The sequence below is a fragment of the Methanosarcina sp. genome (genome assembly GCF_049706645.1).
GTDB lineage: Archaea > Halobacteriota > Methanosarcinia > Methanosarcinales > Methanosarcinaceae > Methanosarcina.
Genome location: NZ_JBNAKP010000038.1, coordinates 57,672 through 104,089, shown reverse-complemented (window position 1 = coordinate 104,089; position 46,418 = coordinate 57,672). Strand labels below are relative to the sequence as shown.

At 38.6% G+C, this 46,418-nt stretch carries 41 protein-coding genes (1 of these 41 only partly in view); 14 read left to right on the top strand and 27 right to left on the bottom strand.

The genetic code is table 11. From position 1 onward, the window contains the following. A partial coding sequence (locus ACPK8D_RS13635; RefSeq protein ID WP_424718407.1) for a hypothetical protein occupies positions 1-257 on the bottom strand: 257 nt, incomplete at its 3' end. A 658-nt stretch (positions 258-915) separates the two neighbouring features. Beyond that, positions 916-1,353, bottom strand: coding sequence for a hypothetical protein (locus ACPK8D_RS13630; RefSeq protein WP_424718406.1), 438 nt, complete (start codon positions 1,351-1,353; stop codon positions 916-918). Between the two features lie 370 nt (positions 1,354-1,723). Here ACPK8D_RS13630 and ACPK8D_RS13625 point away from each other — a divergent pair, with 370 nt between their 5' ends. Then, a complete protein-coding gene (locus ACPK8D_RS13625) occupies positions 1,724-2,200 on the top strand; it encodes a DUF5788 family protein (RefSeq protein ID WP_424718405.1) in 477 nt (158 codons plus the stop codon). A gap of 776 nt (positions 2,201-2,976) precedes the next feature. Here the strand turns inward: ACPK8D_RS13625 and dapB are convergent. The 7 genes from dapB to ACPK8D_RS13590 all read right to left on the bottom strand — a co-directional run bounded on the left by dapB (position 2,977) and on the right by ACPK8D_RS13590 (position 9,183). Further along, the gene (gene dapB / locus ACPK8D_RS13620) at positions 2,977-3,768 is read right to left on the bottom strand and encodes a 4-hydroxy-tetrahydrodipicolinate reductase (protein WP_424718404.1); all 792 of its coding nucleotides are present in this window, start codon (positions 3,766-3,768) and stop codon (positions 2,977-2,979) included. Then, the gene (gene dapA / locus ACPK8D_RS13615) at positions 3,765-4,640 is read right to left on the bottom strand and encodes a 4-hydroxy-tetrahydrodipicolinate synthase (RefSeq protein WP_424718403.1); all 876 of its coding nucleotides are present in this window, start codon (positions 4,638-4,640) and stop codon (positions 3,765-3,767) included. Before dapA ends, dapB begins: the two co-directional genes overlap by 4 nt. Positions 4,641-4,681: 41 nt before the next feature. Continuing rightward, positions 4,682-4,876: a 30S ribosomal protein S17e gene (locus ACPK8D_RS13610; protein ID WP_424718402.1), complete on the bottom strand. Its 195-nt coding sequence runs from the start codon at positions 4,874-4,876 to the stop codon at positions 4,682-4,684. 440 nt (positions 4,877-5,316) lie between these two features. Then, positions 5,317-5,616, bottom strand: a complete 300-nt coding sequence (locus tag ACPK8D_RS13605) for a hypothetical protein (RefSeq protein WP_424718409.1) — start codon at positions 5,614-5,616, stop codon at positions 5,317-5,319. A gap of 403 nt (positions 5,617-6,019) precedes the next feature. Next, a complete protein-coding gene (locus ACPK8D_RS13600) occupies positions 6,020-6,784 on the bottom strand; it encodes a heparan-alpha-glucosaminide N-acetyltransferase (protein ID WP_424718401.1) in 765 nt (254 codons plus the stop codon). Between the two features lie 633 nt (positions 6,785-7,417). After that, positions 7,418-8,293 carry a lysostaphin resistance A-like protein gene (locus tag ACPK8D_RS13595; protein ID WP_424718400.1) on the bottom strand — a complete coding sequence of 292 codons (876 nt, stop codon included), beginning with the start codon at positions 8,291-8,293 and terminating at the stop codon, positions 7,418-7,420. 2 nt (positions 8,294-8,295) lie between these two features. Further along, positions 8,296-9,183 (bottom strand): DUF1616 domain-containing protein, encoded by an 888-nt coding sequence (locus ACPK8D_RS13590; RefSeq protein WP_424718399.1) that lies wholly within the window; start codon positions 9,181-9,183, stop codon positions 8,296-8,298. A gap of 443 nt (positions 9,184-9,626) precedes the next feature. Here ACPK8D_RS13590 and ACPK8D_RS13585 point away from each other — a divergent pair, with 443 nt between their 5' ends. Further along, complete coding sequence (locus ACPK8D_RS13585) at positions 9,627-10,523, top strand: SDR family NAD(P)-dependent oxidoreductase (protein ID WP_424718398.1); 897 nt, start codon at positions 9,627-9,629, stop codon at positions 10,521-10,523. Between the two features lie 138 nt (positions 10,524-10,661). Here the strand turns inward: ACPK8D_RS13585 and ACPK8D_RS13580 are convergent, their stop codons facing one another. Both ACPK8D_RS13580 and ACPK8D_RS13575 read right to left on the bottom strand, forming a co-directional pair. Beyond that, the gene (locus ACPK8D_RS13580; RefSeq protein ID WP_424718397.1) at positions 10,662-12,572 is read right to left on the bottom strand and encodes a TIGR04279 domain-containing protein; all 1,911 of its coding nucleotides are present in this window, start codon (positions 12,570-12,572) and stop codon (positions 10,662-10,664) included. A 100-nt stretch (positions 12,573-12,672) separates the two neighbouring features. Beyond that, on the bottom strand, positions 12,673-13,614 hold the full coding sequence (locus ACPK8D_RS13575; protein ID WP_424718396.1) for a hypothetical protein: 942 nt from the start codon (positions 13,612-13,614) through the stop codon (positions 12,673-12,675). 577 nt (positions 13,615-14,191) lie between these two features. Between ACPK8D_RS13575 and ACPK8D_RS13570 the strand changes: the two genes are divergently transcribed. Next, entirely contained in the window at positions 14,192-14,449 is a 258-nt protein-coding gene (locus tag ACPK8D_RS13570; protein WP_424718395.1) for a hypothetical protein, read from the top strand. Positions 14,450-14,809: 360 nt separating this feature from the next. On the opposite strand, the gene ACPK8D_RS13565 is transcribed toward ACPK8D_RS13570, so the two are convergent. The 4 genes from ACPK8D_RS13565 to ACPK8D_RS13550 all read right to left on the bottom strand — a co-directional run bounded on the left by ACPK8D_RS13565 (position 14,810) and on the right by ACPK8D_RS13550 (position 17,919). Further along, positions 14,810-16,009, bottom strand: coding sequence for a lysostaphin resistance A-like protein (locus ACPK8D_RS13565; RefSeq protein ID WP_424718394.1), 1,200 nt, complete (start codon positions 16,007-16,009; stop codon positions 14,810-14,812). A 461-nt stretch (positions 16,010-16,470) separates the two neighbouring features. Beyond that, the gene (locus ACPK8D_RS13560) at positions 16,471-17,394 is read right to left on the bottom strand and encodes a DUF1616 domain-containing protein (protein WP_424718393.1); all 924 of its coding nucleotides are present in this window, start codon (positions 17,392-17,394) and stop codon (positions 16,471-16,473) included. A gap of 175 nt (positions 17,395-17,569) precedes the next feature. Beyond that, positions 17,570-17,728, bottom strand: coding sequence for a hypothetical protein (locus tag ACPK8D_RS13555; protein WP_424718392.1), 159 nt, complete (start codon positions 17,726-17,728; stop codon positions 17,570-17,572). A 20-nt stretch (positions 17,729-17,748) separates the two neighbouring features. Further along, on the bottom strand, positions 17,749-17,919 hold the full coding sequence (locus ACPK8D_RS13550) for a hypothetical protein (RefSeq protein WP_424718391.1): 171 nt from the start codon (positions 17,917-17,919) through the stop codon (positions 17,749-17,751). 389 nt (positions 17,920-18,308) lie between these two features. Here ACPK8D_RS13550 and ACPK8D_RS13545 point away from each other — a divergent pair, with 389 nt between their 5' ends. The 8 genes from ACPK8D_RS13545 (at position 18,309) to ACPK8D_RS13510 (ending at position 28,563) form a co-directional block, all read left to right on the top strand. Beyond that, the gene (locus tag ACPK8D_RS13545) at positions 18,309-19,277 is read left to right on the top strand and encodes a glycosyltransferase family 2 protein (protein WP_424718390.1); all 969 of its coding nucleotides are present in this window, start codon (positions 18,309-18,311) and stop codon (positions 19,275-19,277) included. 142 nt (positions 19,278-19,419) lie between these two features. After that, entirely contained in the window at positions 19,420-20,391 is a 972-nt protein-coding gene (locus ACPK8D_RS13540; RefSeq protein WP_424718389.1) for a glycosyltransferase family 2 protein, read from the top strand. A gap of 25 nt (positions 20,392-20,416) precedes the next feature. Further along, positions 20,417-21,520, top strand: a complete 1,104-nt coding sequence (locus ACPK8D_RS13535) for a glycosyltransferase family 4 protein (protein ID WP_424718388.1) — start codon at positions 20,417-20,419, stop codon at positions 21,518-21,520. Between the two features lies 1 nt (position 21,521). Continuing rightward, entirely contained in the window at positions 21,522-22,526 is a 1,005-nt protein-coding gene (locus ACPK8D_RS13530; RefSeq protein ID WP_424718387.1) for an SDR family oxidoreductase, read from the top strand. 26 nt (positions 22,527-22,552) lie between these two features. Beyond that, entirely contained in the window at positions 22,553-23,650 is a 1,098-nt protein-coding gene (locus tag ACPK8D_RS13525) for a glycosyltransferase family 4 protein (protein ID WP_424718386.1), read from the top strand. A 418-nt stretch (positions 23,651-24,068) separates the two neighbouring features. After that, on the top strand, positions 24,069-25,208 hold the full coding sequence (locus tag ACPK8D_RS13520; RefSeq protein WP_424718385.1) for a glycosyltransferase: 1,140 nt from the start codon (positions 24,069-24,071) through the stop codon (positions 25,206-25,208). Between the two features lie 247 nt (positions 25,209-25,455). Further along, positions 25,456-26,523 carry a non-hydrolyzing UDP-N-acetylglucosamine 2-epimerase gene (gene wecB / locus ACPK8D_RS13515; protein WP_424718384.1) on the top strand — a complete coding sequence of 356 codons (1,068 nt, stop codon included), beginning with the start codon at positions 25,456-25,458 and terminating at the stop codon, positions 26,521-26,523. Positions 26,524-27,021: 498 nt separating this feature from the next. Next, positions 27,022-28,563: a hypothetical protein gene (locus ACPK8D_RS13510; RefSeq protein WP_424718383.1), complete on the top strand. Its 1,542-nt coding sequence runs from the start codon at positions 27,022-27,024 to the stop codon at positions 28,561-28,563. A gap of 182 nt (positions 28,564-28,745) precedes the next feature. Here ACPK8D_RS13510 and ACPK8D_RS13505 read toward each other — a convergent pair whose 3' ends face one another. The 4 genes from ACPK8D_RS13505 to ACPK8D_RS13490 are packed head-to-tail and all read right to left on the bottom strand — an operon-like array spanning position 28,746 to position 33,899. Next, positions 28,746-29,702, bottom strand: a complete 957-nt coding sequence (locus ACPK8D_RS13505) for a glycosyltransferase family 2 protein (protein WP_424718382.1) — start codon at positions 29,700-29,702, stop codon at positions 28,746-28,748. A 37-nt stretch (positions 29,703-29,739) separates the two neighbouring features. Further along, entirely contained in the window at positions 29,740-30,957 is a 1,218-nt protein-coding gene (locus tag ACPK8D_RS13500; RefSeq protein WP_424718381.1) for a polysaccharide pyruvyl transferase family protein, read from the bottom strand. Next, a complete protein-coding gene (locus ACPK8D_RS13495; protein WP_424718380.1) occupies positions 30,950-32,347 on the bottom strand; it encodes a Coenzyme F420 hydrogenase/dehydrogenase, beta subunit C-terminal domain in 1,398 nt (465 codons plus the stop codon). The genes ACPK8D_RS13500 and ACPK8D_RS13495 overlap by 8 nt, the downstream gene beginning before the upstream one ends. Continuing rightward, positions 32,325-33,899: a lipopolysaccharide biosynthesis protein gene (locus ACPK8D_RS13490; RefSeq protein WP_424718379.1), complete on the bottom strand. Its 1,575-nt coding sequence runs from the start codon at positions 33,897-33,899 to the stop codon at positions 32,325-32,327. The genes ACPK8D_RS13495 and ACPK8D_RS13490 overlap by 23 nt, the downstream gene beginning before the upstream one ends. A 426-nt stretch (positions 33,900-34,325) precedes the next feature. Here ACPK8D_RS13490 and ACPK8D_RS13485 point away from each other — a divergent pair, with 426 nt between their 5' ends. Next, positions 34,326-35,057 carry a glucose-6-phosphate isomerase family protein gene (locus ACPK8D_RS13485; RefSeq protein ID WP_424718378.1) on the top strand — a complete coding sequence of 244 codons (732 nt, stop codon included), beginning with the start codon at positions 34,326-34,328 and terminating at the stop codon, positions 35,055-35,057. 329 nt (positions 35,058-35,386) lie between these two features. On the opposite strand, the gene ACPK8D_RS13480 is transcribed toward ACPK8D_RS13485, so the two are convergent. The 6 genes from ACPK8D_RS13480 to ACPK8D_RS13455 form a co-directional block, all read right to left on the bottom strand. Further along, on the bottom strand, positions 35,387-36,880 hold the full coding sequence (locus ACPK8D_RS13480) for a lipopolysaccharide biosynthesis protein (RefSeq protein WP_424718377.1): 1,494 nt from the start codon (positions 36,878-36,880) through the stop codon (positions 35,387-35,389). 573 nt (positions 36,881-37,453) lie between these two features. Further along, positions 37,454-38,500 (bottom strand): polysaccharide deacetylase family protein, encoded by a 1,047-nt coding sequence (locus tag ACPK8D_RS13475; RefSeq protein ID WP_424718376.1) that lies wholly within the window; start codon positions 38,498-38,500, stop codon positions 37,454-37,456. A gap of 53 nt (positions 38,501-38,553) precedes the next feature. Further along, positions 38,554-39,984 carry a nucleotide sugar dehydrogenase gene (locus ACPK8D_RS13470; RefSeq protein WP_424718375.1) on the bottom strand — a complete coding sequence of 477 codons (1,431 nt, stop codon included), beginning with the start codon at positions 39,982-39,984 and terminating at the stop codon, positions 38,554-38,556. 96 nt (positions 39,985-40,080) lie between these two features. Then, positions 40,081-41,019 carry a UDP-N-acetylglucosamine 3-dehydrogenase gene (locus tag ACPK8D_RS13465; protein WP_424718374.1) on the bottom strand — a complete coding sequence of 313 codons (939 nt, stop codon included), beginning with the start codon at positions 41,017-41,019 and terminating at the stop codon, positions 40,081-40,083. Between the two features lie 45 nt (positions 41,020-41,064). Then, a complete protein-coding gene (locus ACPK8D_RS13460) occupies positions 41,065-42,147 on the bottom strand; it encodes a DegT/DnrJ/EryC1/StrS family aminotransferase (protein ID WP_424718373.1) in 1,083 nt (360 codons plus the stop codon). 64 nt (positions 42,148-42,211) lie between these two features. Then, a complete protein-coding gene (locus tag ACPK8D_RS13455; RefSeq protein WP_424718372.1) occupies positions 42,212-42,880 on the bottom strand; it encodes a DapH/DapD/GlmU-related protein in 669 nt (222 codons plus the stop codon). Between the two features lie 805 nt (positions 42,881-43,685). Between ACPK8D_RS13455 and ACPK8D_RS13450 the strand changes: the two genes are divergently transcribed. After that, on the top strand, positions 43,686-43,886 hold the full coding sequence (locus tag ACPK8D_RS13450) for a hypothetical protein (RefSeq protein ID WP_424718371.1): 201 nt from the start codon (positions 43,686-43,688) through the stop codon (positions 43,884-43,886). Between the two features lie 405 nt (positions 43,887-44,291). On the opposite strand, the gene ACPK8D_RS13445 is transcribed toward ACPK8D_RS13450, so the two are convergent. Both ACPK8D_RS13445 and ACPK8D_RS13440 read right to left on the bottom strand, forming a co-directional pair. Then, complete coding sequence (locus ACPK8D_RS13445) at positions 44,292-44,642, bottom strand: carboxymuconolactone decarboxylase family protein (protein ID WP_424718370.1); 351 nt, start codon at positions 44,640-44,642, stop codon at positions 44,292-44,294. 680 nt (positions 44,643-45,322) lie between these two features. Further along, on the bottom strand, positions 45,323-45,847 hold the full coding sequence (locus ACPK8D_RS13440; RefSeq protein ID WP_424718369.1) for an N-acetyltransferase family protein: 525 nt from the start codon (positions 45,845-45,847) through the stop codon (positions 45,323-45,325). Between the two features lie 473 nt (positions 45,848-46,320). On the opposite strand from ACPK8D_RS13440, the gene ACPK8D_RS13435 reads away from it, so the two are divergent. After that, positions 46,321-46,418: the beginning of a hypothetical protein gene (locus tag ACPK8D_RS13435; RefSeq protein WP_424718368.1), read on the top strand. 382 nt of this gene lie beyond the right edge of the window; the window shows 98 of its 480 coding nt (coding positions 1-98); the start codon lies at positions 46,321-46,323; the stop codon falls past the right edge of the window.

Sequence of the window (46,418 nt, the reverse complement as noted above, 5' to 3'; positions counted from 1 at the left end):
GCTTGATTCAGTTTTGCAGCAACGAGTGCATCAAACATTAGGTAGCTTTTGTCCTCCTCTACAGGCTGTTTCATTATGGCTATTGCATCTCCTTTCAAATATGTGATCTCGCCAATTGTAATAGATTGAACAGGCCAAGCATCCGGGTGGTTTTTCCAGTAACCTGGGCTTTTACATTCTACTGCATCACATGCTGCAATTCCACTGAGCGCAACCAGACATACAGTTATCATTAATATTTTAGTAAGATACCTCAAGTTTTTCACTCCCGTGTATGTAATTACCTCTGGCTAAAAAGGGTGGAAACAGGAAAAGATTAGAATCCATATATTCCATATATTATATTTTTCCAAACTTTTCTGTTCACTAACTAATTAGCCTATTTTTCCCCAACAACTACTAATATTGTTTAATATTTAAATCATTTCAGTATGTAATTAATTGTAAAGTCTCCACTTGTCAATCCTTTAATCTTTAATGCGAGGGATTCATAGAAAGAGATATGAATTGGGGCAGAGAAATGATTAAGCATGCCTGAATCGAGGAAAAAATTCATGTTGCTGGACGAAAAAGAGACAAAAAAAGCAAATACAGAATACATTAGTACACAGGAACGAAATAAACTCCTCTGGAACCTCTAAAAATAAAGATAGCTTCAGAAAGACATCAAAATTAGAGGAGTATTAGAGGGGTCAGAAAAAATTTGCTATAACCGGAGGGAGAATTTTTGATCCGGTTAAAGTATTTCTACTTTGCTTAAAATCTTATTTTCGTTAAAAGCTTACTTATTTCGGTTTGAAGCTTATTTTATCTTGAAGCCCCACCGGTTTTCCGGTGGGGTGAAGATTAAGTTAGTCATCGAGATTTATTAGATTTATGGATTTGTTGATTCTTTATACTGAATTTTTATCGGCATTAATAGCCATTATTAAAAGCATCGAGCTTCTGGTACATGGCTTCTCCGGATGGGTACGTCAAGGTGAAGAATATAAACTCTTCCTGCCATGCATCACTGCTTGCCTTTACACCACTTCCAAGCTTGTAGATTTTCATCCACCTATCGGCTCCTCTGATTGTATCCGTCGTCTCGCATGACTTATAACAACCGTTTGCTACATTCAGTTTTGCAGCAACGAGTGCATCGAACATGTTGTACGTCTTGTCCCCTTTCACAGGCTCCTTCATTGCGGCTATTGCACATTCTTTAGAATATGTAACGCCGCCAACTGTAATACAATCGGGCCAGGCTTCCGGATGGTTTTTCCAGTAACCAGGGGTTTTACATTCTTTATCTCCACATTCATCACATGCTGTTGCAATCCCACTCAGTGCAACCAGACATACAGTTACCATTAGTATTTTATTAATATACCTCAAGTTTTTCACTCCCTTCTATCTCATAATTAGGATCATAAATAATAAAGTTGTATATAAGGGATCAATTCTTAACTTACCTTGTACAAACTCTATTTCTTTAAGTCCAGTTAGTCTATATTTCCCCGATAATTTCTAATACTCTTTAATATTTAAAGCCTTTCAGTAATTAATTTATTTCAAAGTCTCTACCTGTTCCAACCCTTTTGAAGCTTAAACCTGAGATTAAGAAGAAAATTAACTTTCCTGTTTAAATTCATGCTGAGGCGGTTTCTTCAGGAGGGCATAGAAAGAGATATGAATTGGGGCGAAGAAATAATTAAGTAAGCTTGAATAGGAGAAAAAATTCATGTTGCCGGACAGAAAAAACACAAAAAAAGCAAATACAGAATACATTAGCACTCAGGAACGGAACAAACTCCTCTGGAGCCTCAGGAGCGATTTTGCCTGGGCAGGGAAGAAAATTCCTGAAAATATAGAGATAGACGGAACGGAGTATAAATTAGAAGATCTGGTCCGGGAACTGAATGAAAAAGCATCTACTGACCCGAATGAAGTTGCCGAAGTAAGGACTCTCATTCCTAAACTTAAAGCAAAAGCAAAAGCAAATGAAGAACTGCTGGAAACCGAAGAACTTACAACGACCGAGGCCGAGAATTTATACGAAGAAGCTACCGGGCTTTTAAGAGCTGCAATGGAACTAAAGGACAGGCTTGACGGAAAGGGCGGCATGAAAAGTGTCGATGAATTTAAAAGGATGCTTAACGCCCAGAAACTCGTGGACGAAAAGAATTTTCAACAACTCTTAAAAAGCCTGAAAGAATAAATTTTTTCTATTTAGAGAGGAGTGTCCGAAAGAATTTTTAGTCGGATACCAGCCCATAAGTTTCCTTATACTCTCGGTGAATAAGGCCATTGTTACTCTGTTCTCTGTTCTCTGTCTGAACTCAGGCCTCTTCCACCCATTTTTTTCAATCACGGCCTCTGCTTCGTTTCAGCGGCGGATAGGTTCCTTGTTCACGGAAAGCGGTACAGGGGAAAAACTGGGAATACTGGAAAGTTTCGTTATTGCGGATAGGACTGAAAACTTGAGTTCCGGGCTCACCTTCAACCGTAAATGATCCTGCCTGAGCCAGCGGTTTTATCAGGATTTATGTCTATCAGGGCTCATGCCTGTCAGAGTTTACATCTGCTTTCAGCTCCGATCTTTTTTCTCCAGGCTTGCATTTTTTTCTTAGAACAGTTTTACTGGAATATTGCTTGCAAGCATGTATCCTTATTGTTGTGGGATGATAAGATATTTTGAGATTTCAGGGCTTAATACTAGCAAGCAAGCAAGCAAGCAAGCAAGCAAGCAAGCAAGCAAGCAAGCAAGCAAGCAAGCAGTATCCTATTTCCTATTTAACATTATTTATAACTTTCTAACGAATTGGTATATTATTGATATCATACAAATAAATTCAATTCGATCCAAATTAAAAAATATCAGAAAAAATAGACAAGCTGCTTCGAATTGAAAATATGGGTGGGCCTGATCAGAAACTCAGACCCGCCTGTTATTCAAAAGTTTTCTTTTAAATTACTGAGCCTTGAGATATTGCTTTACAAACCGAGCACATCATCCATGGAATAAATTCCGGGCTTTTGCCTGCAGATCCATTCGGCTGCACGCACTGCACCTTTGGCAAAAATCTGGCGGGAGTGAGCCATGTGCCTGACTTCAATCCTTTCGGAATTACCCGCGAAAAGGACGGTGTGGTCGCCTGTAATATCTCCGGCGCGAACTCCATGAATTCCGATTTCTTTTCCGCGCGGGGCAATACCTTCTCTGCCGTAGACGTATTCTTTTCCACCCAGAGCCTCACTGATAACATCGGCTGCCCTGAGAGCGGTTCCGCTTGGGGCATCTTTTTTCTGGTTGTGGTGAGCTTCTATTATCTCGATATCATAATCTGCAAGGTATTTTGCAGCTTCCCTGATGATCTTGAAAAAGACATTAACGCCTACCGAATAGTTCGGGGAGATAACGGCACTTACCTGGCCTTTCTGGATAGCATCATCAATTACTGTTCGCTGATCCGGAGTTAGCCCTGTAGTTCCTATTATGAGATTTACTCCGGCTCTGGCTGCTATTGGAGCGTTAACTACGGTTGCGCCAGCTGCTGTGAAGTCGATAAGGACATTAGCTCTGCTTTCTTTCAGAACAGTTTCAAGATCTTTGACATCCGAGATTTGGACTCCCAGGTTCCCTACATGGGCAAATTCCCCTGCATCTCTTCCGAAATTATTGATGTCAAAAGCAGCAACAAGCTGCATATCCGTAAAACTGGTAATATTCTCCACAATTAAAGAGCCCATCCTGCCGCAGGCTCCGAGTACTGCTGCGTTAATCATTCCATAACCCCCAATTTCCTGAGTTCATCTGCAACCTTTTCAGTATTTATCCCGCTAAGGGGCGCGAGTGGAAGCCTCAGATGCCCGCTTGCAAGGCCTGCAAGTTCTGCAGCTTTTTTGACCGGAATCGGGTTTGTTTCCAGGAAAAGGGCACGAATCAGAGGGGCAATCTCAAAATGGATTTTTCTTGCGGTTTCGTAGTCTCCGGCAAGAGCTGCATTTACCATTCTGGACATCCTGTCGGGCACTATATTTGCAGCAACAGAAATGACTCCTCTGCCTCCTACAGAAAGAATCGGAAGAGTCAAATTATCCTCCCCGGAAAGAACCACAAAATTCTCATCTGCAGTACTTTCGAGGATCTGGGAAACTTTACTGACACTTCCGCTGGCTTCTTTAATTCCCACAATATTTTCGACTTTTGCAAGTTCGGCAATAACTTCTACTGGCATGTCCTGTCCTGTGCGGGAAGGAACATTATACAGAATCATAGGAATATCGACTGCCTCTGCAATCTTCTTGAAGTGTGCAAGCAGGCCTGCAGAATTTGGCTTGTTATAATAGGGAGAAATCAGAAGCACACCATCAACACCCGCGTCTGCAGCGTGTTTTGTAAACTGGAGAGCTTCTCCTGTGTTATTTGAGCCTGTTCCTGCAATCACAGGAACCTTTGAACATTCAACTGCAATATCTATTAACTCTTCATGCTCAAGTGCGGAAAGAGTCGCGGATTCTCCGGTAGTGCCACAGGGCACAATCCCTGCAACTCCTCCCTCTTCAACAAATGCAATATTCCTTTGTAGGCCTTCCCTGTCAATCCTGTCATCCTTTGTAAAAGGAGTTATCAGGGCAGGCATTGCTCCTTCAAACATGTCAGATATCCCCACCTGTGTCCCGGAAGTAAATTCTCTGCTCAGTATACTTTCATGCGTGCAACTTTTCTTGTGACGTAACCTGCAACCCTGTTCCTTATAACTTTGCTTTCAATGGTTGTGTACTTTGTCACAAGAATCTTGTTAGTTTCAAAATCTTTTGTGAAGACGTCTCCGTGGTTTTCAATCAGTCCGAATGCTGTTCTTTTTATGTTTGTCTGTCTTATATTTCCCATCGTATCTCCTCTCGGATGTTTTTGCTGTTTTTTAGTCCAGTTATTCAATTCTACTTCTAGTTTATCTCAGATGTTTTCCTGTGAATTCTGGTTAACGTGAAGCCGGAGATAGAAAATAGTCCTTTGATATTTATTTTCTTCTCTCGAATTGATAGGTTTAGCGAAAACTGGATGTAAAATTTTGATTGATAATGATTTTGTCGACTAATAGGTCACTTGAGATTTATAAGTTTTGGGGTCGATACTCCACTCTAAAGCTCTGAGGCTTATCATTCTTTCTTTCAATTAATTGAGCGTGTAATAGATACCGACAATTCTCCTTTAAATGTATATTTTTGCAGCATCTCTGGAGCATCGATAATTATATTTTGAGCATACTCTCATTATAGGACATTTGGATATCCTGCATTTAAATATATTCTGTCCCTATGTATATTCTCTTACTTTCTCTTTACATAATCCGTTTTTCCGAGAAAGCGGTCAAGAGTTCCTGCACTAGTAAAAACACGCTCTCTTATCCCTTTACGGTTAACAAAGAGTCCTATTAATACAAAAAGCAGCCCAAGATCCGGTTTTGCCTTAACAGCAATAGCTCCTATCAAAATCAGAGAAGAAGCTGCAAGTCCCTTCAGGGCTCCTTTCCTGTAAGAATAATACCCCGTTCTTTTAAAGATCCGGATATCCCGAAGGGTCAGGAAGAGAACTACAAAATAGGCAAACATTGCAATTTCCAGATACATTCTTTTCTCCATCTTCTGCTTTTGGTTTTGCACTGCCTGCTCCTTTATCGGATTGAAAATAGGAGCCTGATCTCTTTCTGAGATTATTATCCTGATTAGGACTTATGCACTTGAGATATGAAATCAAGCACAATAAACAGTATAGTTAAACATGCTTTTTATAGAGTTAAAGGTTTAACGCTATTGATTCCCGTTTCAACTGCGTAAGTCCTACTGATTATATCCTGATTATTTTTCAGGGAGCAGGCGAAATTAATCAGTACATCAGTGCATGCAAACAGATATGCAAATTACGTATGCTGGATAATATATAAAACCAGCAGGTTCTGGATCTCCTGTAACTTTAGAGTCGCAAAGATGAACTGGGGAGAAGATCTTCTTCAGATTTAATTTTAAGTAGCTTTCATAGGATATTCGGATTGAGTAGTCCGCTCAGGAATAGGAATCCGAGAAAGAGTGGTTGATGAATGAAATATATAGCCAGAGAATACTGACCCACTCTAGAAAACAGCCTGAATAGAGAATTTTTTCCGTTATAGGGAATTTCAAATTGCCTTTTTCCGCCTGCGTACAGGGAATTTCCAAGGAAAACTCCTGCGAGCAGTACTCCAAACCAGGGAAATATAGGAAAGTAGTCGAGGGTCCTGAAGTTTTCTGGAGTGAAACCCAACCAGAGCAGGCTGGAAAACCCAAAAGTTATATTCCTCAGATAAAGTCCTGAGAGGCCGAAGAACAGGCTGAAGAAGAAATTTTCTTTCCCATATCTCAGGAAAGGATATACAAGCACAGCCGAAACCCCAAAAAAGTGCAGAATTCCGAAGACAATATACTCTTCAGGTAAAAAAATCCGGGTTATGCCTGTGAGCAAGAGTCCCATTATATAAAGTCTGAGTCCTCTTTTCAGGTACTTTGAGAATTTTTCTGTTTCATTTCCACCGTACTCTTTATTAAGGGCTCTTGAATGGCTTATAGAAAGGGCAGTTCCTGAGATGAGAATAAAAAGTAAAGCTGAGAATCTGCCTGAATACAGGATGAGGCCGGATCCGAGCTGAATATCCGCAAGCTCGAAAAAGTCCAGGTCATAAAGAAAGTGATACAGGAGCATCAAGAGGACGGCAAATCCTCGCAGACAATCAATCTCCCAGAAACGGTCTGCACACCTGGCCATAAGTTTTTCTCCGGAACAAATAAATTCTGATTATAAAGAATGGCAGTCTTCTTTTAAAGATGTATATTTATAATTTGCGGTTCCTCCTGAAGAAGGCTGCAGGTCTATTATTCTTTAGACTCTTATTCTGCTCTTCTGCACTGACAATAAGGGGCTGGTCCCTACCAAAATTCTGATCAGTAAGCAGGAGAAGTTAACCTACTGCTCTGTTTTTAGCTTTTTCCTTAATTGGTTCTTTTGAAGCAAGCTTCCAGCACTAACTTGAGGGAATTTCTCTTTTTTCCAGGAATTCTGGTTAAGGTAAACTTTTGCCTCCCTCTATCACCTGTAACTATTGGATTTTCTGGTTCGGATTTTCTGGCTCCATCCATTGAATTTCAAATTCAGAAAAAGCTTGAGATTTAGAAATTGAAAGGTTTCAGGATATGTTGCTTCTTGCCAGCATCCGATATTCGGGCTTGAGGGTCATTTTCCAGATGGCTCCTCTCATAGCAGGAAAAAGATGATCCCTGAAAGAAAAGGACTTCAATAAGTGATCAGGACTCAGTTTTTATCTTGTACTGAGCTTTTATCTCATTTCTCAAGATCGAATACGCTAATTTTCATAGGTTTCTTCCAGTATTTCTTATATTTTTATATCAAACCAAGCCCGGGGCCTAAGTGCGGAATAATCCCAAACAAAAATATATTTATCGAGCCGTGAATCATTACCACAAGGGGAAGACTTCGGGTTCTGTAAAATAAGTATCCTATAAAACCTCCTACAAGGAAGGTATATACCATTTCGTAGGGCGTGCCGTAAGTAGAATGCATTATCCCGAAAAGGAGGCTTGAAAGGAGAACTCCCGCGGCTGGCCCTAAAAATCTTTCCAGGCTCGTCTGGAGAATTGCCCTGAAAATGAGCTCTTCTACCAGCGCCACAACGAAAACCATTATGATTATGAGTGCCAGCAGATTTGTCGATGAAAGATCCGGAATAAGCTCTCTGGCGCCGATCAGTACATATTCTGCTTGCCCGAAGGCAAAGCCCGTAAGGACAGACAAAGGGAAGTAGATCCACATCCTCCTCAGAGTGTCTCTTTTCTTCTCATATACAATTTTCTGATGAATGGTAGCAATAGTTATTGGAATTGCCAGAGGCGCATAAATAAATACGAACGAATAAAGATTTTTTTCGAAAAAGACCGGCATTGAAAAATTTATTAATCGAAAAATTGTCAAAAGCAAAAGGGCCTGGTAGATCTTCCGTATCTCATGCTTTTTCGTAACTGCGATTGAAAATGAAAGCGCCAGCAGAAGCAAAGTATAAGCTATTGAGGCTTCTTTTAATCTTCCTCCGAAGATTAATAATTCGATGAGAGTAATTGCAGTTACAGGAATTCCTGCATAGAATATCTTTTTCAGGAATCCGATTTTTTCTTCAGTTTGAACTTTAAACATTTTCCCAAGCTCAGGCAGAGAGACCTTTCCTGCTTCGAGCTCTGAAGGTGGAAAGTCCGGAACTGCCATTTTCAGGCCTCCTCAGTAACATTAATCCAGAGATGCAGGTTTCTATAAGGCACGGTCTTCTCAGTTTCATTAAAGAGCAGAAACTCTAACTTCATATTCTTTCCTTCAAAAGGCGGCGTAAAAGTAATCGGTTCTTCCCAGGACATATTATTCCCAAGACTTACCTGTTTCTGACTTTCCGGAAGAGGTAAATACCGGTTTTCAAGCCTTACTTCCATTGTATAATCTACGGGTCTGTACTCGTGGTTCACGATTCCTACAATAACTGTTCCTTTTTCTCCCTGTACAAATTCTGTAGGATAGTCCTCTGTTGTCCTGTTCTTTCCAAGAATATAAAACTCAGTGAAATGCTCTCCCTCTTTAGGGTTACCTATTATATAGGCGAGGCTTCCCATAGAAGCTAGGATAGAAAAGACCAGGATAAACACAATAATTTTATCAGTTTTTGACTCGGGCTTCTCAAGAATTTTGGCCTTCACGCTCGAGAAATACGTTTTGAATGAGACTCTAAAAGCTTCGGCTTCAGGCAGCAATCTTCTTCTGTAGTATGCGACTACACACATCAGGAGAATAAAAACTGAAAATTCTATTAGTACAGGAACCTCCCTGATTCCCCAGGTAGAATGGTTCAGGCTAAGTCCCAGTATTGGGACTACTGCAATACTCAGTCCGAAGGAGATTGCAGCTCTTTCAATTCCTTCAAGATCTTTTTTTGCCGGAAAGATAGCTCCAGCGAGGGCGTAACCTGGCAAGAAAAGCACCAGAAAAATACCCAGGCATGTGCGCAGGAAACTGCCACTAAGTACAGGCACGAGTACGAAGATGTTAGTAATAAGTATAAAACCTGCAACAATCAGCAGGTCCAGAGGAAGTTCTCGATTTCCGGCCATTTTTACCACTAGTAAAATCTTTTTATACTCTGTCTTCTTTGAATTTATACTTATGTAATCCTTCCATCAACCTGCTTTCTTTGCACTTTTTCCAAGTCAGGCTTATCCTTTCAGGCGGTTTTTTGCAGGAAATAAGGAAAAAGATACCTTTACATTTTGAATCTGAGCTCTGCTGGTATTATTCTCTACTTCCGAACCTCAGTTTCGAGTATGATATACTTCTTTATCAGGCTCAATTTTCTCTGAAAAGTACCCTTAGTTTCCCAATTTTTTGACTCCCTTTATTGATAAGGTCTCTTAGTATGAAATATTTTTCCCTCTTTTGAAAGACTTTTTCCAGCCGGTGCTATGTTTTGCATACTCTGGGAATGTTTCAGCCTTTTTTATAATTCCCTGGGGCTGCATAGAAAATTTTATTTTGTATTTTTCCCATTCTTGCAAGCATGAAAGTACTAGTTACAGGAGGAGCAGGTTTCATAGGCTCCCATATAGCTGAATATTTTGCGGAAGCAGGACACACTGTCAGGATTCTGGATAACCTTGCTACAGGTTTCCTCAGAAACATTCCGCAGTATAAAAACGTCGAGTTCATTCAGGGAGATATCTGTGACTTTCCCTCAGTAGAAAAGGCGGTTTCGGGCATGGATTGTGTCTTTCATGAAGCTGCCCTCGTATCTGTACCTTTAAGCTGTGAAAGACCTGATGAGGCGTTCCGGATTAACACTCTTGGGACCTTAAATGTACTGAAGGCCTGCGTTAAAGCCGAGGTCGATAAATTTGTGACAGCTTCTTCAGCTGCGGTCTACGGAAATAATCCTATCCTTCCAAAACGCGAGGACATGTATCCTGAACCGGCTTCTCCTTATGCTATTTCTAAACTTGATGGGGAGTATCTGGCAAGGATGTTTTATGAGAATCACGGGCTTCGGACCACTTGCCTGCGTTATTTCAATGTCTATGGCCCCCGCCAGGACCCAAAATCCCCATATGCAGCTGTTATTCCAATCTTCCTTGAGAGGGCAAAGTCAGGAAAGGACCTTGTTATTTATGGGGATGGACTTCAAAGTCGGGATTTCGTGCATATTAGGGATGTAGTCAGGGCAAACGCTGCTTCTCTTGAGAATGGTGATGGTCAGGTCTTTAACGTGGCTATGGGAAAAAGCGTGACAGTTCTGGAACTTGCCGAACATATTATTAAGTTGACTGGCTCTTCCAGCAGGATCGTACATGCCGCCTCAAGGGCAGGTGATGTTAAGGATTCAAAAGCCGATGTCTCAAAAATTTCCGGCTGGTGGAAAGGAGAAGTTGAACTGCAGGAAGGATTAAAAAGCCTGAGTTAATAGATTTTAAGAGCAGCTTACGTTTTAAAATAAAAATGGAGACTGCCCTCAATTAAATAGCAGCCTTCAAGTCTGCTTTAAGGGCAGTCTATGTCTTTACTTTAAATTTTCTCAGAATAAACTAAACTTTTTCTATTTCTATCTTTTAGAATCTCCATTTTTTGCTGTTAAATGACCCTTTTTCTTTATTATAATCATCCCAATGAGGAAGACTATAAGGAATCCGGCAGAGAAATTGACTAACTTTGTAATTATTTGGCTTTTATTTTCATGAGGGATCATGTAGGACTCTATGTTTGAGTTGGGTTCATTTGGTGATTTTAATTCTGGCGATCCTTGGGCCTCTGCTGCTTCCTCTATTACCGTTATATTCTTTCTTGCAGTTATTGCAAACGGAGAGAAACTTGGAGTTTCAGCCTCAAAGTAGACATAATTCTTATCTTCGCTTATTTTTTTCGTTGGAAGCGGATTCCAAAGCTTTCCGCTGCAATGCTGTAGGACTATCGAATCAGTGCTAATGTGATTTTCTGCGATCCAGTCTTTACTCACCTTGAAACCCACAATTGCATCTTCAAGACTATCTGGCTTTGCAAAGTCGTTGTCTCCAACCTGGATATTGATGTAACTGTAGATTTCACCTTCAGGTTTGGTGGTCACCAGTGCAGATTTTTCCCTCAGCTCTTCGACAATAGCTATTGTGGATTCAGTAGTCTTCTTGGAATTGAATTTCAGGTAATTGACGCAAGTATTCTCTTCAGTAAATCCAAACTTTATATGACTACCACTATTAATGAATTGTTTGCATTGTTCCTTGGAATAGACATTTTCCTCAGATTCGGGAAAAGCGCCTTTGTCCTTTTTATTTTTTGAATCTTTGTTTTTATTATCTTCTTTTCCATCTCCGTTACTACTGCCTGGGGATTTGATTTCTACTTTTATCTGGGTAAGCCCTACAAGTCCTTTACCTGGGTTGTATGCTCCCGCAAGGAGGTAGTAGCAGCCTGGCGGCAGATCAAAAGCTGTAAGTGATAATCTATCCTGGCCTTTCTCTCCTATAGCTATGGAACCTTTGCCTTCTCCTATTATGGTCTGTATTTCTGTCTGAAGTTCATCTCTGGTAAATTTTGACCTGTAATTTGAGGAACTGACATTAAATTCTTCAATAAGATCTATTTCGTTTATTGTTACTGAAGTCCCATTCTTGGTGCCGTCTGAGTCTATTTCTATATTCGCTTTATACGCCTGATCCCTGATCAATACAGCGCCATAAGTACAGTTACATTTATCGGGAACATTCTTAAGGCCCATGATTATGTCAAGGTTTTCCCCTTTTGTTATACTTGAAGGGGCCGAAGCGCACAGTTCGTGTTCTGCAACTATAAAGGCAGTTGCAGAAAGAGCTGTCAGGCTGCCATCTTTATCTTGCTGGACTATAACTATACAGTACTGCCCCGGATTAAGCGGCCCAAAGTTATGATTTAGTATATCGCCATCCTTTCCGATAGCAGCAGAGTATTTTGTATACTCTCCGTCCATGTTACTGTGAAAGAGGCTGTCTAAGTTCCCTATATCTCCTGCATTGAAGGCGTCAAAAATTCCGTAAGTGGACTCTGAGGTGATGTTGAAAAGGTAGATTTCCACAGCTCCTTTCAGAGAGCAATCCCCATGGAAAGACATATTCACGTTCTCCCCAGGTAGGTAAACTGGATGGGTGAGGTAAAGAGAATTTGATGGGTAAGTTATCGTGTAACTTTCATTTTCATCTTTATAGAGAGTTCCGGAAGCTCCTCCATATTTTTTAAACTTGAGGCCTGAATACGTAAGCTTTATCGGCTGAGGAAGCTGGATCTTTCTTTCCTCAGATGGACAGCCCATTGTGATCCAGTTCCCTTCTTCCGGGTCGCTGGTATGGTCCACAATATAGACAACCCTATCGGTAAAATTTATGTCGCCAATAGGGTTTGCATGTTTCTCATTGTTATCTGCAATTGCTGTTGCAGAGGTTAATATAAATAAAGTTAATGCAATTATCAGTAGACTTCTCTTCAAATATACATACCTCCGTCCTATTTATCAAACAATTTTATGGGTCCCTCTCATTAAAACAAAATTTCTTCCATGGCTTATTTCCTGGAATGATCTTTTTGCTTCACTTTTTTCTTGAGTATATGATCAGAATCAGAATTGCCGCTCCCATTCCTATCAGCAAATAAAATTTATCTACAAAAAACAAGAAAAGTTTGGATTTCTGGGTAGTTTTTTCCGAGGGCTGTGCCTGGATTTTCCTCTCCTCCAGATCTTTGTCGGGAGTTAAGATTTCGGAATCCATTATTTCTTCTGGAGTTTCGGAAGCTTTTGGTTCCAGAGAAGTCTCATTCTCTGGTGAAAGAGAAGATTCATTTTCTTTTGATGAAGAAGACTCGGTCTTTGCAGAAGACGAACTTATGAAAAATGAATCTGAAGCTGAGTTTGAGTTCCCCTCAGGCTCAATAGTTACTTTTTTCATCATATCCCCAACTTCTATCTCAAAGTCTCCCGAGGGAACAGCTTTTGTGTTATAGGAGTAACTGAAATCTCCATTTGAATCAACTTCTATCCCCTGAAAAGCTGTAATCTTCAGGTCCACATATGCAGTTCCTTCATTAGCGTTCCCATCTACCTTTATCACGTAAGTTCCTGGAGGGACACTTGATTGAGATACGGTTGCAATATTCCCTGAAGCCTCTGAGCTTTTTGTTACCCAGATAAGCATTTTTACCCTCACGTTGAGATCCTTGGCTCCCCTGGCCTCAACTGTAAAGAAATTATTTAAGCCCCCTGGAATTTTTACATCTTCAAGAGTATATTCAAACTTTCCCGCTGAGACAGGAACGGTTTTCTCAAAGGTCACGAATACATCAACTTTATCTTCCGGAGACGCACTTCCTTTTATACTAATGGTGTCTCCGCAAACAGGTTTTTGAGGGGAAAAATCCCAAGTATTAACGGATGCAGCTGCAGGAGAAGTTACCATTAAAACCAGAACCGAAAGGGAGGCAACCATAAAAGCCAATTGTTTTCTTTTATTGAGGAAATTAGTCAACTTGTGCACGGAAATTACTCCTTCTCAAATTAAGTATTATTAAACTTATTTTATATTATGCCAAGGTTGAAACCATCACTTCGCAAAATATTCTACTGGATTATATTGTAAAATACACAGCAAATATTTTTATAATCATAGTATAAAGTTTTATCTACAGTAGTTGGCTCTCGTGGCAAAAAATGAAAATTTGTACCTATCAAACTCCAATAAATTTATGCTATGCTATCCACTGACTATTCTAAACCCCCCGGTAGATAAATTTTTTACTTTAATGCCAAAAACTTCTAGTAATTGTTTTAATATCCTTGTTGAATGTTTATATTACTTTCTCAACTTTTCTATGTAATTCCAATAATATTTTTTATCACTTAACTTTTTCCAATCTTTGCAAAGAAAGCAAAATAAAGTTGATTTTCGTCTGTTAGCAGGATTTTTACTTTTTTTCCTAACTGCCTATTCGAATGATGTGATATACGAACCACCTCTCTCTAAAGAAAGTTTTTTATACGTTGGGATAGTTTTATCAGTACCTTATGAGTAAAATGGGTAAACCTACTATATTAACGGGGGAATTATCATACTATTGAGCGTTATCTCGTCAAGTGCGATCTCTTCGAGCGCTATATCTGCAAGTGCGATTTCCATGGTTACAACTCCTGGGCTTCCTCAGTATGGAGCTTCAGTCATCATCGGACTTATAGCCCTTCTTTCTCTTAAAGAAGTCCTTTCAGCATCCGAAAAATGGGATAGCTCTCTTAACAGCTCGTTCAACCTGGGAATTCTGCCTTTACTTTCTGTTTTTGTAGGAATTCTCGTTTTCAAAATTTCAGAGATTGTCTGATCCCACGTTTCCGGGATCTACCTTTTAATTCTTTACTTTTTTGACAGGCCAATCGCTTTCACATCTTTATTTTTTGAATTTCTATCTTTTAGGTTTTTTCAGTCTCTATTCGCAAATTTTTATTGAGATTTTGTACACAATTTTAACTTCTTATGTGATCTTTTAAGTTCTGAAGTTTAATTTTTCAGCCGTTTAGCACGTTCAATTTTTCAGGTTTTCTGAGGTAAAGGAAGTTATACATCAAAAGTAATTATAGAACTAGAAAAATTAAGCCGTAAAACTTGAATAAAATTATGAGAACCTGAAGACAAAACTTGAAATAAATTTGAAAATTCGTTTTGTAAACTAATTTAGAAAGTATTAGACACCTGTCCAGCCACTTAAATAGTAGGGAAGAATCCCGAAAAGAAAGACATTAATAAAGCCGTGCAAAACAGCAATAAAAGGCAGGCTTTTCGTTTTATAAAAGATAAACCCCATTAAGAACCCTACAAAGCTTGTATACAAGATTTCATAAAAGGTGCCATACCCTGAGTGCATAAGTCCGAACAGTAAACTCGTAACTAACAGTGATTCACTGATACTTAATGCCTGCTCGAGTCTCGTCTGGAGGATTGACCTGAAAATAAGCTCTTCAATTAAGCCCACAAAGAAAACCATAATAAGCATAAGCTTAAGTAGATTTCCGAAAGTGAGATCCGGAATCAAATACTCTGTCTTTATTATCAAGTACTCTCCAAGTCCAAGAACCAAACCTAAGGGGATTGAAAGAACCATATAGGCTCCGATATTCTTGATGGAAATTCCGATCTGCTCAGGGGAATGCCGCTGATGGAGTATTATGACCGCTACTGGGATTGCCAGGGCGCCATAGACAAAGATAAAGGTGTAGAGGGTTGTTTCAAAAAAGACAGGCATCGAGAGATTTATAAGTCTCAGGATAGGGAGAAGCACCAGTGCCTGGTGGATTTTCTGAACTTCAGAGTCTTTTACGAATATCTTGGAAAGTGAAAGTGCAATCAAGCTTCCAATATGCACCCAGATTGCGATTTCCACTTTTCCCAAAAATATCAAGACCTCAGCAAAAGCTATACACAGGACCGGTATCGCAGTAAAGAATCTGCGTTTTCTGATCTCAAAATTTTCCGGAGCAGTTTCCTCATTTCTGGCTATTTTCCAGGTTTTAAGCGAATATAGAGTTTTTAGGGAATTCTTCGTAAGTTTATTCTCTCTCCAAGCCAGGCGTGGAAATACAAAGAAAGCCAGAAATGCTGTTCCTATTCCCCCAATCATGTATAACATGTGTACATATGGTTTAATTTTTTTGAAGATGCCTAGATTTTCATCTAAGGTCGAGGTAACTTCCAAATTATCTTCTTCAGGGGTTTGGGCAGATATTTTCTCTGTAGCATGCCTCATTTCCGGAGAATTGGATGACTCAAGACTGCCACAGGATACGATTTCAAGAGAAACTGCCAGTAGAGCTAAAACGAGAAATGATGCAATGATTAGGGAATTCAGTTCTTTTCGTCTTTTACGAGAATTAGTTGACTTTTGCATGGAATAACTCCTTTTTAATGGGGCGAGTTTAGGTTTATTTTGTATACTCCTTGACAAAAATTTTTATCATTTTTTACAATAAATTCTCAAATGCTGTACGTCACAAACACTACACACAAACTCTTATCTCAAATACCATATAAATTTTTCTTGATAGTCCGCCGCTTCAATGGTAGCTCAGCTTCCATGAAGCTCTGAAATATTAATAAAAGCAGAATTTTATCAATGTTTTTCGTTAAGGTATAGACTAATCTTGCACACTAGTTCTTGCCAGAGAGTACAGACCCCAGGATGAGTTCCATATCGAACACAAAAACTTTATAAGATTGAAGTTGGAGTTTTTAAAGAAAAAAGCTCAATCAGGATGATTGAACAGCATAGACGGGGATTCTTAGACAGCAGGGAATGCAACTTAAAAACCTGCGTAAAAGATTGTTAGGGGATTTAAGGAGGTTGACTATTTACAGTTGCCCCCTTTCCTGGATTCTTAAATCATCAGTTGCTTCTGTTTTGTTTACATCTATCCAGAGATGAAGGTCTCTATAAGGGGTATTTTTCTCACTCTCATTATAGAGTAAGAACTCAAGCTTCATGTTCTTTCCCTCAAAGGCAGGTGTAAAGATAACTGGCTCTTCCCATGTCTCATTATGGGCAAGGGTAATATGCTTCACATTTTCCGGAATGGATAGTGACTCATTTTCAAGCTTCAATTCCATTGTGTAATTTACGGCCCTATATTCATGGTTTATAACTCCTACTGTTACGGTTCCGCTCTCTCCAAGAAAGTATTTTATAGAATAATTGTCTGCCTTTCCTTCAGATCCAAGAAGGTAAAACTCTGTGAAGTGTTCTCCTTCTTTAGGACTCACAACTATAAATGCAAGGGTTGCTACAGACAGGATGATTGAAATAATCAGAAAAACCGTAAGAGTTCTATCCAGCTTTGATTCTGAATTTTCCATGATTTCGGCTTTGAGCGAAAGTGCTGCTGCCCTCAAGGAGAAATCGAAAGCCTCAGTTTCTGGAAGCTTTGCGCGCCTTAGATATGCAAGCCCGCACATGATAAAAATAAAAGCTGACAGGCTTATGAGGATTGGGAGGGTTGTGATGCCCCACGGAGTATAGTTAAGGCCAAGACCTATTAGGGGCACGATTGCGATGCTCAGTCCGAATGAAAGAGCCACCCTTTCAATCCCGTCAAGATCAGATTTTGCAGGAAAGAGCGCTGCAATCAGGGTGTACCCTGGCAGGAAAAGCACAAAAGGTAGCCCTAGTGTGTTCCGGAGCATTGTTTCACTTAATCCGGGAGTGAGCACAAAGGTGCCTGTAAAGAGCATAAGCCCCATGATAATCAAGATGTCTGAGGGAATTTTTTTTCCGGTCATGAAGGTCATCCGGCTTCGAGTCAAAATTATATGTTTCCAGTTTCTTTCAAGAAGTAAATCTTTTTTCTTTGAGGAAAGTAAATATTTTTCTAATGCATTTTATTCTTTCGCTCTATTTTTTTCAAGGATGCAAATCTGAAACTTCTTTTCTGATTTTGTACCTATTTTTACTTAATTACATACCATTCACTCTGTCGTTTTTTTTGCCCCAGGACTTTTTATTAGAACTCTTCATTTGTCCATAATTTTCCTCTTTCTTTTTTTTCTGGATTTTTTTCTTTTTAACTCCTTCGAGAGGGTTATTCTTTTCTGATATTGAAGCTTGATCATTCACTTATATGGATATTTTTGATGTTACTCTACTTCTTCATACTTCTGTCTCCTGTTCAAGAAGATACAGTTAGCCTGTCTTATCTCTATTAATTTTGTTAATTTCCTTCCTTTTGTATATTGAAGAAGTGCGGCAAGTTGTGGACATGAATAATAAAGCTTTAAAACTTCGGATCTTTCGGGATAAATCCTCAAGCAGTTCCCTAGCCTGCGGAACTGAAATCTTGAAATTACGGAGTCTCTGTGATGTGAATTTTGAAACTTCCTTTTTATCAAAACAATCTTATATTTTTAACAATCTCTAATTAACATGAATCATTAAAAGTCCGTTATCTCAATAGTATAATTTTATATTTGTGATGATATGGGCCCTATTGGTACTGTTATCTCCTAGTTATTATTTTATAACAGTTCAACTGTCAATAAACTTATATATTTGTTTTCTAAACTTTACTTTAAAAAATTCATACTGTATTGCTAAAAAGATTTAATCTGAAGGATTAAATGATTTTTAGGGTTTCATACGTAAATTCACTCTAAATACATGATATAATCGCATAATAAATTAAGGGGGTTATCCAAAAATGAGTAACCAGTTGTTTAGGGACAACGGTATCCAGCCCAAAATATCCAATAAAACTAAATGTACGGTGGGCAAAATCTCTAAAAATGTCGCTGCGGTTCTTCCTGCCTACAATGAGGAAGTTTCCATCGGAAGCATTGTCCTTCTCACCAAGCTCTACGCCGATAATGTAATCGTGGTTGATGATGCCAGTTCAGATAGGACCGCCGAGATAGCAAAAAAGGCTGGAGCTGAAGTGATAGCACACACGACTAACAGAGGTCAAGATGCTGCTCTTGAAACGGGTTTTAAAGCTGCAGCCGATCTTGGCGCCGATATAATTGTGGCAATGAGTTCTAACGGCCATCAGAATCCTGCTGACATCCCCAGATTAGTTGCCCCGATTATTAAAGGTAGCGCAGACATAGTTAACGGTAGCTTATATTTAAACAGCCCGGAAAGAACCACTCCTGTTTACCGCCGTGTCGGGCAGACACTTCTGGGCAAATTTACCAACAAGAGTCCGCGCAAGATTGCAGATTCTCAGAGTATTTTCCGTGCCTTTGCAGCTTCTACAAAAGATATCATTCACTTCGACGCCCAGTGCATGATAATAGAAAGCAAGACGGTTGCGGATGCAGGTAAATCCGGACTCCGCATAAAAGAAGTCGAAATAGGCACCCATCATAACTTTGGAGACCAGGTCAGAGATCCGATCAAGTACATCCTTGGAGTCCTGAAAACTTTAGTCAAGGATATAGAGGTCAATAAGCCTCTGTACTTTTACGCAGTACCAGGTTTTGCCCTTGCTACATGCGGTTTCTACATGGGTTTGAAGTTTCTTGAAGCAATTATCCTTGGGATAGAAAATTTGCACTACTGGCCTGTATTCTTGATGACTTTTCTATCGGTTGCCGGAGTGTATATGACAATAAGAGGGATTGTGATACATTCTCTAGTAGAGGTGACCACGCAAACTGAGGCTGTGTAGTATCATTAATAGTTATTCAGGCACCTGTTGTGGAAAATCCCGAGTTAAATCTCGAAGTTAAGCCTGCCTATTTATTCAACTGGTGTCTAAACAATTTAAATTTCTATGGACGATTTTATAATATAATTATGGGGTTATTCAAATGGGCAATAGATTGCTTATGGGCAAAAGCGGGATGAGTGTTAATAAATACGAGGAGAAAGCGTGCAAGAGAGATACCGCTCCCCAAAATATCACGGTTATCCTTCCTGCTTACAATGAAGAAGTCTCCATTGGAAGTATCGTTCTCCTTACCAGATTCTATGCAGACAATGTAATCGTCGTTGACGACGGAAGCTCAGACCGCACAGCCGATGTTGCCAGAAAAGCCGGAGCCGAAGTGATCATCCATGAAGTTAATCAGGGAAAAGGAGGAGCTCTAAAAACCGGCTTTACGGCCGCAGCCGATCTGGGGGCCGATATAATCGTGACAATGGACTCGGACGGCCAGCACAACCCTGTCGATATCCCGAAACTTGTTGCTCCGATCATTGAAGGCAGTGCAGATATGGTTAACGGCAGCCGCTACCTGAACGGCCCGGATAAAAATACTCCAGTTTATCGCCGTGTCGGGCAGACAATTCTGGATAGGTTTACCAATCTGAACTCAGGCCTCAAAATTACAGATTCCCAGAGTGGGTTTCGAGCTTTTGCAGCCTCTACAAAAGATATCTTCCGCTTCAATGCCCAGGGAATGGCAATAGAAAGCGAAATGCTTGCAGACGCAGGCAAATCCGGACTCCGCATAAAAGAAGTTGAAATTGGTGTCCGTTATGATGTAGATTGCTCAACTCTAAGCCCGATTAAACACGGATTTGGCGTCCTTCTCATGGTCTTAAAGGATATTGAATTCAACAAACCCCTATATTACTTCACGGTTCCTGGTCTCTCTCTAGGAGTTGGAGGACTTTATATGGGTGCAATATTCCTGCAAAACTTCACTATGGGAGGTGCCCTGCAGTTCGGGCCTACAATGCTTATGGTCCTGTTCATTGTTGTGGGAACCTTCATGGCTTTGACAGGGATTCTGCTACATTCGGTATCTGCAGTCATGAAGGAAGCGAGGATGGCTTAAATTAAATTATGAGAAGGGGATTTTTTTGAGAATACTGCGAGTTGCACCCGATATTTACCCTCACATGGTCGGTGGATTTGGCATCCATATACATGAAATGTCTAAAGAGCAGGTAAGATTAGGGCACGATGTAACTGTATATACTGCTTCAGAAGGTGTCAAATCCGATTACAAAGCAGCTGATGGTTATTATATCCATAATTTCAAACCACTTGTAAAAGTACTCGGTAACTCTATAATGCCTGCTATGCTTTTTGACCTTCTTCGAGAGCAATCCGATTATGATATTGTTCATGCACATTCACATCTTTTTTTCTCAACCAATCTGACTGCAGTTGCAAGAAAAATGGGCTCAACTCCTCTTGTCATAACTAATCACGGCTTAAATTCCCAAACTGCTCCTCAGTGGTTTCAAGACCTTTATACAGTAACAGGGGCACGTCTAACTTTTGCGGCCGCAGACAAAATACTCTGTTACACTGAAACTGAAAAAAAAGAGCTTATCGATCTGGGGATAAATTCTGAGAAGATCGAAGTAATCCATAACGGCATCGATACAGATCTGTTTGTTCCTAAAAGGGAACCGTGTTTTGACACAAAAAATTTGCTCTGGGTTGGCAGGTATGTGAAAGGCAAAGGTCTTGACTATCTTATTGACGCGTTCAATATTTTAAAAACAAAGCATCCTGATGTTACTCTTACAATGGTCGGCAGGGGTCCTGACAAGGATGGGATTCTTCAAAAAATACGCGATCTAAATCTGGAAAGCAGTATTATTATGAAAGATTTTGTCCCGAATTCCGAAATCGTGGATATGTATCAGCATTCAAGTGTTTTTGTGTTACCGAGTCTTGAAGAAGGAGTCCCAAGAGCAATTCTCGAAGCAATGTCCTGTGGGATTCCGGTTGTATGTTCCAAACTTCCGCAGCTTGTCGATATTGTGGACGGCGGTGGATTGCTCGTGCCTGTGAAGAACCCTCAGGCCCTTGCAGACAGTATTTCAAAAGTTCTTTCAGATTCATCTCTTGCAGAAGAATTCCGGAAAAATGGACGAAGAAACGTAGTTGAGAATCATTCCTGGAAAGATACTGTGAAGAAAACGATCCAGGTTTATAAAGAGCTGGTTTAAAATGTCCAAAATCGTAATCACAGGCGGTGCAGGTTTTATTGGTTCCCATATTGCAGAAAACCTTGCGAAAAACGGACATGAGGTTGTAGTCATCGACAATCTTGATCCTTATTATTCCATTTACCTGAAGAAGAGAAATCTCGATATTGTCCTTAACAGTGGGGATGCGGCCTTTATCAATGCCGATATTACTGATCTCACCAGAATGAAGCAGATAATTGACAGCACAGTAGATTATGTTTATCATGAAGCTGCTCAGGCAGGTGTTAGGATTTCAGTTGAAGATCCCTTTAAGCCAAACGATATAAATGTCCTGGGCACCTTGAATGTGCTTAAAGCTTCTCTTGATGCAGGTGTAAAAAAAGTCATTAACGCTTCTTCATCTTCTGTTTATGGAAAAGTAAAGTACCTTCCTTTTGATGAGCAACACCCCACAGAGCCGGTGTCCCCATATGGCGTTAGTAAGCTAGCTGCAGAACATTACTGCAGAGTATTTTATGAAGTATATGGACTTCCAACCACTTCATTACGCTATTTTACAGTATACGGGCCAAGAATGAGGCCTGACCTTGCAATTTCAATATTCACTCGAAAAATGCTCGTAAATGAGCCTATTACTGTCTTTGGTGATGGAGAACAAACTAGAGATTTCACTTATATTGAGGATGTTGTAGAAGCAAACAAAAGGCTCCTTTACAATAAAGCAACTGATGGAAAAGTTTTGAATATTGGCGGTGGAAATCGGATCAGTGTAAATGACTTGATTGAAAACTTAAGGTCCATTACCGGTTCATCATCTGAGGTAATAAACGCCGGTAAACAAAAAGGAGATACTGAGGACACACTTGCAGATGTTGATTTGGGAAATGAAATGATCGGATACACGCCACTATTCAATATCACTAAAGGCTTGAATAAATTTGTAGATTGGTTCCGAATTGAGAGATATCCTGGAGAACAGTCGTCGAGATTAGAAGAATCTCAGAAATATACGATTTCGGTTTAAATTAACTAATATTATCAGGTTGTAATATGAAAAATGTTGTCTTTGTAAGATCAAGTTCAAAGCCTGCAAGAGTAGAAAAAGAGGCAGAAAGTCTAAAGAATGCAGGTTACTCTGTTCGTATTTTATATTGGGATCGAAATTCTAATCAATCAAGAGTGGAATCCAAAAATGGAATAAACATCAAATATTTTGGATTAAAGGCTCCTTATGGTAAGCTATCACTTATACCTTACTTATTAATCTGGTGGATTTATGAGTTATTTTTTTTGTTAAGAAGCGAATCTGAGACTATCCATTCTTGCTGTTTTGATACATTGATCCCAGCAATACTTACAAAAACTATACAAAAGAAAAAAATAGTCTACGATATTTTTGACTTTTACGCAGAGTCTTTACCTGAAAACATTCCGCCTTCAATTAGGAATATTGTTTCAAGCTTTGAGAAATTCTGTATACGATTTGTGGATTTTGTAATCATTGTTGACAATTCTAGGTATATTCAAATTAAAGAGGCAAAAATTCAAAAAATGGATGTAATTATGAATTGTCCCAATGATATAATAGTTAATCCTAAGAGCTCACCAAATACCGAGTTTATTATTTTCTATGGAGGAATGATATCTAAGACTCGGGGATTGATGGAATTAATAAATTCAATTAGAGATCTGGATAATATAAAATTTATTATAGCAGGTATGGGAGAAGATGAAAATTTGTTCAAGGAAATATCGAGTAAAACAAAAAATGTTACTTATCTTGGATGGATAAATTATGAAAAATATATTGATTTTACTTTGAGTGCCGATCTTATATTTGGTTTCTATGATCCCAAAATTCCTAATAATAGACTTGCCAGCCCAAATAAATTATTTGAAGCTATGATGTGCAGCACTCCGATAATTGTGAACGAAGAAACTAGTATGGCTGAAATAGTTAAACAAGATAATTGTGGCCTAATTGTACCTTATAGTAATCATAATTTATTGAAAAAGTCAATCTTGAAACTAAAAGATAATCCAGAGCTGTGTTTAAAAATGGGTGAAAATGGAAGAAAAGCCTTTGAAAGGGAGTATAATTGGCAAGTTATGAGCCGAAAATTGATTGAGTCGTATAATAATATTTAATAATTTGTTGAATCTGATTTTCAACATATTATTTTTCAAATGATTGAAACTTAGGTCATCTACCGTCAATTGGTTGATAACATTCTGGAATAACTAAATGGGCTCGTTCCAAAACTATCTTCAACTCCTCCTAACCAATATTTCGTAGAAGACGAATCATCATCAATAAAACTAAAAGAAATCTCTGTTTGTGGTCAAAAATATGAAGAATCGAAATTTTGAACCCAACTCAAACAGCTCTAGGTTTTTCTTTTCCTTCGCCAGTGTATTTCTAGCTAGTCTGTTTCTAACTAGTCTGCTTCAGAAGAATAAAAGTGTGAACAAATACGTCACTGAAAAAAATCAATCCTGAAAATACAAATAATGCGATGGCGAAGACAAAAAATTATTCATAAATATTGATTTTACCGGTGATATATTGATCAAACCTGTTAACATTTTAAGCTCAACTCCTTTATATCCTAGCAAATCTGGTGGTTACCTTCGGATATTAAATATTGCAAAATTAGCATCTAACATTACAGATGTATCAATGTTTGCTGTAGATGAAAATGTAGAATATTATGGGAAAACTGAAGGTATAAACTTATATCAATCAAAAAAATATAATGGAAAATTAGATAAATTAGGATATTATTATGCTGGATTAACATCTAATAATTATAGTTTCAGAACTCCAGAGGAAGCATTCAGTAATTGTAGAAACTCTTTAATTCAGATCGAGGGCCCCTATTTTTATAATCTCCTGAAAAAAAAGAACATTACGAATTATATTTTAGATGAACACAATGTCTACTGGGAATTTTTTAGTTTCCCGGCCTATAATTTTAAAGAAAAAATTTACAATAGTGTTTCATGTAAAAGAGATAAAAAAATTGAGATAAATGCGATAAAAAATGCTACACATACATTGGTATGTTCTGAGCGAGACAAATCCAAAATATTAGAAGAAATACCAGAAGCTGAGGGAAGTATCTCAATAATTCCAAATTGTGTTTGCTTTAATGAATATGATTATTATAAGAAAAATCATACAAGAGATAAAAATGGAATGTTGCAAATTTTATTTATGGGGTCTTTAAACTACGGACCTAACATAGATGCAGTATCATTGATTTGTACTAAGATTGCACCTAATTTCAAAAACGATATTAAATTCATTATAATTGGAAGAAATCCTCCTTCGTTTGATTATCCCGAAAATGTCGAAGTATTGGGATATGTAGATGATGTGAAAAAGTATCTATTAGACAGTGACATTTGCATATGTCCATTAAGGTATGGGAGTGGAACCAGGTTTAAAATTTTAGAATATATGGCTATGGGGAAACCGGTAATTTCCACATTCAAAGGGGCTGAGGGAATTGATTATACAAATGGAGTAAATATTATTATCGAAGATAATATTGATGAATACCCTATAATTATTTCTGAACTCCTGGAAAATAAGAAAAGGTTATCTTCAATTGGAAAAAATGCAGAAATATTAGTCCAAGAAAAATATGATTGGATTTTATATAAAGATACCTTGCGTCAAATCTACGAGAAAGCCTCCTAAAATTAGGCATGCATTATAAAATAAGTTGATACTTTTTAATGAAATATGTGTACTTGTATTCGCATTTTCATTTTGCGAATTACTATCAGGTAACTAACATGTAAACCTTAAAAATATAATAGAGCAAAAAAAGAAATGGCAAAATCTCAACCGGTTACGGAATATTTTCCAATATTAACCTTATATAATTTGATATTCTGTCAGGATTATTCTAATTATAATGAATCTAACAAGATAAGGATAAACAATGAAAATCGCAATCATTCTTGGCACTAGACCCGAAATAATAAAGATGAGTACTATCATACGGGAATGTGAAAAACAGATTATAGATTATTATATTATTCATACTGGTCAACACTACAGTTACGAAATGGATAGGATCTTTTTTGAACAGCTGAAACTTCCCCAAGTGAAATATAACATTGAAGCGGGCTCCGGTAAACATGGGGAACAGACAGGAAAAATGCTTTCTAAAATTGAAGAAATTTTGTTGAAGGACATACCCGAGGTAGTTTTAGTACAAGGAGACACAAACACAGTCCTTGCCGGAGCTCTTGCAGCTTCTAAGCTTCACATCAAAGTCGGGCACGTTGAATCAGGACTCAGGTCTTTCGATAGAAATATGCCTGAAGAAATTAACAGGATCATTGCCGATCACATTTCAGATTACCTCTTTGCTCCCACCGAAATTTCCAAGCAGTACCTTTTGAATGAGGGCGTCCCAGAAGAGAAAATATTTGTTACCGGAAATACAATCGTCGACGCGGCATATCAAAATCTTGAAATAGCAAATAAAAGCGCCAATATCCTGAAAGAACTCGGCTTAAGTCAAAAAAAGTATTTTGTAGCCACGGCCCACCGCGCCGAAAATGTGGACGATAGAATACGTCTCGGTGGCATCCTTACCGGCCTCAGGCAGATCTATAAGGAATTTGACTTTCCAATTATCTTTTCAGCTCATCCAAGAACTGTGAAAATGATTAAAGAATTTGGTTTCGAAGTACCTGAAGGCACCGTGTTGATAGAACCTCTTGGATATCTAGAATTCTTGCAGCTTGAAAGTAAAGCTAGACTGATCCTTACCGATAGCGGAGGAGTACAGGAGGAAAGTTGCATCCTTAAAGTTCCTTGCGTAACTCTTCGTGAAAATACGGAAAGGCCGGAAACAGTAGAAGTGAATGCAAATTTAATTGCAGGAACTGGCGAAAAGATAATCCATTGCGTTCGAAAGATGATGAATTCTAAAATTGAGTGGATTAATCCTTATGGTAATGGCAATGCTTCTAAGTTGATACTGGAAATGATAAAGTGATTACAAAAATTTATACTCTTATCCAGCTTTAGTTAGGAGTAGAGAAATCAGAATCAATAGAACTAAATGGAATATCGCTTTTGGTCAAAAGCATGAATAGTCGGATTTTTGAAACCAGCTAGTTACAAAAGTTTGCATCTAGGAATGTGTATTATGAATGTAACTCTAAAACAAATTAATCTGAAATCAATTGAATTTGATTTGTTATTTGCCAGATTAGCAATTATATTATCAGTATTCTGGACAATCGCCAATATCTATTTTGCTAACATATCAAGAACTCTTTTTGGATTAATTATTTTAATATTTTGTGTTATCTGGATCAAAATCAGAAAAAATTCATCCTTAGATTTTCATATAGTTTCTAAGCATAATAAACATAAGAATATTCTCTATCTATCTTTCTTCACGCTCTTTTTTGTGCTGAGCATTCTCTCTTTATATTTAAGACCTTCATTTTACGAAAGGCCTCTAATCTATTTTATAATCATGTCTCTGGTGTCTGGAATTATCTCTGCCGAGATTATATCTTTTCAAAAGAAGATGACATCAATCATTCTTTTCCAGATCATTTTATTGGGGACTTCAATTGCCTGGTCACAATTATTAGTATTTCCAAGTTTGCTAGGAGTAGATCCTTGGTATCATCAAAACATTACATTACAAATAATTCAAACTCATTTTATTCCATCAGAATTTTCATATTCAAAACTTCCATTATTTCACTTATGTATCGCTCTTACCTCTATAATTACAGACATGGACTATAAGTTTGCAACCATGTTGTCTGTTAGTTTTTTACAATTAGTATGCAACATATTACTTATATTTCTACTTGCGAAGTTTACTTTCAATAATACGAGAGTAGCCTTATATTCTTCTTTATTACTGGCTCTTTCAAACTATCACATACGTATGAGTTTCTGGTCAATTCCAAATTCTCTTGCTCCAGTATTCATTTTGATGATTCTGTATTCGTTACTAAAACTAAGAATAAATCATAAGTTAATTAGTGTGTTAATTTCAATAATATTAATGATCTCTTTAGTTTTAACGCATTCAGTTACTGCATTATATATGGCAATAATTCTTCTCATTGTTTGGATATTTTTTTACTCCTATAACCTAATTTATTTTAATATACATAAACCTCCTTTCACATTTTCTTATATCACACTCTTTGTTGTTTTTATGTTTTCTTGGTGGACTTATGCTTCAGGGCATATTACCACATTAGCTAGTTTAATAAAATTTGGATTTAGTATGGATATTTTCATTCATACCCCTGCAGAATTGATTCAGCAGCATATTAACAATGTACCACTTTTCGAAAGAATCTTTAATTTTTTGGGTACATTATTATACTTTACAGTTTCTTCTGTTGGGTGTTTTTATATGATCTCTAATCGTTATGGAACCAAATATTCTTTTTGTGTACTTTCAGCGGGAATTACTCCTTTAATATTAAATTCATTTTGTAGTATTACTTCTCGTAATATTATCTCGGAAAGATGGCTGTTTTTTTCGCAGATATTTTTATCTATACCACTTGCCGTGTCAATTTTGTTGTGCTGTAATGCTGTTAGACATGATAATCTTAAAAAGACATTCTTAGTGAGCACTACAATAATTCTTGCATTCCTGTTAATTGTCAGCCTCCCGGCAAATATTGATTATGATAAGTTTTCTTCACATAGTTCTATGAGAGAAGCGTTAACTACCTCAGAACTAAAAGCAATTAAAACGACCTCAAGTTTTTGGACTGGTCCCATTAAAACAGATAATTATTATGCACGTTCAATGTCCTATAATTATGATACGTATACGTTCGATAATGAGTTATTTTATAGTTCTACCTCTAGTCTACAAGATTATCTCATTTTAATAAGAATGGATCTCATAAGTAAGCCACTTAAAATTTTTTCTTCAATATATCTTCCAGATCATGATTATATCTCTGAACTTATATCCGAGCTCAAAATAGAAAAGTATTCAAAAATTTATAGTAGCGGATCTGTTTATGGATACTTGAAGCATTAATCTCGAAAGAACTCTTAATTAAATATAGGAATAGAGTTGAGATATTATAGTTTAAAACCTTAAATTTTAAGGTTTAATTTATTTGGTTCCATAAAATATTTATTAAAGTTACAGCGCTGACTTTTCCCTATACAATTTGTAAAAGTGATGCTTCCGCATTTGGATTTTTATTAATACTGGTTTCATGGGGCTTTAATATACCCTTTTATGTTCCTTTTAACTGATACTATCTTACTAAAAACTCTATATGGAACAAAAGACCAAAAATACCAAAATAACTTTTCCTTGTATAATAGTGTTGTCTTACAACTTTTAAGCATCCTTCGTGATATCTCTGGATATCCCCTATATAAATTATGTACTGCAGCAATAATTTTATATCTAGCGACGCACTCTTCTAAGTCTTTTACTATACTTTTTTGAACCTCTCCATTAATTATAGCCATTTCGGCTTTCTTTATAAATGGATGCTCTACTAACTCTTCCCGTTTACATGCTCTATTTGTCGCTCCTTGATGATAAATTGCTCCAATTTGCCAGCTAAATGCAACAGGGTGTTTTAGTGCTATTCTTCCCCAAAGATCGTCGTCTTCTCCCCACCATGCTCCGACTTTAAATCCACCCTCTGTTAATAGTATTTTTTTAGGAATGCACACTGCAGAGGAACAAACTGGATGTTCCCCTTTAGCAGCAGATAAAAAATAACTTTTTAACAATCCTTCCCACGGAGCAGGAGGTATTTCTCTATAATTTGCGATTCGTTTCTCTCCTTCTGAATCGCAAAATAGATAGGCAGAAGCATAAATTCCCGCTTCGGGATATTTTCCTCTAAGTCTTAATACTGTTTCCAGAAAAGTTGGAGTCCACTCATCATCTGCATCTAAGAAAGCAACCAAATCCGATTTTGCTTCATGTATTCCTTTATTCCGTGCAGCAGAAACCCCTGCATTCTGTTGGCAGATTAATCGAATTCTAGAATCTTTAAAATTTTTAACTACATTCGTGCCTTTATCAGTTGAGCCGTCATTTATAATAACTATTTCAAAATCCGAAATAGTTTGAACTAATAAGGAATTAATTGTCCTTCCTATATATGGCTCTTTATTGTAAAGAGGAATTATAACTGAAACAAGTGGCATTTATATCCCTGTCCCATATTATTTTTATGAAGAAAAGTCATTCCGTGATTTTTTGAAGACCCTGGCCTGCTAAAAGAGCTTTATTTTTTATCTTCGGTATAGAGATTTTTAAATGTGATCTTATTTCATCGCTTTCTTTTAAGATATTCTCTATTTTATCAGCCACAGTTTTTGAACTCAGCTTTTCCGGGTTCATACAGTAGTTATCATGTCCAAATATATCTTTATTAATTCCCTTCGCTTTGACACTATATCCAAAACTTAAAGTTGGAACATTTGAAGATAAAGCGGCAATTGTTGAATGGGTTCTAGCTCCTGCAAAAACTTTCATTTTGCTAATAATCCATTTTGTCTCTGAAGCGTTGTATATAGGAGGAATCAAGACAGTTCTTTCTTCTGAATCCTTTATCTTTTCTTTAACTTGCTTTAAAAATAAATAATCATTTGAAATTGGAATAGTTACATGTGGGATTAAGTATAATTTATTTTCAGTTCTTTTTATTACTTCTTCTAAAACTCCAGCTGCTATGTTTATCCAGGATTCAAGGCTTTTATCTCCTACATATTTTGCCATCAATGGGCTGAGATTTATCCCTATGGATTCCTCTTCAATTTTTATTTTTGGTTGGGGTTCCTGAGGGTCCATTAAAAAGGCTGGATCTGCTGTTTTATATATATTATCTTTCACTCCTATTTTCTCAAGATATTCTATTGTAGCTGATTCCCTGACAAAAATTCCGTTTACACGCTGAAGATGTTTTTTCATGTATTTTTCATATTCTGGAACCCTATCAAAAGGCCCTACTGAAGCACCCCAAATGATCATTGGCTTTTTATTCTCCAGTACAAGATCGTCAAGCCCAGTGAAAGCCCTTGGAATACCATAATCTAAAGAATAGTTATCGCCGCCAACAGATAGAACAGCTTCTGCCTCGTTTATAGCGGGAAATAGCTCTTTATATACAGATCTCATATACTTTTTTTCTGAAAATTTTCTTTGAATAAATTGACAAGCCCACTCGGGGCTAAACATTTTCTTATTTCTATTTGTTTCCCTATGGATTACTTCAGAATCATATTCTTTTATTATCTGCTTTTCAAATTGTTCATGATTTTGAAAGTGACTTAAGCACAAAAAAGAAGGGTCTTTATAATGATTTCTCAATATCTTCACAGTTCCTCTTACAATCGCTTCACAGCCTCTATTCTCATATGGACCATTTCCTGCCAGAATAAACATAGGTCTTTCATTCATCTTTCCTTTCCTCCCTTTTTGCTAATTTTTTAATCACCTGAATTGGGAATGTAAATTTTTCAATCAGTTTAAGTTGCTTTGTCTGCTCAATATATGGTTGCATCCCATCTCTGAATATTTTTACATCCAGAACCCTGTTCTCGCAGCAGTCTAAAAAAAGCTCTTTACTTTCTTTTTGCATTCTGGTTTTAAGTTTAATTTCTCTTCTTTTCAATAATCCAATCTTTTCCCCTGCATGAATTCTTTTTTCAGGTACTTTCTGTCCCTCTTGAAGGGCTACATACAACCGGCGAGAAAGTTGATTTCTTTTGAGGTCGAGAACTCCCATCTGACTTTTTACTACTCTCTCAATTGGTATTTTACTGATACTGATTTCCTGTTCTTCCATTCCTTCTTGAATAATAGCCAAAATTTCAGGGGATCTTACAAGTACAAGATTTGTACCCATACTATCCTTGGCATATTCTGGAAGCCAGGCATCCATAAATGTGATATCTGCAAGCTCTGCAAACACATCATCACAATAATTGCATGCATTAGGAGTAAACCATCGGTTGACCCACGCTTCAGATACTCCTTCATCCCAGAATATCTTATGTTGTGATCCATATTCATCGGTGGATTGGAAATAAAAATTACTTGCAGATTTTTCAGGGCTTTTTCCTCTATAATAAACACCTTGAACTTTCGTTGAGTCATTATTGCCTGCTAGCGCTACGATGTATTTTGTATAGTTTTTGCTTTTCATTTGGCCACAAACAAGACCTATTGTGAAGACAATCCTTTTTCTTAGCTTTCTGTTCTTCTGGGCAGCGAGCCTGAGAGCTTTTATAAAGCAGGGTAACCCAGTAATAACATAGCGGCCTGGGGTTTCCAAAATTTTTTGTATTACTTCAGACATTTCAACAGGGTAATATACTGATCCTGAAGCAGCCTTTACAGAATTTCCGTCTCTTAAAACTTCAAAACTGAATAGTCTCTCCGGATCTCTTTGAGGAGTCGGGCAGATTACATAGTCAACAACATCTTCCTTCAATAACTTTGTAAGAATCCAGGTTGCCATACCTCCTGATGCACTTTTCTGTCGGAACTCATTTGAATATCCAGCATAGCAATCAAGGTAATAGCCTGTTTCAGATCGATACTTCATTCCTTCTGTGCTTCCGTAAATTTTTTCTCCCATTTGTGTTTCATTTTCATTACTACTAAATGGGCAAACTTCTAGGCATAAACCGCAATGGAAATCGCATACCTGAGCTTCGGATGGGATATACTCTCCATACTCGTTATCCTGAATTTTCAGGATTTTCTGTGGGCATATTCCGGCACAAGTTCCACAGCCTATACAGAGGTCATTTTTCGCTATCTCATCGATCACATTTGGCTTCAAGATTCAACCTGCTCCTTACTTCTATTGGTATAAATGATCCTGCAATCAGCTTTTCGAACTCCTTTAGTCCAAATTTCCATACTACTGACAGATAAACTGCAGTCAAAATAATTCCACAGATTAATAACGAAATTATGCCTGAAATCTGAAGATAATTCGCGACCAGACTAGATACCACTCCAGTCAAAACCATCGCAACCACTCCCGGAATCATGGAATTTAAGAATGTGTTTCTGGAGATCCCAAGCACTTTGGTAGCATACCATGGAGTAAAAAATGCGTTTTTAAGTGTCAGCATAATTGCTCCTGCCAGTGCAACTCCATAATAATTCCAGCCGGTAAGATAAGGAATAATTACTGCTAGCAAAAAATTTCCTACCCCCATAAAAAAAGTGACAATACCTGGAATCCTTACTTTATTATACGCCACATTAATTGCGAAGAGGGGCGTTACTGGCAAGTTAATTACAAGATGGGATAACATTAATACCATCAATAGGGAGAGTTTTGCAAATTCTTGGCCTACCCACAGTGTAAGAAGTTGAGGAGCAAATCCACAGATGTAACCAATTGGTAGCGCCATTGCAAGGCCTGTAAATTTTACAGTACTTTTTGATACGCTTATCAGCTCATCGATTTTTCCCTTTGCGTAATAAGTGAGAATTACAGGTGTCAGGACTCCCACAAGCATGCCTGCAATAGTACGCAGCAGTATACTCCATGTTAGTGCAATTGAGTATTCTCCACCTGCAATAGTACCAAATAATTTGTTCACAACTATCAGATCAATCTGAAGGAACAGGAGTGAACCTATCTGGTTAATAATCACCCAGCCGCCCATTTCCGTAATTTCGTTAACCTTTGATTTGCGGAAATCTTTTATATTTACCTTTAAATTGGGATTTATATTGCGTGAGAAAAATATTGTTAGAATAAAGGCAACTGCAGCCCCGATCAAATAAGCTAATCCGATGTAAATCAGGCTAGGGGAATAAATCCTGAACAATAATATAATTAGGCCGACCTGAACAACAATATTTATAGCGTTTATAAGATTCTGGAGATCAAGTCTATTATAGGCAAAGAGGGAAACTCCAAAATTGCTGCCCCATGCCCGTAATAAGAATGAACTTATCACTCCAAGAAAAAGAATTCTTGCAGCATCTTCCTGGCTGGCAGGAATTTCAAAGAACGAAGGTGCATAATATGAAATTAAGATTACAAAAGGAAGCATTAATAATATAATTCCAAGGGTTCCAAAAAGGGCAGTATTAAATGTTACATTAGCTTTTTTAAACTCCTTTTTTTGTAAATCAATAGTCAAGTATCGTGATACGGATGTATTTAATGACTGTACAACCAAGTTCACATAACCTGTCAGAGATGTAGCTAAGGGAACAAGTGCATAACTTGCTACGCCAAGAGAATCAATAAAAAATGGTACCAGGAACAAACCAATTATGATGTTTAATATAAAGTACAGAACATTAGCTAACAGATTCTTAGGTACCTGTTTGCTAAATGTTTCTTGGTTTTCAGTTAAATTAAGCAAATTTTTTCTCCTAAACATTGATTCTTCTACTGAGGTTCTCTTTAATTTATTCTCAGTTATTCAAAATACCCTGTTTTTCACATTCCCTTATTATATGACTCATTTTTATGATCTCAGGCCTGGTTCCGAGATTAATTACAATCTTCATACTCTTACCCTATCCTTATCTGGTGGTATCCCAAACAATCTGAATTTTTATTGAATAACACCTTAAATTATTTAAGCAATTTGGTTTATTTTTATTACCATTCCACCTTGATTTTTTTAATTCTCTCTTTCTTAATTATAATCCTGTTTTTGTAATAGTTACACAAAAATTTTTATAACTTCACTCGAAAATATAACATTCTCAAATTACTTCCAAATTGAAATTTTTCAAGATCATGCTAAAAATTTACCATTTTAAGCTGCAATGAGGGAAAAGAGATGCAAGACATGTTGATCTTTGGAGAAACCATCCGTGCTCCTGACGTAAGAACACTTTACGATATGAAAGAGGTCGTTGCTGACAGGGAATGGCTTAAAACGGCTGAGAATTTCGAGCTGTATTATATGTACAGGGAACTTGCACGGAGTGAAGAGGAATTCAGACTTATGAGGGAATTTGGGCTGAGGTATGATATTACTGTCATTCCACCGGCGAAGCTTGGAAAAGAATACGTGAAGACTGCAGGGCATTACCACCCGAAGGCTCCGAAGGCCGATGTTTCTTATACTGAAATCTATCAGGTACTGGAAGGATCTGCTACCTATATTCTACAGAAAGCCGGAAGGAAGGGCAGGATTCTGGACGTAGCTGTGGTTGAGGCTGAAAAGGGGGATATTGTCTTTGTCCCGCCTGATTACGGGCATATTACGGTCAACAGGTCGGAAAAAATTCTAAAGATGGCAAACTGGGTCTGCAGGGATTTCTCGTCGCTCTATGAGCCTTTCAAGATGTTTGGGGGTGGGGCTTATTTTTTGCTTGAAGATGGGTTTGTCAGGAATTCGAACTATGCCTCTGTCCCGAAAATCAGGTGGATTGAACCGGAGGATGCGAAAAAGTTTGGGCTTTCCCCTGGAGAGGACGTATATCGGCTGATAGAAGATTTACAGGTGCTCAGGTTCCTTAAAGAGCCACAGGCTCCGGTTGGCATTTTTGAAGCTGCTTTTTGTTGATTAGAGTCGATGGTAAAACATTATAAAGCTTTATGGACTTCCTGAAATCAGGAGCTTGATTTGATATGAGACCCGAAAAATGATCACTTAGCCGTCTCGTATCGGCTTGTAGTACTCTGAGCAAATTTCTGATCTGAAGTGGAAGTTATCGTTGAGGAAATAAGCTCTAGAAATTCAGGGATAGCAAGATCCGAAAAAATTTTATCCATTGGTATTTCTGCATTATAATTTCAAGAATTTATTTAAATAAGATTGTGTCAAATAAACATAAATTTCCGCTTCCTGCTGACAAAAAACTCTTTCACGAACTAGTGTTTTAAACCAGCTCATCAGGCTCGAAACTCTTTCACTATCTTTTTTATCTGTGCATCGGTTTTCAAAATGTAGAGGTAATATATCCCGATAATCACACCGGAAAAGACAACAAGCAGAGTCTGGTTTATTTCTGCGGTTTTGAGGGCAACAAGAACAATTCCTGCAGGGACAAATAGAACAAAATTCGAGAATACGATTTTCAGGGCTCTTGAAATCTTTACTCCGGAATAGGACATCATTTTCAGGCAAAGATAACCATATACCAGAATTCCTGAAACTGAGAAGAGAACAAGTGCCGTACGTGCACTTCCGAGCAAGCCACCGATCGTAAGGGATAGAAGACGCGTAATGAGGTTGAAAAAATTGTAATGAAAACCGAAATGATGTTTTTCGACGACAACGTATATAGTGGTTAATGGGGAAGAGATAAACCATATAAAAGCCCATAGACTCAGGATCTGCGTATAAACGCCTGCTTCTGCCCAGGCTTTTCCGAAAATAACCGTAAAGACGTCGCTGCCGACAATTGTCAGGATCAGTATCGGAAACATGCCTATAATCACAAGCATCCTGAAAACATTCTCAACAAGGGAAGGGAGAGTGCCTTCGGATAAAGCTCTTGATGCTCTCTGGAAAAACACCTGTGAAATCGAACCTCCAATGAAACTCATTGGCAACTGCAAAAGACGAAAGCCAAGGGAATAGAAACCTACTACTGCAGGCGTGAAAAAAGCTGAAAGAAGGAAAGCAGGAAGTTGCCACGAGACTGAGTTCATAAGGGCAGCCCAGGTGTCTATAAGCGAAAACTTACGGTACTTCTTAAATCCCTCATATACTTTTTTCCAGCTCAGGCTTTTCACAATTAACTTCCTATCATCTCTCCAAATTTGTCCTCCAAGCACAAATGTTGCAATAGATTGGCCGGTAAGGCTTCCAGTTATTAACCCGCCTGCACCGGCTTTCCCTGCAAGCCCAAAGCCTATCTGCGTTGTAGTAGCCGAGACCGAACTGAAGACTCTTGAAAGAGAAAGCCTTTTGAAAAGTTTTGTTCTTGAGTTCCAGTTATTCAGTGCGAGAAATAACCCATTTACAAAAATAAATGGAGGTACGAGCCAGAGATAGTCTCCTATCTGCTGAGAATTCAGAATATTAACTATAGGTTCCTTAAAATACCATATTATTGGAACGGTTAACCCACTTACAAACAGCACCGCCAGAAAACTTAGCCCTAACAGGTTTACAGCCTCTTCATGCGATTCAGGCAGCATTATGGAATATTCATACCTCATGCACGCAATGACGCTGATAATGCTGGTAATAGAAAGGTACAGAGCCCAGATTCCGAAATCTTCAGGGCCATACAGGCGGGTCAGCACAGGAGCAGATATAATCGTAAGGATTTGAGCAAAGGTTGTCCCGCCTGCAAGTGTAAGCACATCGAAAGCGAAGCTTTCCTTCTTGTTGTTATTAGATAGTTTCTCTGCTGCATCTGTTATTGTCTCATCCATATCCAGTACCTTAAACGAAGTTTCCTTTAGAGCTGAGCTCCATGTATTCCTGCATTTTCAAGCCATTTTTATCTTTGAAAATGCAATTCCTGGGGTATGATATTCTAAAGCTGATGTTGGATATCTGGCTTTTTTCTCTCTAAGCCCCCATATAAATAAACCCTCCCGAAATAAATTTGTCGGGTTCCTTATTTACATATACGGTAACAATTGAGCTCATATGATTTCTGCTCACCCTTAACATTACTTTATCATACTTTACCATAGGCTCCTTTTTATGGTTTCTGACGGGATGCCAGTTACGAACAGAGTTTAAATAGAGTGTCGCTGTTAACTTCAAAAGAATTCAGGGTACATAAAACTGGTAGCAATCGGCTTATCTGCATCAGGCACTTCGCACAGATGAGAAAAAAGTTTATTAATCAAATTTACTTGCAGTGTTGATTAATATTGTTTGGATTTAATAATACGTCTTAATTTGATTAATATTATCCTATTTATCCACAATACTTGATTTATGTTAGCCTCTTATAGTTGCCAGTTAAATACGCCAGAGTTGTATGGACACCTTTTTTAGTGTCTCGGTTCAATATTAGTAGACCACCAATTATATACTTCCTCTCCGCTTGCAATCCAGGCTTTTTTGCCGGAGACATATTTGAGGAATTTTTCGTAATATTTAAGGCTTTCTCCCTCAATACATGTATTATTATGCCACAGAATTGTAATTACGCCATTGTACTGCTCGACCTTTTCGATAAGATTTTTTATGAGTTCCCAGGCCTTTTTAACGTCAAGCCGCATGTAACTTCTTAATAAAGTTCGATCCATAACTATGAGGGGAAGCTCAATGATATCGATTTGTTTCCCGATATTTATGTTATAAGGCCTGAAAGGATGGCACATCCCATTTCTAAAACCAGCGCAGTCTGCATACCCGAATGTTGTATCATACTTAAAGTTTGCTTTGCTTAATAATTCCCATGTATCCGGCACTTTGAATCTTAAAAAATGATTTCTGTACCCTATAATCTGCTTGCCAAGAACCTTTTCAAGTCTCTGCTTTTTTTCTATCATGTCCTCAAAACTCTTGTAAGATTCGTGCCCTCCGTGCAGGCCTACTTCCCATCCATGAGAAGATATAAACTTTAATTCGGCTTCGAGATCCTCAATTTCGTAATTGAAGTCTTTTTCTCCAGGGCGCAAGGCGAGAAAATAAAAGCTAGACTTGGCATTGTATTTTGCCTCCAGCTCCATTATTTCTCTAAAGTTCCAGCAAGGATTACATCTTTTGTTAATTCTGGAAAAAGGTGTCTTTATAGCATCTGTTAAATTCCCTTTAACAAATGCTTTTGCAGTCCCGATGATCGGATAGAGTTTTTCCGGATATACCATGTCAATATCATGAGTAAGGCATACCGCGAACTTTTTTCCACCAGGGTATTCAGGGCGTAACCCGTTTTCCACCAGAAATCTAGAAACTCTCGGGTCAAAAACACTCCTCTGGCCGCTTAAATAGTAAGGAAACCTATCGTACTGGTCAGAGAGGGCTGAATTGTATTCTTCTTTTTTGGTAAACAGATCCCAGAGTTCCTCGTTTTGTTTTAGTTTCTCAATCATTTTTCTCGCCCTTTTTCCATATTGAAAGACTGAATTAATCCCTCAAAGAGAGTTTATGTTACTACTACATGTTCGTTCTTATCGCCTCTCCCAATCCCCTTATAGACAAATCCCTTGCCAATAAACTCATCCGGTTCAACTACATTTCTTCCATCCACGATAACCGGATTTACCTTTCCTGAAACTTCCTTTACCCAATCAGCCTTTACACCAAGGTACGCACTGTGTCCTGCAAGAACTACTACAGCATCCGCGCCTCTGATGACCTTTTCAAGATCATCCGAGATCTCAATCCCTGGATAGTTCACAACATAAGGGTCGTGCACCGTGACTGTCGCGCCTGCTTTCAGGCAGAGATCCCTGTAAGGTTCTGAAGGTGTGTTTCTCGCATCGTCCGAATCCCGAATGAAAGCCCAGCCAAGCATTGCAATCTTTGAGCCTTTAATCTCCTTTCCAATCCTTTTAAGTGCTGCAGCAGTCAGGTTATACATGTGGACAGGCATGAAATCATTAACTTTTCTTGCGAGTACATAGATTGAATCTGCACCTTCCGGATAATCAAGCTGCCCGTCTCCTATCTTAATTCCCCTTTCCAGGTGATATGTATCCTTGGTAAGGCAGTGACCTCCAACGCCCGCCCCTGGCCAGAGTACAGCTCTTGTAATCCCATCTCCTTTTAGACTATCCACCCCACTCCTGACGTCATACACGTTTATGCCCATCGCTTCACAGTAAAGGGCAAGCTGGTTGATTGCTGCAATTTGGAGATCACGGAAGGTGTTCTCTGCAGTTTTCGTGACCTCCGCTGCAGTTGCACTCATAGGAATTACTTTTCCTACAGTCAACACAGGAGAATAAAGCTCAACAGCTCGCCTGGTACTTGCTTCATTGATTCCGCCCACAATCCTGTCATGTTCCCTGATGTTCTTCAAAAGCCTGCCTACCATTACTCTTTCAGGGGCATGGGCAAGGGCAAAGTCTTCTCCTGCTTTCAGGCCTGACTCTTCTTCAAGAATCTGTTTTGCCATACCCTCGGTCGTGCCTGGGGTGATTGTAGACTCAAGAACAACGAGCGTGCCTGGTCTCAGGTTTTTTCCCACGTTTTTTATACCTTCAATGAGTGCGGAAAAATCAGGTTCCAGGTCTTTAGGATTTGCAAAAGGAGTTTGGATTGCAAGAGTGACGGCATCAAGTTCTGATATTCTTGAGAAATCGGGAGTACACTCGAACTTGCCGGCTTTAACAACTTTACTAATAAGGTCTTCGAGGCCTGGCTCTTCCCCCTTGAGAGGACTCTCTCCACGGTTGAGCATATCTATTTTATAACTTGAACTTTTTGAGTTGCGCTGGAAGCCGAGAACTTTATTAAAACACGGGGCATCTGCGAAAAGAACCGCTGAAGGAATACCTACATAGCCCATTCCAAGCACTCCTATTTTTTTGATTGGGCCTCTTTCCTTGAAAAGTTTTTCTAAGTTACTCATATTCATCACTTTCCAAATTGTTTTTTTTCAGGTTTTTCAAATCTTTCCTGTTTTCAAAGGTTTTCGAGATTTTACTTCTTCAGAGCTTTGTCTGCCTTATATTCCTACTTCAATCAATCTTTCTTCTTCGTAGGATTTTATGGCTGCCATTGCCACTTCAAGGGCATGTTTTCCATCTTCCCCACAGGGGTTCGGGTTTTTACCGTTTGCAGCACAATCTATGAAGTAAGTGAGTTCATTTTTCAGGGGTTCACTCTGTTCTACTTTGGCTTTTCTTATCCATTCGTTATCATGTAGCTGTACTGTCTGGTTAATGTAGTCCAGATAAGCAACACCCTTAACTCCGATCGCTGTCAGTTGCCTTACCTTATGCGGAGTTAACCAGTTTGTTTCCACAACTCCTGCAAAGTTATGGTCCATACGCAGGATAATTGAGGCATGATCTTCAAACGAGTGAATATCTGCACCTGCAATTGCATAAACACTATTTATTTTCTTTCCGTAAAGGTATGAGATCACATCTATATCGTGAACACCAATATCCAGGATTACTCCCACATCCCTTATCCTCGGGTTATAGGGTCCGACTCTTTTAGTCGAAATTGAAACTATCTTTCCCAGAATGCCTGAATTGATAATCTCTTTGAGTTTTATCACTGCGGGGTTAAAGCGTTCAATGTGCCCAACCATAAGGATTTTTCCCGCATTTTTTGCGGCTGCTATCATCAGGTCCGCGTTCTCAGTCGTATCTGCAATTGGCTTTTCCACAAGGACATGTACCCCTGCGTCAAGAGCATCAAGTACGACCTGCTTATGCAGCTTGGTGGGCACAACAACGCTTACCGCATCAAGCCCTTCGGCAAGCATTTTCTTATAATCTGTAAAGGCTTTTGTCTTGAATTGTGTAGCCATTGCTTCGACACGCTTCTGGTCTACATCCGAGATTCCGGCGAGCTCCACACCATTCATCTCACTATAAATCCTTACGTGGTTTTGCCCCATGGCACCTGTTCCTATTACTCCTACTTTGATCAAAAGTCTCACTTCCTGGTTCTGAGGATGTAGTGGCTGGAAAACTACTCAATCCTTTGCATAAAATTCTTTGGTCGCTTCGACTATTTCCTGCAAATCGGTTCTGGATAATGCTGGATGCACAGGCAGAGAGAGAACCTCTTTCGCTGCCTTTTCTGAGGCTGGCAAGGAATCTCCATATCCAAGTTCTATGTAAACAGGTTGTTTATGAATGGGTATAGGATAGTGGACTCCTGTTCCTATTTCTTTTTCTTTCAGGAAAGCTGCCAGTTGATCTCTCTTTTCTGCTCTGATCGTATACTGGTGGAACACATGGGTGCAATCGGCTTTTGTAACTGGAGGTACAACTCCGGGTATTCCTTTTAACCCTGCTGAGAGTATTTCTGCATTTTTCTGCCGGGTTGCGGTAAATCCGTCCAGCTTCCCGAGCTGTACAATCCCGATTGCAGCTGCAATATCAGTCATCCGCAGGTTAAAACCCAGCATTTCATGCAGATAGCGGATTTTTGAGCCGTGAGCCCGGATCATTTTTGCCTTTTCTGTAATTTCCTTTTCATTTGTAGTAAGCATTCCGCCTTCACTGGTTGTCATATTTTTAGTCGGGTAAAAGCTGAATGTTCCTGTCCCGAAGCTACCTACCTTTTTTGCAAGGCATTCAGCGCCGTGGGACTGGCAGGCGTCTTCAATCACAATAAGCTTACTATCATCTGCAATTTCCATTATCGCTTTCATGTCTGCAGGGTGTCCATAGAGGTGGACAGGCATAATAGCTCTGGTTTTTGGAGTAATTTTCTCCTGAATTCTTTCAGGATCTATATTATATGTATCTGATTCGATATCTGCAAAAACAGGTTTTGCCCCGGTGTAAAGGATGCTGTTTGCTGTTGCAATGAAACTGAAAGGACTCGTAATCACTTCATCTCCTTTTCCGATGCCATGGGCAAGAAGCGCAATGTGCAGGGCTGCAGTGCCAGAGTTCACAGCGGCTGCGTACTCACAACCAGTGTATTCGGAAAAAGCAAGCTCAAATTCTTCTACTTTCGGGCCCTGTGCAATCATGCCTGAACTCAGGACCTCTGTTACTGCATCAATCTCTTCCTTACCCAGCGTGGGCTTGGCAATTGGGATCATTTTGGGACCTCTTTTAATATCTCAATAATACTAATCTTACTTAACCTTGGTTTTTCTATTAAGTTTATATCCTATTCAATTCCTTTAAATCTTTGGGAAGTTCCTGTATTCTGGCAGGTACACCGACTGCAAGCTTCCAGGCGGGCACATTTTTTGTCACAAGTGCTCCTCCCGCAACCATTGCCCCCTCCCCGATTTCAACATCCGGAAGCAAGGTAGCGTTCGCACCTATAGATGCACCTTTTCTCAAAACAGGCCCCTTCAGTTCATACTTCTTTCGAATAGGATATTTATCATTGGCCAGAACCGCACAGGGCCCGATGAATACATTATCCTCGATAGTGACATTGGTCGGAATGTAAACATTGCCCTGAATGCTGACATTATTTCCTATCTTCACATGCCCATCTATAATGACGTTGGTTCCAATAAGGACATTGTTTCCAATTTCTGTATTTTCTCTGATCATTACATTATGCCCGGTTTTAAAATTTTTTCCGGTTTTTACGTTGGAAAATATCGTTGATCCAGCCCTTATAATCGAATCCGGGCCTATGGTACACCCTGGAAATTCAAAGTCTTCAATTTCGATGTTCTGCTTCAAGATCTCCATCAAGACCCTGTGTTCAGGGTATCCTAGAATCACATTTTCCATTATTACTGTGTCTTTCCCGATTACAGAAGTACCGTATATCTTAGAAGAGCTGTGAATTTTAAATTCAGTAGAGTTCATTTTTCCCCCCGTTTCTCTGGCTTTCAATTTGACCAGACAAACTTTCCGTTGGAGCATAAAAGTATCTGTCTACTTTTTGTACAGTTTTACATAACTTTTCGTTTTCACATTCCCGATGGACGGGCTAATCCATACTCTCAAAGTAAACCCCAAGGCTGATTGTTATTCCTTTTTCCGTCATCCACTCCCATTGATTTTCATAACTATCTTAATTTTTTAGTTCAATATACTTTGTAATTATTTAAGTGATTTGGTTTATCTTCCTATCCTCTTTTCCTTTCTAGTAAATTCTTCAATTCATCTTTTTCTTTTTTGCATTCAGAGTTTTACAGTACACTCTTGAACTATTATTTACAATGTTATTATCGCCATAACATATTAAATAACTTTATACCATAGAAGCTCCAGGTAAGTAAACAATGGAGCACATTATGGATTGAGTAAGAATTTCCGCTCCAGACGGCTAAAAATCGAGTATGGGTTTAACCAAGAAATTCGCCTAATCAAGGACTGTCTAATCAGAAAATTTGCCTTCTTTTAAGGTTTTCACAGGCAATCTACCATTATCAATTTCTTTTGATTGCAAAGTGAAACCACGGCATTTTTGTTATCTATTAAGGTCATTTTCTCCCTTTCTCCAAAGTCCAAATTTAGCATTTCTCCTCTTGATATTTGTCAGTGGTATGAGGAGGATTTTTATATCTTATTGCGTATTTGTCTCTTAATAAGCTAATCAATTCGAGGGGTTCTAACTACGCTTACAAGTTTAATTACTTCTAATTCAATTTCTTCAGGTACGCTCTCAATGGCGACCGTAATACCAGGAATTCCTGACGGTGCATCTGTGGCTACGGCAGTTTTACTTCTACTGCTTTTGCTCAGGGATTTCCTCCCGGTGTCCAAGCACTGGGAAAGTGCTGTGAAAGTTTCTTTAAATATGGGAATTATTCCACTGCTATTTTCCTTTGGTGCAATCGTTCTCTTTAAGCTTGTTGCACTCTTTTAATTACTTTAGAGGCTGCAGCCCGAAAGGCTGCATCAGCAGTCGGCAGAGTTGCGGCTCCCGAGTCACCGCCCTAGTTCCGTCTCGCCCGAGTCTCGTCTCGGGAGGACTGTTCGAACTGTGCTCTAAAACTATGCAGTGCGCTGCCCTTTCACTCACTTCGTTCGCTCAAGAGGGCTAATTTATGGACCAGAGAAATCGCTTCGCTCGCTCAAGTGGCTAATTATGAGCTCGTCTCAAAACCAGGTTTTTTCTTAAATCAATGAAAGTTTCAGATTATTTTCCATGATGGAAACTCTAGTGATAGTTCAAAATTCGAGATTTAGAGATCCAATTTTGGGTTTGGGATGAGCTCGATTATATACTTCGTTTAAACTGCGAGATTTTTACTTTACCGCAGTTCCCATATCAGTCTCCACAGCAGCACCCTTTCTTTTCGTCGGGTTTCTCAGGTTCTTTTTGCTGAAAAATCGAGTCATAAACGTTTTTGCCGTAAACGTTTGTCCAGCCGATCTGGGAACCGGCCGCTATGAACATAGCAACGGCAATGGCTTCGGCAATTTCCTGTTTACTGGCCCCGTGCGCAAGAGCCCTTTGCGAGTGGACATCTACACAGAACTGGCAGCGCATGAGGACTGAAGAAGCGATTGCAATCAATTCTTTGTTCTTACGGTCAAGCGCGCCTTTCTCAAAGATGGATTCTCTCAGATTTCCGAATGCTTCAGCGGTTTCAGGCAAGATATCGTTCAGGAATGACATTTTCATCCTCCGGTTTATTCCAAGCTTCGAACTTATAAAATACCAGAAGCCAAAAATCAAAGAAAATTGATATCCGAATCAGTTTTAAGATAGACCACTGCTTTTGCGAGCTAATTTTTAAGCTAAATGAGAGGTAGAACCTGGTTTCCCACCACCTGACAATCCTGAAAAACTACGGGATCGTCGAAGCCTAAATCAGCTCAAAATGGAATTTTTACAGGTTGAATCTTGAATCTGGAAATATCCTGAATATTATATAGCAGGTGCAAAATAAAAAATCAGAACAGCTCTTAAATAATATCAAAACTAAATATCAAACTAAATATCAAAATAAATATCAAAATAAATGTCAGAATAAATATAAAAATAAATATAAAAATAAATATCAGAATAAATTTAAACCAAGTCAGAAGACAATACTCTATGTAGCATACTAGTGGATATCATTGGTTTAGCACTAAATAACCCTGGATACAATTGATCTAAGGCGGCCAATTTAAGAGAAACTTAATTTGAAACACAGTATTTAAGATGCAATTAGTCTTAAATCAATTATTTTTAAGACTAATTGTATCTTAGAGATAATTATTCAAGATATAGCTGATTCGAGATTGATTTTAAAGATAGGAATTATGAATAACAGAAGAAACAAGCCTCTTATTCGCTCAAGATTGCTGTCCTCATTCCTGCCGGATCCAGGCCATAGGAATATCAGCTTCCAGTTCCCCTGTTTTGCCGGATATTCGTTTTTCAAGCCTGCCTTCAGCCCTAAAACCGAATTTCCTGTAAAATCTTATGGCTTTTTGATTGCTTTCCTTTGCAATGAGTTCAACCCTTTGGATTTCAGGATGCTTTGATTTTATTTCCTGCAAAAGGGTTCCGAAAAGTAATGTTCCTATCCCTTTACCCTGATAGTCCGGATGTACAGCTATTGTAAGGTCGCTGAAAAGGTGCGAAAAAACCCTTATACCCGGGCTACATGTGTGAACCTCCGCGATAAGGGTCCCTGGATTTGAAGGATCTTCAATTGCAAGAATAATGCCTGCTTCAAGGCATCTCTCGATAAAGTTTCGTACATAGGCTTCGGTGACCTCATCAGCTTGCCTTGCGATTCCGCCCGAGCGGGCTGCTACAGCCCTGTAAAGCGCCATAACTTTATGCAGGTCCGAAAGTTCGGCTCCCCTGACACTGAATTCCAGTTGCATTTTACCCAATCCCCTTTTTTAAGAAAAAAATCAGTATGACAGTATTAAAGCATATCCCTATTTGTGCCAGGATACAGGGAAGGCTGCCTTGAATCAGACCTGAGTCGGAAACGCAGATAATACGGCAGAGAATCCGGAAAGAGATTTTTCCCGTTGCAAGAAAAATCAATATATAAATTGCGTAATATATGTGCATGCCAAACTCTGTCTAACAGCGCTAAAAACAGTTTTAAGAGGGTTAATTCAGAATTCCTTTAATGACATCACTGGCTGCAGAATCATTCAGATTCCTTTAATGACCGTCATTGGCTGCAGAATCTCCGAAGATAAGGTATAATATATAGAAAAAGATCCTGAGCTTACTCAGGAAAAATTCAGGAGAAATATATAATCCTGTGGGTTGCTCTGAAAAATTCCAGAAAACACATTATAGAGCCTGAAAATTTAGTTAAGCTTTTATTCTTTCCTCTAGCATGTTAATACTGAAAGAAGGCAGAGATGAACAGGAGATGAACCGGCTGACGAGCAGAATTCCTTTTTCCAATACAGGCCAGGAAACTAATTTTGACAA

Excerpts from the sequence above, each read along its gene's own strand:
- ACPK8D_RS13475 (WP_424718376.1), bottom strand. The coding sequence starts at position 38,500 with ATGATTGAGAAACTAAAACAAAACGAGGAACTCTGGGATCTGTTTACC.
- dapA (WP_424718403.1), bottom strand. The coding sequence starts at position 4,640 with ATGTTTGAAGGAGCAATGCCTGCCCTGATAACTCCTTTTACAAAGGAT.
- ACPK8D_RS13460 (WP_424718373.1), bottom strand. The coding sequence starts at position 42,147 with ATGATCCCAATTGCCAAGCCCACGCTGGGTAAGGAAGAGATTGATGCA.
- ACPK8D_RS13610 (WP_424718402.1), bottom strand. The coding sequence starts at position 4,876 with ATGGGAAATATAAGACAGACAAACATAAAAAGAACAGCATTCGGACTG.
- ACPK8D_RS13505 (WP_424718382.1), bottom strand. The coding sequence starts at position 29,702 with ATGCCACTTGTTTCAGTTATAATTCCTCTTTACAATAAAGAGCCATAT.
- ACPK8D_RS13445 (WP_424718370.1), bottom strand. The coding sequence starts at position 44,642 with ATGTCATTCCTGAACGATATCTTGCCTGAAACCGCTGAAGCATTCGGA.
- ACPK8D_RS13565 (WP_424718394.1), bottom strand. The coding sequence starts at position 16,009 with ATGCAAAAGTCAACTAATTCTCGTAAAAGACGAAAAGAACTGAATTCC.
- ACPK8D_RS13595 (WP_424718400.1), bottom strand. The coding sequence starts at position 8,293 with ATGGCAGTTCCGGACTTTCCACCTTCAGAGCTCGAAGCAGGAAAGGTC.
- ACPK8D_RS13600 (WP_424718401.1), bottom strand. The coding sequence starts at position 6,784 with ATGGCCAGGTGTGCAGACCGTTTCTGGGAGATTGATTGTCTGCGAGGA.
- ACPK8D_RS13530 (WP_424718387.1), top strand. The coding sequence starts at position 21,522 with ATGTCCAAAATCGTAATCACAGGCGGTGCAGGTTTTATTGGTTCCCAT.
- ACPK8D_RS13625 (WP_424718405.1), top strand. The coding sequence starts at position 1,724 with ATGTTGCCGGACAGAAAAAACACAAAAAAAGCAAATACAGAATACATT.
- dapB (WP_424718404.1), bottom strand. The coding sequence starts at position 3,768 with ATGATTAACGCAGCAGTACTCGGAGCCTGCGGCAGGATGGGCTCTTTA.
- ACPK8D_RS13585 (WP_424718398.1), top strand. The coding sequence starts at position 9,627 with ATGAAAGTACTAGTTACAGGAGGAGCAGGTTTCATAGGCTCCCATATA.
- wecB (WP_424718384.1), top strand. The coding sequence starts at position 25,456 with ATGAAAATCGCAATCATTCTTGGCACTAGACCCGAAATAATAAAGATG.
- ACPK8D_RS13485 (WP_424718378.1), top strand. The coding sequence starts at position 34,326 with ATGCAAGACATGTTGATCTTTGGAGAAACCATCCGTGCTCCTGACGTA.
- ACPK8D_RS13525 (WP_424718386.1), top strand. The coding sequence starts at position 22,553 with ATGAAAAATGTTGTCTTTGTAAGATCAAGTTCAAAGCCTGCAAGAGTA.
- ACPK8D_RS13590 (WP_424718399.1), bottom strand. The coding sequence starts at position 9,183 with ATGGCCGGAAATCGAGAACTTCCTCTGGACCTGCTGATTGTTGCAGGT.
- ACPK8D_RS13455 (WP_424718372.1), bottom strand. The coding sequence starts at position 42,880 with ATGAACTCTACTGAATTTAAAATTCACAGCTCTTCTAAGATATACGGT.
- ACPK8D_RS13540 (WP_424718389.1), top strand. The coding sequence starts at position 19,420 with ATGGGCAATAGATTGCTTATGGGCAAAAGCGGGATGAGTGTTAATAAA.
- ACPK8D_RS13630 (WP_424718406.1), bottom strand. The coding sequence starts at position 1,353 with ATGGTAACTGTATGTCTGGTTGCACTGAGTGGGATTGCAACAGCATGT.
- ACPK8D_RS13450 (WP_424718371.1), top strand. The coding sequence starts at position 43,686 with ATGGCGACCGTAATACCAGGAATTCCTGACGGTGCATCTGTGGCTACG.
- ACPK8D_RS13605 (WP_424718409.1), bottom strand. The coding sequence starts at position 5,616 with ATGTATCTGGAAATTGCAATGTTTGCCTATTTTGTAGTTCTCTTCCTG.
- ACPK8D_RS13440 (WP_424718369.1), bottom strand. The coding sequence starts at position 45,847 with ATGCAACTGGAATTCAGTGTCAGGGGAGCCGAACTTTCGGACCTGCAT.
- ACPK8D_RS13470 (WP_424718375.1), bottom strand. The coding sequence starts at position 39,984 with ATGAGTAACTTAGAAAAACTTTTCAAGGAAAGAGGCCCAATCAAAAAA.
- ACPK8D_RS13500 (WP_424718381.1), bottom strand. The coding sequence starts at position 30,957 with ATGAATGAAAGACCTATGTTTATTCTGGCAGGAAATGGTCCATATGAG.
- ACPK8D_RS13560 (WP_424718393.1), bottom strand. The coding sequence starts at position 17,394 with ATGACCGGAAAAAAAATTCCCTCAGACATCTTGATTATCATGGGGCTT.
- ACPK8D_RS13480 (WP_424718377.1), bottom strand. The coding sequence starts at position 36,880 with ATGGATGAGACAATAACAGATGCAGCAGAGAAACTATCTAATAACAAC.
- ACPK8D_RS13545 (WP_424718390.1), top strand. The coding sequence starts at position 18,309 with ATGAGTAACCAGTTGTTTAGGGACAACGGTATCCAGCCCAAAATATCC.